Below are 57671 nucleotides of genomic sequence, written 5' to 3'. Positions count from 1 at the left end.
GACGGGCATCTAACTTAGTTAGAATAACGGATGCGTTATCTTTCTCTTCTCTCGGGGCTTGAACTTTATCCGAAATATTTGCGTTGTTCGCTTTATTATCGTAGCTATGGTTATTGCTAATTTGCCCTTTGTTAATTAAATAAGACAATAAATTAATTGCCGTTGAAAAAATTTCGATAATGAAATGCAAGAATGTTTTGTGATGACTTTTAATTTCATCAGTGCGACTATAATTATCTTCCGCTTTTTCTTTTTCACTCCTATCGCTAGGTGTTTCTAGTACAGATGTATCTTGTCTACCATCATCGAGTATTTTATTATTATCTTTCATTGCTACTGCTACATATTTAACTATTGTTAATAAAGCCTATTGTTTACTGCGAATATTTAAGGCTTTCTGAGATTGTTTTTTGGAGTTCACTACCTTCGAGTAATAACTTCTTCCAATCTGAAAGGCACTGCTTGGTTATTTCATGATCTTTACAAATACTGGGATGTAGTTTGATTCCTAGCGATAATCGGTCGTACCACAAAAGAACGCCTGTTGAAACTGGATAGTTTCGAGTTCCAATTCCGCAGGTTACCCACATTTCATCGGGATTTTTAGGTGGGTTATCGTGATCGTTTAGTGGCCACTGCCCTAAAAAGCTAAATGAACCGGCAAAAAATTGTCGTTTACTAATGAATTGATAAATTTTTTTAATGCCCCACATGCCGACCAATCGACCTATGTTGGCCATATACCAGTTAATCCAATAAGCCTTCGCTTTCAACTGTTCTTTAACCCGCTCTTGTATTTTCTTGGGTGTCATAGTGTTATTAACACAAAGATTAATTGATGATGAGTAGTTGAAAATATCTGTATTGAAATTTAAAGGGCCACGAAGATTCACTGGGTATAACCAGTAATAATCTTGATATTCATCTAATAAATGAGTCGCAATGGCTCTATTGAGTGCCCATAATACATAATGATTCAATGTTACTCGGTTAGCTCGAGCTAATTTTTTTACTCTGTTTGTTTCATCGGAACTGAGAAAATCGTACGCAATCTCACCATCTGTTGAGCTTCTTATATTGTATCTTTTTTTCCAACGTATTGTTTTTGCTGCGAGAGGTTTAGGTTGCTTAAATAATAGTTTGATAAGTTGCCAAAAACTTGGTTTTTCTTTTTCTGATGACTTTGGTAACTGGCGACTCGGATAACCGGCATTGCGCATGAGAGTTGCCATGCCACCTAAGCCATCCATCTTACTATGAGGAAAAGTCTGCCATACCGCACTGTTATCCTTTAGGTTCAGACGTGCAACATTCATTGAATCTGAAATACCAAATTCTTTTCTGGCTTCAAACCACATAGCAACATAGTCGCGTTGTTGTGGTATTGGTTTAAAAACGATACTGTTAGTTGTCATTATTTATCGCCTTTTCATAGGGTTGTTAGCTAAATTATTCCATTTAATCCAGTCTATGCACGTGATATTTCGAGGTAGAGCGTTTTTTCTCTATCTAAAGTCTCTCGTGGATCTTCCTCGTAACTCATTAAAAAGTGGTTACTGTAAATCGTTTGCTTTCTGTATTTTTTGTAGACTTCACTTAATGGATCGTCAATACTTAACCCGGTAACTATGGCACTAATCGGCTGGCTACAAAAATGATTGTAGGCGCGTCTAAGAAGGCTGCTGAAAATACCTGGATTGTTGTTTTTTACCAAAATGGTATGAAGTGAGATATAGTCTAATGTGTCTCCAGGTTTTGGTAATTGGATTCCGCCAAATAATTTTGAGTAAACATTATTTACTTGTCGTAATAATCGCATTTTACCCCGGTACTCAAGAAAACGTGTTTGTTTGAATTCTTTTTGATTCCAGAAACCACATATGCCAACAATTTCTGAACCATTGAATGCGAGAAAATAGTTTTCAATTGAAAGATTGTTGTAATAACTGTCTTCTGTTTTCAGATTATTAAACTCATAGTGAGGATAAAACTGCTTTTTTGGGGCTTCTTTGTTGAAAAATCGCTGCATGGCATTAATATCGTCAGGCTTAGCGAGCCTAATATTGATACCGTTATTGATCTCTGGTTTCTTTCCAGATACATAGAGCATATGAGTTGCTACTTTACCGTAAGGATAATAAGTTGGAAGGCCCGCTCTGCCGCTACCAACAGTTGATAACGAAGCTTGGTTGTCCGATAAAATGACCGTTTGCATCCACTCACGATCGTTCAGTTGCTTCTTAACTTGATTGAACATTCTTAATAAGCTTCTCGAACCTCGATAGTCGGAGTGGATCCTTAAGTCGTTTGCATAACGGATTTGTTTTCGAGCCCCATTAACATAAACCTCACGAGAGCCAAAACTAAAGACGCCGCCCAGCTGTTTTTTTATATTGTCATAATACAGCCAGACATCTGGTTTAGATGTTGTTACTTTTGTGCCGTCAAAAAAGTTGGGCTCTCGTTCAAAGTTAATGAGCAAATCTCCATCTTGCGGAGTCGCATGAATGAGATCTCTAATAATGCCCGTATCGTTTTCAGTTGCTTGTCGAAGTTCAAAGTTAGAGGCCATTTATGCACCAACCATTATGTCTGATTTAATACCAATAGATGAACCTTCATATTTTGATTGCTCTTCGGTAATTGACTGACGAGCGTTTTTAAAAGCGTCAGGAATTTCGCTGTCCCACAGTGTTAATGGTTCAACTTTAATGTTGCCCACCACCATGCCCCGACGACGGCATCTATCTTCATAGAGCTTCCAGGCATCATCAACAATCAGGCAACGAGCGTGACCTAACTGATTAAGATCTCTTGCCAACTGATAGTGAAAGTGATTATTGAGTTCGGCCTCTAGTTCATTTGCTACTGCATCTGCTTGACTTTCGTGGGTTTCTGATCGATCACACAACAAAAGATAATAAGGCTGTTCAGATGTTACTGATGGTACGGCGACTAAACTAATCGGTTTTATTTCACGATGTTTATTGGCAGTTTTTGCCAGGAGATCACTCGCCAAAGCGCCACTTAGCTTTTCACCTACCATATCAGTACCGTCCATTCTTCCGAGGAACTGGAAGCAGGGGGTTTGTTGAATAAAGTCAACAACTTCAATTTGGTCTTTCATCGCATAGCGCAGCAATCCACTCCCGGTGGTTAATAGTGGCTTTACAATCTGACCTTTCTTTAATTCCCATGAGGTGTAAACTTTATCGTCTTGAAGGTCCATGAACTCATAGAAATGGCTATTAACGGCTAATGGATATTTTCCCTGAAATGGAATGGTAACAACGCCTTCGGTTGACCATAACCCTTTTCCTTGAAACTTTACTCCTCGAAAAATCTTTTGAAGCTGTTCAGCCCAAATCGCAGATGTGGAAGTGTCCCATGAACTGATTACAGAAAGCGATGGCCACAATAAATGGACTATTATCGAATCAATTTCGCCATTCCACTCTGTTAATACGTTGGCTCCATATTTTGATTTTGGTGGTTTTAAAAACTGTAACTCGTTGGAGTAAATGCTCCATGTACCCGTTCTTAAAGTTTCTGAAATTTGTTCCCTGAATCGTGAAAGTCCATTAAGCAAATTAATTGCGAATGTCGGGCTCCATACCGAAATAACCGATAGAGACTGATCCGCCGCAAGGTAGCAAAGCGACGCAAATAATGATTGCTCGGACGTTTGTGTTTTTGATATTTCGTCAGGAACGGTCATTAGTGCTGACATAAAAATGCGCTTCCAAGAAGACAAGAGCTTTAAGTCATCATTAACGTTGCCACTGATTTGTTCTCGCAATGACCCTGGAATCCAGGACAGTGACCAGTAATGACGCCCACGAGACATACCTGGAAACTGTTGATATAAATCCCACATCCAAGGAGAAATAGCCTGATCGAGTTCACCCAGAAATGCGTCAGAATATGGAATCCATTTTATCGCTGACGTTGAACCGCTAGTGGGTTGATAGCGTTCACAAGGCGATTGGGAGAGTATCGACGATCCAGTCGATCGTTGCTCTTCGATATAGGGTGACCAAGTATGATATTCCGTTACAGGTATCTTATTTTTGAACTGCGATAAAGACAGAACTCCAGTCAGTCCATAGTCGTCTGCTACTTTAGTTTCTTGTACGGACTGTAATATATTCTTCAGCCGGCTTGTCTGAGAGCTTTCAACGTCTTTCATTGCAGAAGTAAACCGACGATAACCAGCGTAGCTGGTTATCTTTGACAGTTTATTTGCCAGTCGACTAAAACCCTTAGTAGCAATCTGCGCCATTTATGCTATCTCCAATTTGCTGCCACTTCTTTATTGGGAGCTACAGGCTTGCGCCGCTTCAACATTTTTCCGATATAACTCGCAAATAATTTAAAAGATATTTCTCCAACACAAGGAAGTTCTGTACCTCGATGCCAATCTGGGTTGCGTTTTACAAAGAAATCAATCTTTGGATATTTTTGCTGCATTTCTTTGGTAATTTCCGCCACATTGTCTTTTAGATGCTGACTGTTTTCTCCGAAGTCCAAAATCATATTCTGCTGATCGAAGGCCTTAGGAAATAACTGTTCGCAATAATTACTGACTACACTTTTTAATTGTTTGTTTTTTATTGTGGCTGAATTGCTGTTTGAAAGATCGGCCCGGGGATAGTAATCAACAAAGTTATTCGCCATTAGCAAATAAGTCTTGTAACCTTTTGAGATAAGTAACCAATACACAGGAGTAAGAGGGTTCGATATTTTAAGTTTAACTATATAGTGAAGAAACTTGGTGTGTAGTGAACGATCACCCCAGTATTGACGTTCCAATACGGTGTCTCCACTAAATAAGCCAATTCCTTTTTTACCATTAATATCTAATGGAACTTTCTTTAGCGTACTAAATCCAACGATTTTCTTAATGCTGTTGTCGGTGAGGATAATGATTCCTTCTTTCTCGCTCATGTCATTAATGAAAACTTCTTGCTCAACATTTTCGTAGTATTTTACAAAAACTTGATACATACCAAGAACTTGTTTAAAAGACAATTTATTGAGTGGTACGTACTTAGCTTCTAATTTTGAGTTATTCTGTTTCATTATTTACCTCGCATTATGTTCCTTTATGAAGTCGGCCTTACAACAGCCTGGTTTATATTGATAAGCCAATACTTCTTAATTGAGATACTCCGTTGGCTAACTAATTATCGAAATCTGAATTGATACAAATTTACAACTCAAGATGCCATCGATAGATCGATGCACAAATTGACTCATAATTTGAAAGAAGTGACTCTCGCTTTTAGATCAATTCAATTGTTCAGTTGAGAATTTGAAAATAACTCAAGTGATCAATTTTGGTGCTTGCACCATTTTCGGAAATTTTCTTTCTGTCGACTGAAGGAGACCTCAAGTCTCTCATGAGCGATTGAAGGTAATATCAAGATCGGAATGGTTTGAATTGTATTTAAGGTGTTCATTATCTGCCTCGTTTTTCTTATTTTCTGAAACATCAAGCTACCCATTTGCCCTACTCAATGTGTTCAGTTCGTTCTTTATTAGTTGTGTTACTTGTCTAATTTGTTTTATTTGTATAATCGATTTCAGTCTAACAATTGACCTATGCTAAGGTTTGCTGATAAGTGGCTTTTATTTGTCAAAAGATCGCAGATTAAACACGGCAATCACTACTGGAGTTAAATAGAATTGTTTAAATTCATTAAAAATGTCAGGTGGATTGTTAGTAACAATTTTGTATTAATTTTATTTTAATAACTTCTTGAGCCTAATATGAGAAAAATACTGTAATGGTTCATGTTTTTAATTTGTTAACACAATACTTATTTTTATTTTAATGAATGTTTATGGTGACTCATTTGTTTGTAAATTAAGTAATAGGATTATTACTCGTTTATAAAGACTTGTTATTTTGTTGTGACTAGAGATGATATTTGTTTGTTGTTGAACTACTTCACATTAAGGGTTTTTAATCGAGTTTTAATTATGCACCAATGTGAACTATGTTCTTGTTTTAATTTTCAATAGTGATTTAAATTAGTGCATGATGTATCTGTCGATCCTGATCATTGCTTTTATCTCGGATTCATTTGATTTCTAATATTTTGGGACTTTTTGCAAAAAGCAACGGCTAGTAAAATCTAGTATTTGAATGTTGCAGGTTGTTAAGGTGTGGTTGTATAGGCTGTTTTGGCAAAAGATAAATTGGCTTTATTTCATCATGTAGATGTTCATGGAGAATATATAGTGGATGATTATCGGGATTTTTCAGTTCTATAATTGTCGAGATAATGAGTGATAAGTGAAAGGGTATATTGCTTAAATTGAGTAAGAGCACACATAGAGTGTGCTCAAATATTTTTACTTTTCGAATGTATCATTTCTATTTAAAACTATAATGCTTTAAAAATTTACTCGTTTAACTTTTAAATAGCATTAAGCCGCAACCAGCGACTCGATATTATATTTGCTCAGAATATAATCTAAAGCTTTTTCCATCCGGTTATTTGTTGCTAACACATTTGGAATACGCAAAACAAAATCGATCCCGTCGGGAGAGCCAGACATTGTGAGAAAAAACGCAGTCGCTTCGAATTCAGGTGGAATAAAGAATCCGCACTTAGCTTCGAAACCGCCTCCAGAATAATTGCTTATTGGCAATCGCCCTAAGTTCGATATGATAGCGTGAGTTCGATAAAGTCCTGTCGTTAAGCGCTTAACGGATAATTTTTTATTGGCGTATTTCATTAATGATAAAGGCAGCCAGCCGAACCAATTTAAAGGAATACTGGAAGCAAATCTTGGTAGTTCAGCTTCGCGTTGTTCCTCTATCAATTGACGAATAGTATTATCCCACTCATCCGGAGTCGTTGAAGGATTTACATTCATCATAATAGTGCCCGTCAAATTTCCAGTCGAGCGAATGCCTTCTGCTCTAGGACGCATATCAACCGGTAATTGAATACGCGTATTGGACTCGCCGAAGCGATTTGTTAATTCAGAAATTGCAATAGCTGCTTTGGCAAGTACCTGTTTGTGTTTGCCGGGTAAGCGTCGTCGAATCCAGTGGCTGCCCTGAGAGTTGCCATCGGGTTTTCCTGTGGGAGGAATCGCATCGTCGGGTATAAATTCTCCAAACCTTTGTTCGCCACCATTAATTTGCTTAGCTAATTCCAAATCAGTGATCGTGGAGTTTTCTCCAAGAGGTTCTTCGCCATTTAATACTCGGAAAACATCATCAATAAAGGTTTGAGTTCCGCGTCCATCCATTGCACCATGGTGAGTTCTAACTGCGATTCGAGCGGGATTCCCTTTAATTAGCACAACTTCAGTTGTGGGACCTTCGAAAGGAGGAAGTGCTGCTCCTTGGAATGGACAGTTTGCATCACTCATACCGTCCCAATTTGAGCCATCCACAATACGAAGACGCGCAGGTTTATTGGAGGCTTTCCATTTGCTGAACCCCAACTTTCCAGAAAGAACCAAACGACTCCCGGGATTTTTCTGAGAAGCAATTTCGACAGCTTTTTGCCATTTTGATTCATCGAAATCGCCAATACCTTCCAGCATCATTTGATTAAGACAAGGTGTTTTATGTGGTGGCTTATGGTTATCACAACTGACGTAGTATCTTTCTACGGGTGTTAATGTTCTTTTATAAGTCATATTGTTCCCCTTGATTATAAATTTTATTTTTTGGGTAAATGACAATTACTTAACGATGATTTCATTCAATCTGTTAAGCAAACTACATGTCGAGCCGAACTTGGTTTATTTCGTCTTTCTGCTGTGACTTTGATTGGGTCATTAGAGCCCAATTCTATGCTTATTGGTCCTAGAGCTTCTATATTGGTCGACTCAAGTTCAGCTTTACTCTCTATAGAAGATGCAATCATTACGCCAGAGGTAGGTGGATCGTGTCAAAGTGAAGTTGATGAAAATATAGGCGTTAATTTTAATTATTGGGATGTATATCTCCATTAGATAGTCATCATTTCATAGTGAAATACGTAATTTTGTTTCTTAGTTTTTTAAAAAAAGGACTCTTTTACGTTTTAGGGCTTTATTAAGCAAAGACAGGGGTCGGGCGAAAATGGGAGCTCCATAAATATAATCTTATTAACTATCAAGTCGATAGCTCTTAAGAATATAGCAAATGACGATCTTATAATGAGGATTGATCGTATTAAATCATGATAATCAATTGTTAATTGTATTAAACCAGATAGGTACTTAAGTTGGATCAAACGAATTCAGACACTTGTTGCGTTATTATCGGTGCTTCAAGTTATATCGCCCAAGCGGTCATCCGTCATATGGTAGAGGTGCAATCGGTAGAGAAAATCTTTGCAATTACCCGGTCTACCAGAGAATCTTTGTTTTTGGATAATCGTGTTGAGTACATTACTTCAGACTATACTGAAGCATCAATAGCTTCCGTCATTGAGTATTTAGCCGGTGCATCTTATAGAATTTCAAAAATAATGATATTTAACGGTGTGCTACATGATGACGTTTCGTTCCCTGAAAAATCTTTAGCAGATGTCACAGCCACTAATTTATCTCACCTTATTTCAATCAATACAATCACGCCTTTCATTTGGATATCGAATCTATCTTCTTTGATAAAGGCAAAACAAGAGTGTCATATTGTGGTATTGAGTGCTCGAATCGGCAGTATCCAAGATAATCGATTAGGCGGCTGGTATGCTTACCGAGCATCAAAAGCCGCTTTAAATATGCTGCTCAAAACCGCATCAATAGAGTTTTATCGGAAAAATAAATTCGTTAAGTTGGTTGCCTTTCATCCAGGAACAACAGACACACCTTTGTCAAAACCGTTTCAAAAAAATGTACCTAAAGAAAAGTTATTTACACCTGATTTTGTCGCAACTCGTTTACTGAAGGTGCTTTCTGAATTACCTTTTGATGGTGAGCTTGCTTACGTCGACTGGGATGGAAAGTTCATTGAATGGTAAGCAGTGGCCATTTAAATCGGCTATAATGAGCAGAGATATTGATATCAAAAAAAGTATGGTTTTTCATAATTAAAAGAAGATTGGAAGAATAAAGATGCAAGTGATTGATGAATTTAAGCGCTTTTTAAAGCTCGAGTCAGCGAGTGGTATAATATTACTCTTCTCCGCTATCCTAGCGCTTATTTTTGCGAATACCGGATTGTATGAGTTTTATCAAAAGTTAATTCAATTACCGGTTGAAATTCGTGTGGGTGACTTTCAAATCGATAAGCCACTGTTATTGTGGATCAACGATGGATTAATGGCGATTTTCTTCTTGCTTGTCGGTTTGGAATTAAAGCGAGAATTTAGGGAAGGTGAGCTGTCATCGATTGATAAAGTTATATTACCCGGCTTGGGTGCGATAGGCGGAATGGTTGTTCCTGCTTTAATTTATGCTTACTTTAATTGGAGTGATCCTGTCGCACTGAAAGGTTGGGCAATTCCTGCTGCGACCGACATTGCCTTTGCGTTAGGTATTCTAATGCTGCTCGGTAAGAGTGTCCCAGTTAGCTTAAAGGTGTTTTTGGTTGCTTTGGCCATCTTTGATGATATCGGTGCGATAGTAATCATTGCTCTGTTTTATACATCGAACCTTTCAATGACCGCTTTAGTTACCGCTATTATTGCAGCAGCCTTTTTATTCGCTCTTAACCGTAAAAAAGTAAGCGATATTACTCCGTACTTTATTGTCGGGATCATCATGTGGGCAGCTTTATTAAAGTCGGGTGTGCATGCAACATTGGCAGGTGTGGTCATGGCTATGTTTATTCCTATGAAACATAAAAATGAGCCCAATGTCTCGCCACTCAAGGATTTAGAACACGATTTACATGGCATGGTTGCGTTTTTTGTCTTGCCTGTATTCGCTTTTGCTAATGCCGGAGTACCTATTATTAATGTTGGTCTGGAGAATCTTTTACATCCAATTTCATTGGGGATTTTCTGCGGTCTGGTGTTTGGAAAACAAATAGGTATTATGTTATTTATTGGTTTGGGTATGATGTTTAAAATCACAAAGTTACCAAAAGATCTTACTATTTTGCATATTTATGGTGCTTCATTGCTCTGTGGTATTGGTTTTACTATGAGTCTATTCATCGGAGGGTTAGCATTTGAAGAAACGGGTGTTAATTCTCTTTATGATGAGCGACTTGGGATACTGGCTGGATCGTTAGTATCGGGTATTTTGGGCTACATCGTACTCAAATACAGTTTGAAAAAATCAACTTCTTAACAGCTTAAGCGAGGTACTTTTGAGTATCGAAACGCTAAAAAATTGGTTGCCCACTCGGATAAAAAACGTTGAAGGAAATGAACGTAAAGTGGGCATTGAGTTAGAGTTTTCGGGTTGCGAACCGGAAGATATTCTGGCGTGCATCACCGATAACTTTGGCGGCGAAGTAGAAAAACGCTCAGTTTTTGAATATTCCGTTGTTGATACCGATTTCGGTGATTTTACCGTTGAATTGGATGCTCAACTGCTGCAAAAAATAGTGACGCCATCAAGTGAAGAAACGGTAGAAGACAAGTTAATTCAAGTTGCCGAGGGGTTGTTAAAGTCTGCAGCAGAACAATTGGTTCCTTGGGAGGTCGTTGCTCCTCCTGTAAAAATAAGTGAATTGCATCAGCTTGAAAATATGATTAAGTGCCTTCGCAATAAAGGTGCTCTCGGCACAAGACACGCCATGCGGTATGCATTTGGTTTGCATTTAAATCCGGAACTGCCTGATTTTGAAGCCTCAACGTTAGTAAGATTTATGCAAGCTTACTTGTGCTTGTACGATTGGATTTACGCAAAAGAAAAGATTGATGTAGTTCGAAAAATAACTCCTTATATTGATCACTTTGGTAAAGATTACATTTTGAAAGTGGTCAATCCTGAATATTCTCCAAATAAAGAAACATTTATTAAAGATTATCTTGAGTTCAATCCAACGCGTAATCGTAGTCTTGACTGGCTTCCATTGTTTGCTCATTTCGATAAAGAGTGGATAAAGGGATTAAAAGAAGAGGCGCTTATCAAGTCTCGACCGACGCTACATTACCGCTTACCCAATTGTGACATTGATAATACTCAGTGGAATTTACAAGAGCCCTGGAGTTATTGGTTAAAGGTTGAAGCACTTGCGAATCAACCTGACAAACTTGAACATCTCATGGAAGAGTTTCGCGAGGATTATCAGCGTTTTACACGTGCACTTGATGGCCAATGGATTAAGCGTTGCGAGGAATTTGTTAGTGAACTGGAGTAGATTGGTTTTATAAGCTAGATATAACAAGTGAGTGATTCTCAATTTTGATACTCATTAAATATGGATTCCTGTTATGGAACATCAAAAACCGCTCATAGCAGTGACTGGTCCTCGCAAACGTTTTCCAGTGGGGTGGTGGGCTATTCGATTTAATCTGTGGTTAGTTGGTTTAAAAGGTATTTATATTTATCCCGGCGGACCTCAATTAGATCAAGAAATTGATGGCTTAATTATTAGTGGTGGAGATGACATTCATCCGGAACATTACGGTGACCCGGAAAATGAACGTAGTCGATATGATCCTGAGCGTGATCGACTCGAAATGACCATGCTTGAAAACTATCTTGAATCGGGTATACCAATTTTAGGAATTTGCCGTGGCTCACAGTTACTTAATATTGTAGCGAAGGGTTCTTTGTACTCTGACATTCGGCCCGATCGCAAAATGACACCTAACAAATACACCGCTTTTCCCGTGAAAGAAGTGGAAGTTTCAGAGGAGAGCCAACTCGGTCATTGTGTTACTCCCTCAAAGTTGGTGGTTAATAGTTTGCACAATCAGGCGGTAAAAAAGCTGGGGGACGATCTTATTGTCACAGCTCGAGATGCTGATGGATTTGTGCAAGCAATCGAGCATAAAGAACGATTTATAGTCGGTGTACAATGGCACCCTGAATACCTTCCTTATCTGTCATCACAGCGTGATATTTTCAAGTGCTTCGCGAAAGCCGTTACTAAAAATAACCTTTGTGATAAGTAAGTACTTATACACTTTATTTTGAACAAGTCTTGGAAAGCAAATCTGTTATTTGTTATTGCAAATGCGAATTATTATCATTAAGATCCGTGTTTGTAGAATGAGTAACAGTTTAATGCACCAGGATAATTCAAAATGTCAGAAATCAATTCATTAGTCACTGGGCGAGTCTCCTTATTGGCCTGCCTGTTTGCTGCATCATTATTAAACGCAGAGGAGAGTTCTTCCTCCGATCAATCCGATTTGCAAAATGGAGAAGTGATTACTGTTGTGTCAACACGAGGCACCATTGCTTACGTCAGTGCTGCGGGAACTAAAGATGAAACTCCAATTATAGAAACACCGATTTCGGTGTCGGTGTTAACGCAACAGCGAATCGAGGATTTAGGAGCGGAGACTGTTCAAGATGCATTGGGCTACGTGTCTGGTGTTTTCAATGGTCCGTTTGGAGTTGATACTCGAGGAGATTGGTCCGTTGTTCGTGCGGTGTCGCCAGTACAGTATTTAGATGGTATGAAAATGCTGTATGGGTATTACAACAATACACGCCCTAATCCTTATTCTCTTGGTCAAATAGAAATTCTAAAAGGTCCTGCATCAGTGCTATATGGTCAGGGAACGACAGGAGGAATCGTAAATCTTTTAAGTAAACGTCCTGAAGCAGAGACTGCCGCTGAGGTTTGGTCACAAATTGGAAATTTTAACCGACGTCAGTTGGCATTTGATTATACCGGAGCTGTCAACAGCGATGCGTCAGTTTTAATGAGAGTCACCGGGATGACTCGAGCCAGCGACACGCAAACGGATTTTGTTGATGATGACACTACCTTAATATCGCCAGCGGTAACTTTCTTTTTAGGTAGCAATACCGAATGGACGCTATTGTCGAATTATCAAAAAAATGAATCCGGGTCGAGTACACAATTTTTTCCGCATATTGGAACTGTTCGTCCTGCCCCTTTTGGGCAAATTCCCGTTGAACGTTTTGTGAGTGAGCCAGGCTTCGATCGATACGATACTGAGCAAACATCACTAACCTCAATTCTCGATTATGATATTGATGGCGAATGGAGTGCGCATTGGTCGGCACGGTATATGGATAGCCAGGCTGAATATCGAACCATGTATGCCTATCCGTTTGCGCTTCAAGCTGATAATCGTAATTTATTGCGATCGATTTATATGGCTGACAAAGAAGCTGAGTCGCTAACATCGGACTTGCGCTTACATGGTCAATTCAATATGGGGACGGTTAGTCATGATTTTGTGATTGGCTTAGATTATCAGACCGTTGATTTATCTGAAGCAACGTTATTTGCATTTGGCCAAGGTGGTTTTCTCGATGTTTATGATCCCGAATATGGTTTGATTGATTTATCGGTAGAGCCTGATTTTAATAGTTTTTCCGCGGGCACTTTGGAGCAGACTGGAGTCTACTTACAAGATCAAATGAAACTCGATCAGCATTGGATCCTTTCGTTAGGAATGCGGCAAGATGATGCAAAAACTGGAAGTTATAAAAATCCAGAAAACGATTATTCCGTTACAACAAGACGAATAGGTATTATGCATGCCTTTAATAATGGAATTCATCCTTATATTAGTTTCTCAGAATCTTTTGACTTAATTTCCGGTGTTGACGCTAATGGAAATCTACTGAAACCAAAAGAAGGCGAGCAAAGAGAAGTTGGTATTAAATATCAACCTTTAGGCTCTGCACATTTAATTACTTTCGCGGCATTCGATACCGTTGAAAAAAATCGTATCAAACAAATTATTGTTGATGGCCAACCCCAATTGGCACAGGTTGGTGAAGCCTCAATCAAAGGAATTGAATTAGAGGCGCAATTAGAATGGGATACCTTAGATGTTTATGCCAGCTTTACCCAATTAAGCAAAGCGCAAGATGAAAATGATTTAGATATAAACGCTGTACCGGAGACAATGCTCTCTGTCTGGACAACTTATCGGCCTGATACTTTTTGGGAAGGCGTTAAATTGGGCGGAGGTATGCGCTATGTGGGTAAAACAAACTTTTTAACGATGATCGAAAATACACCAATGCCTTATACAACGGACTCGTATTTCTTATTTGATTTGTTGTTAGGTTATGAGTTTGATGCATTCGACTTGAGTTTAAACGTTGATAATGTCACTGATAAAACGACGATTACTGCATGTTTGGATCGAGGTGATTGTTTTTATGGGCAAAAACGAACGGTCACAGCCAATTTACGTTACCATTTTTAGTCCTCAACCCCGTGGGCGCTTGAGCGCAAGTTCGACTTGCGCTCTTTTTTAATTAATAAAAAAGAGTCAATAAAGATGACCTGGACATTACCGCTTCTATTAAATAGTTTGGCCGTTGGTGCACTATGGAAGACCTGGTTAGCTAAGCAACCTTCAAAACTGTGGTTAAGATCATTCAGCTTCAGTGTGCTTGTTCTTAGCTTATTGTCTTGGGGTTGGATTGTTGGTCCTGAGTATGGCATCACAATTTGGTTTATCGTTTCAGGCATTATAGCTCTGGTTATCATTGGCTTGAGTGCGGAATCACCGTTGAAAAGTAGTTATGTCAGAAAGAGGAGTTGTAAACCTCGTTTAATACAGCCAATTTCAATGCGACAGATTTTTCAGTGCTTCGTAACATTTCTAATTTCTTTTGGCTTAACTCTGTTAGCAAGTGTTAGTGCTTGTCTTGTCCTGACAAAATTCTTACCGGGAACATCAGTCAACAATTTAGTCGCTTCAGCATTTTTATTTCCTGCTCTCTGGTCGCTTGCATGTTGTTGGGTTCTATCCATAGAGCAAAGGTCTAAACCCATTATTACTTTGATTAGCATTTTGGTTTTTTCAATTGTGTTGTTATCTCTGTAATTGAAAATCAACAACCTTTAAACATCGAACATGAGATGAGTGATGAAAAATATTCTTAGCTCTCAAGTTATTCAGCGGTCACTACTTAGCCATTCATTGCTTGGGTTATCAATTAGTGCCTTATTGTTTCTAATTTGTTTTACTGGGACATTGGTTGTTCTATTTGAAGAGTTTGAACGTTGGGAACAGCCTGATGTAGAAGAATATTCTGACTATAGTGTGGAACAAATAACGGTCTCCGTTGCTGAGTTCGAACGACGAGTCGAGTCTATTCCAGAATCCTTATACGTTGTTCTACCTACGGAAGAGGTACCGCGTATGCACATTTCTGGAGATGGAAAAGAGTGGTTCATCAACCGGGATGGTAGCTTAGGTGACTCTCCCCAAGAGGGGTGGACCCACTTTTTAAAAGAACTCCATGTCAGCTTGCATTTACCGGAAACTATCGGGTTAATTATTGTTGGAATCTTTGGCGCTCTATTGTTCGGTATGGTCATTACCGGAATTCTTGCTCATCCAAAAATATTTAAAGATGCTTTTCGGTGGCGAAAAAATGGGAGCTTGCAATTAGCGCAAACTGATTTACACAATCGACTTAGCGTATGGGGAACACCGTTTTATATTATGATTGGCTTAACGGGTGCGTTCATTGGTTTAGTCGGACTTTTTGTTGCTGTGACTGCAAGTGCTTTTTATGATGGGAATCGACAAGCGGTTATCGATACAGTATATGGAGCTGATCCCGAAGTTTCACAGTCAGTCAGTAATATTGATTACCAAGCCGCGTTAAATCATCTTGAAAAATACGCGCCAAAAGCTGAACCCATTTATTTCGTCATTCAAAACAAAGGAACCGAACAACAGTTTTTGGAAATTGCCGCGCGATTACCTGAGCGGTTAATTTATTCTGAATTGTATCGGTTTAAATCAAATGGGGAGTTAATTAATCACCAAGGAATGTCCGATGGCGATATTGGGCGGCAAGTTGCCTATTCTGTTTACCGTCTTCATTTTGGTCATTTTGCTGGCTTACCCATCAAGCTTTTATATGTTTTACTAGGATTGTGTTTAACGGTTGTGTGTGCATCTGGTGTGAACATTTGGCTTACAAAACGCAAGCATGAAAGTTTTATAAATGATTTGTGGGTTGGCGTTGTGTGGGGCTTACCTTTAGCTATCGTAGGAGCCGCTTTTAGTGTTTTTTTATCTGCCTCAGCAATGAGTTTATTTTTAATGGTCTGGTTACTTGGTCTTATTATAGCTTTAACTCTTAAGGCCCCAAAATCATCCAGACGCGTTCTACAATTTGGTTTGTGCGGAGTATTACTTCTCATTCCAATATTACATTGGATTAAATATCAAATTTCTTTTGGGGTAAATGTCTCGACAGTTATTAATCTAGGAATGATACTCACATCTCTATGGCTATGGGGACTCGCATCTAATAGATTTCGGTGGCAGAGATGCATTCCCTTTTATAAGTTGAAGCCTGCATACGATTGAAAAATCATTGGTGTAAAAAGGAAGTGCGCTGTGGTCAAGCTCGATACAAAGTAAATATTCCGATAACAATAAAGCCGACACCTGCAATATAGTGCAGGTACTTTTCATTGATATATTCGGATAGTAAAGAACCGGCTAATACGCCCAGTGCGGTGGCAACAATTAAGGCAGCTGAAGCAGCCAAGAAAACGGTATATTTACTGACCTCTTTATCAGTTGCGAATAGCATTGTTGCTAATTGAGTTTTATCGCCAAGCTCGGCAATAAATACAGCACCAAAAACGGTTAAAAATATTTTCCAGTCCATTTTGATTTCAGTCCACCCAAAACTTTAGCAGATTAACGGAGGTTGCCATTGCCTGTCTCAAACTGGCAGCGACATTAAACGTGATATTTAATCCCAAATCTTAGAGGGGCGCAAGCGCTTGAATGGCAATTCATTTCATTTGGTATTAACAGTATAAATTCTCAGCTTGTACATACAATATAAAGCGATTCGGTATATTTAGACATTATTATTACCAACCACAATGTAAAATTTTCCCGAATCGCATTTTGATATTGAGCAGTATAATCCCGTCCGATTTTTATTAAAGGATGAGTCATGTACCGCTTAATTTTAATTGGTTGCTGTATTTTTTCTATTTTTATTAGTGCTAACCAACCGCAACACACCACAGCTGACCCTTGCATGGTCGTTGTTAAAAGTGGCGATAAGATAAGTAATGGAGTGATTGTTAGTGCTGATGGCTATGTTGTAACCACCAGTCATAGCATTGAGCGTCAGAAAAAAGTGTCCGTTCGAGTTGACGAAGATTGGTACAAGGCGAGGGTTATCTATCAATCGGTTCGGCAAGATTTGGCTTTAATTCAAATTTCTGTTCCGAAAAAATGGCCTTTTGCTGAAATGTCTCACACTAAAAAGATTGGTCAGTCAGTTGTCGTAAAATCGTGGCGCTTTGACTTTCAAACTTATCACACTGCATTTTCTAACTATAGACAAGACGCTCAAATTCAACTGAGTGACTTAAATATTTACCCTTCAACTCAAACTGATGAAGAAGGAGCGGAGCGAGTATTCGCTGATGTTGCTATTTTAAACATTCAAGCTCAGCGTGGAGACTCTGGCAGTGGGGTCTATGATTCTGAAGGAAGATTAGTCGGTATTTTGTCGACAACCAATAAAAAGGGCAGTAAGCAACTGACCGTTGTTCAGTCATTAGATCAAATTCAGCAAGTGCTTTTGATGGAAAGTGTTGGGCGATATGAATCTAAAGCCAGGCGCTTTAATTGGTTTTTGCAGGGGCTAATTCAGACGGCTAAAAATAATCGTGTTGATGGTGATACCATACAAGTTTTCACTGAGAGAGCTCAAGCAATTCAGAAACAGGAAAAACTATCGTCAGCAATGAGTAAAACTTTTCAATTGTTTAATCGTTCTATCCTAAAGTCGGTTTCCAGTTAGTTGCAAAACTTTACATTCACAACCAGCTCGAACGTCTTAGTTTAATATTTTATTTCCTAACCTTATCGATGTACGGTATAAATGACGTGTTAACCATAAAAATAATACCGTTATGTCAAGTGTCGTTTCTATTTCTCAGTTAAAAAAGTTTCCTCGTTTAATGTGGGTCTTACTTTTTGGAGCCTTTATTACTCGAGGTAGTTATTTTATGGTTTGGCCGTTTCTTTCGGTTATTCTTATTCGTCAATTCGAAATTTCTGCGACTGAAGTTGGATTTATTCTGTCTTTAGCTGCGGTTATTTCGGTAATTGCTGGTTTTATTGGCAGTTCTTTATCGGATCAGTTTGGTAGAAAGCCAATCCTGTTTGGTTGCGGAATACTTTATATTATTTCTTTTTGTTTGTTGGCCAATGCAGACTCCGTGGTGAGTTACACGATCGTGATTACGCTATGTTCAATAGCGACCGAAATTTGGCGTCCTGCTAGCTCGGCGCTTATTGGAGATATTTTGAAAGAGAGTGAAACTCGAGAGCTAGCAATGCAGTCCATGTATTTTATGGTTAATGTGGGTTCTGCTATCGGTCCTATGTTGGGTTTTTGGCTAGGCCTTACCGGTGAACCTGAGTCTTTTTATGTGACTGCCGCTGCATTTGCCCTATTTTTGCTGGTTCTTATTTGGGGGTTTAATAGTCCAGAGGGCGCGTTAATTAAGGAAGCGTTCGATGATACCGTCGACATTGCTTCTGGCCCGGGACAAACGTTTTTGTCGACATTAAAAATCATGTCACAAGACCGATTACTTCAATGTTTAATTGTTGCGAACATTTTGTGCATGTTTATTTATGGCCAAATGGATTCGACATTGATCCAGTACTTAACTCGAGCTGCAGTACCTGATCTTCTCGCCTTAGTTTCTTTAATGATTCTGACTAACGCATTAGTCATCATATCTTGCCAATTTGTTTTGTTAAGGTTGATGGCGAATATCAGTTTGGTTCATCGAATTCAAATAGGACTCTTATTACTTACCTTGTCCCAACTTTGGTTAGCGATAAATCCTCTCGATATGTTTTGGGGGTGGATTGGTGCTATTGCGGTCATGAGTTTGGGAGAAGCGATATTGTTTCCGACAATGAGTGTGCATGTTGATCGAATTGCTCCGGATCATTTGCGAGGCGCTTACTTTGGCGCGACTTCATTTTACATACTCGGGTTTGCATTAGCTCCTTTGGGTGGTGGTCTAATGTTGGACTCCGTGGGTGGATTTTGGCTGTATGTGATATGCGCTAGCTTGTGTTTGGTGGTGATGTATCTTTATTCCATACTAGAGTCCCTGAAGCGACCGTTGCATGTAATATGAACTATAATTTTAATTCGTTATAAATTCTTTGGCAGATAATTGAGTGTTTATGAAAAAGCCGGGCACAAATGATAACTTTTTCAAAACTTATGATGATGGCTTTGTAAAAATTTATCCTTATAAAAGTGCTGTTGTTGTCGAAAAATATAAAGAAACTGAAATTAGTGGAACACAACAACAGGATATTTGCGATCATATTTCCAGTCAGTATGGATTGTCGAGAGTGGGTATTGTTCTTAAAACGGTAAGTTATAGTATGTCTATGGATGCTATGTTATGTTTGCGTCAGTTTATGACAACCTATAAAGGTCCATTTGCTTACGTTATTCCTACATTCGATAAAGAAAAGCGCTCTGCGACAAATTATTCAAGCAGCACCTATTTAAAAGGCAAGGATGTAAGAACCTTTTCCTCATTAGAAGTTGCTTATGAGGTTTTAAATGTTACCGAATAGCCTGTCTTAGATTAAGTTATTATTTTTAATTAATGCAAAAAATGCGTCAGCCTCAATTGCTGGACTAAACAGATAGCCTTGGAAGTTATCACAATGAAATTCTTTTAAAATTTCAAACTGCTCTTCTAATTCGATTCCTTCTGCAGTCACTTGTAAGTCCAGACTGTGAGCCAATTCAATTATACAGCGAACTATATTTTTATTTTTTTCCGACAAATGTATGTCCTTAACAAACGAACGATCGATTTTTAGTGTGTCGATAGGAAGTTGCTTTAGATAATTTAATGAGGAGTAACCTGTGCCAAAATCATCAAGTGCTAAGTGATAGCCTTCTTCTTTAATTTTACTCATGGTTGAAATAGCTTTATCGAGGTGCTTAAGAAGATCGGTTTCGGTAACTTCAACCTTTACTTGCTTCGATGGAAGTTGATATTTTTTCTTGTAAAACGACAAAGTTTCCAAAAGTAGTTCTGTATTAATAAACATTCTGGCTGAAATATTAATCGAAAATATTAGCTGGTTGGGAACTTCTTCGTTCCATTGCGCAATTTGTTGGAATATGTTTTCTATTACCAGTTTATCGATTCTTTCAATAAGGCCAGAAGATTCAGCAACGGGAATAAACTGATTAGGCGGTAAATAATCTTTCGCTGTTTTTGGCCATCGAATAAGTGCTTCGGCACCACAAATACTCTTATCTTTAAAGTTTACTAGTGGTTGAAAGTGAAAGATAAACTTATTGTCATCAACAGCATGGATTATCGCTTGCTCTGTCTTGAAGCGGGTAGTCATATGTGAGTTCATATGGGCTTCAAAAAATCGGTAACTGTTTTTTCCTTGTGCTTTTGCTTCGCTTAGAGCAAGGCCAGATTTTTTTATGAGTTCGCCGGCATTGGAACCATCTTGAGGAAATAAAGAGACTCCGATACAGCAAGTTAATTTGAAAGACTGGTTGTTAACTTCGAAAGCATTATCGAGTAGTTCATTAATTCTAGAAAGCATGTTTTGTGCTTCAATATCGGGCTGCTTTGAATGGATATACATAATAAACTCATCACTACCAGCGCGGCATATTACTTCTTTATTTTCCGTCAAATTCAATAGTTTCTCTGAAAAATATTTAAGTACATGATCACCGACAGAGTGATCAAACGAGTCATTTATCTTCTTAAAACCATCTAAATTAATGTGAAGTACAGCAATACCTAGTTCAAATCGGGAGGCGTATGCACAAGCATTGTCGAGGAGTTCGATAAATAAACTGCGATTGGGCAAAGAAGTTAAGCTATCGTGAGTTTCTAATTGTTTTAAAGTTTCCTGGTTTCTTTTGTCGAGGCTTAAGTCTCTAAAGAAGACTAGGTAATGCTCGAGATCTTGCTGGTCGTTTTTAATCGCTCGTATTTCGAGCTTTATTGGGTAGATTTCTCCATCGGATCGTTGATCGTAGGATTCGCCTTTCCATACCTCATTTTCTCTAGCCAGGCTCATCAATCTTTCTGTTAAGTTTTTATCTTCTCCTTTGGTGTCACTAAAGTAGTAGGGTTTTTCGATAACTGAGTCTTTCGATTTTTGGGTGCAAGAATAGAACTTTGAGTTAACTTCTTGAATTTTAAATTCATTATCTGTAATAAATACTGCATCGGAGGTATTTTCAAACGCCGTGGCGAGCAAGAGAAGTTGATGTTCTCTAGCCGCTATTTGCTGGTTGTGCTCTCGTAATCGGTTAGCTTCATGTTTTGCATTTTTTCTCAAAATTAACAAAACGATAATTAAAGATAAGCTTATTGAAACAATCAAAAAGAACAGATAGCGATCTCTGGTTAAGCGAGTTCTTTCTTGCTCTAATTGATTTTTGCTTTTAAGTTCTTTAATTGCATTTTCTTTTGCAATGATATCGTATTTTGCTTGCAATGACTCAATTGCCTTTGCGCGATCCTCGTTAAATAGTTCACGCGTTAAGTAATATTGTTCTGTCAAATATTTATATGCGTTTTTATGATCGCCGATCATAGCATAAGATTGCTGGATCTGATTGATTATTTGACTGGCTTCATAGTCCATATTATTTCTTTTGAAATATTCAAGAGCTTTAATAAAAAGAGGTATCGCCTCCTTTGGCTTATTTTGTTTTCTTAATATATTGCCTTGAATAGCGATGGTGTAGTTGAGGTTGTCTTCGTCGCCATAGCTTTTCATTAACTCAATTGCTTTGGCTGATGTTTTAAATGCTTTTTCAAATTCACCTGCTCTCAAGTGAACCAATGTTGAGTTGAGGTAAAGGTTGCCTTTGTTCTTTGGATAATATGAAAGTGCTTTATGACTCATTAAGCTTTGATAGATTTTTAAGGAAGCTTCTAAAGAGTTTCCTTCTGCAAGCCTACCCGCTAGAATTTGTTGGTTCAAAAAGTATAAAACACTGTCGGTGCTGTTCTCTAGCTCCTTTAAGTTTTCTTTAGTAATTTTTAATTCAGTATGAAGCTCTCTTTGAACGGAGTAAATCTTTGCAAGGTAAGTTCTTAATCGAATAACTTCTTCTCGGTTATTCAGTCTTTGGTAAATTGTTAGGCCGTAAAGTAACAAATTCAACGCTCTTTCATATTGACCTAGGTCGGTATAAACTCGACCGATGATCCCGCTAGCTAGAGCGATGTCTTGTGACGAGATACTTTGGTATCCGTTGGGTTTTAGAGGAATGGATTGAGCGGAATTCAAATTGATTTCTACCAGGGATAATTCATTTTCTATTTTTTTACTGGCATTCATAGCTGCGGTGTAATCATCGTCAAAAAATAGTTGTTCAATTTTGAGCAAATCAATGAGCAAGGATATCCGCGGAGCTGTCGTATTTTCATATATCTCTTTTAAATGAGAGACCCGAGTTTCAAATTCATCTGAATCCATACGATATAATGCGATCCTTCCTCTTAGATAATGAGCCTGAGCAAGCTTAAATAAATCATCGGTTTCACGAGCATTCTTTTCAAGTTCTATGGCTTGCTGCTCTTTTTCTTGGGGAGACAAAAAGGTTACTTGTTCTGTTGAGGTTGCTGATGGAATTTCTAACATAGAGTCGTTAAGTGATGATTGATCTTCACTGGCTACAGATAAAGTACAGAATATAAAGACTTTTAAAAATACGAAGAGGCATTTACACCGTTTGGCTAACGTGGTGTTCAAAATAGAAATAGGGCTCTTGCCGTGTTTCGACAACGAAGAAAGAACATAAATAGTCTCTGGCACACGAGTTAAAAACAGTTGCTGTGTTTGATAGTCACGATTGTTAGGCATTGATAATATTGATATTTTGCTATTTTGTGGATGTACTGCCATTAGGTAAGTATAGTCGAGATACAAATCCATGCTTGCCAGAAGTGCAAGCCTTCGAAATTGCACAATTTAGTCAGCTAGATAATGTAAGGTATTGATTGTTGGTCCAATATTCGGAGCTTCTAAGATGAGTTCAAGTGCTCCATGTTGTCCTGCTTATCGTAAAAATATTTGTATTTTTTGGTTCAATATTAAGTAAAAGAAAAAACTATGACGCTTCGAATAAATGCTGATTTTGAACAACGTGTCGTTGTTTTGCCTGAGGAATATCATTGGGTAGACTCTCCGATGCCGGGTGTAGAAAGAATGATGCTCGATAGAATTGGCGATGAAGTTGCTCGAGCCACTTCCATTGTTCGTTATGCGCCGAACAGCGAGTTTTCTCCGCATACCCATGATGGTGGTGAAGAGTTTCTGGTTTTAGACGGCGTTTTTTCAGATGAGCATAACGATTATAAGAAAGGGTGTTACGTGCGTAACCCAATTGGTACATCGCATACTCCCAAGGTAGGAAAAGAGGGTGCAACCATTTTTGTAAAACTGCATCAATTCAGCGAAGCCGATTCAAAGCAATTGATTATTAACACATCAGAAGCTCATTGGCACCAAGGCCTGGTAGATGGTTTAACCGTGATGCCGCTGCATGAGTTTGAAACCGAACATGTCGCACTTGTGAAGTGGGCTCCTAACACGCAGTTTAATCCTCACAAACATTGGGGCGGCGAAGAAATTTTTGTTTTAGAAGGGACTTTTTATGATGAGCACGGTAGCTATCCACAGGGATCCTGGATTCGAAGTCCTCACTTGAGTCAACACACACCTTTTACTAAAAGCGATGGCGCTCTTATTTATGTCAAGACCGGTCATTTAAAATAGTATATTGAGCCGAGAATGACATTAATTCTCAGTCAGGTTCGACTTGAACTTACTATGTCGTTATTATTGACCATCATTGATGGTAATTTAGCGATTTGTTACTTTGAGATATCGCAAGTTTCTATCTTCACACTCTGAGTAAAACAATAAATAACAATAGATAGGGTGTTCAATCTTGGTTTTACTTGTCGGCTTTAGTCTTGGTTTGCTGGCCATTATATTTGTCATTATCGCTCGAGATTTTGGCCACATAAATGTTGCTCGAGTTTTTCTAGCGCTATTAATTGCTGCTGCCGCTTTTCTGCTTAATGAAGTTGTCCCGTTGGAATGGAAATGGCTTACCTCGAGTATCATGACCATGCTGCCTGCACTTTTTTGGTTATTATGCCAACTCGCATTTTCTCGTCGACCTGAAGTTGTATCCATTTGGGCTGTATTTGCTCTTTACAGTTTCATAGCTCCGGGGGTAGGTCGTGTTTTAGATGCAAGCAGTGATGTTTCGAGTGTACTTTATTTGTTGACTCGGCAGTTTCCTGTTTATGCTGAATATATTGTTATAAGCCAAGGAATTTGGGTCATTATTGTTAATTGGTCTGATGATCTGATTTCCACCAGAAGACGACTTCGTGGTGCACTAATGGGAGTTGTTGGTGTTGCGCTATTGTTAGTAACCGGTACGCTCAACTTTGGTTATGGTTCAACACACTGGTTGTCGGCTTTAGTGGCAATCGCTGGATTAATCGTTGCCAGTCTTCTTTTAAAAGGACGAGAGGGTGTTTTATTGGGCATTGTTCCTCCTTTAACTTCTGCTGCTGGTCTCAATGTTAAGCCGAGCATCTGTCATCAAGATAAAATGGACGCTGTTGAAAAGAGTGCAAAAAAACTACAGGAAGTGATGATGAAAGGTTTTTACCGAACCGAAAAGCTCACTCTTAAAATGCTAGCGGATGAGATTGATCTGCCAGAATATAAAACAAGGGCGTTAATTAACCAGACATTAGGTTATCGGAATTTTAACGATTACATCAATCAACTGCGAATTGCTGAAGCAGGAGATCATCTGATCAAAAATCCCAATACGCCTATCCTTAATATTGCGCTTGATGTCGGTTATCGAACACTCAGCTCTTTTAATCGAGCTTTCAAAGAAATTCATAAACAAAGTCCGTCTGAATTTCGACAGTCGAAAGTGTTAATGGCGGCTGAAGACGATCAAGCTGTATCTGTATAGTGACTGACTTATTGAGATAATTAATCGATTTTTGAATCGGCGTAGAATCTCATTCGTTATGCAATTTACCCAATTTTAATATTCGCACAACATAATTCTAATGGCTTACAGCTCTTTAAAAACCAGCCTTTAAAGTTTTTGCACAGTCCTTTTTTATTTTTGCACAGCCAATCATATCGCGATTTGAATTTGACTCGGTTAGTTTATTCGCTTACTTGGAAACCCCTTCATTAAGGGACTCATCAACCAATAACTAAAAACAAAGTTGGGAATCTTATGAGAAAAATAACTTTAACATCTTTTATATTGACCATTATTACCTTGATGCTGGTATTGGGTTGCAAAGGAGAAGATGGTCAAGATGGTGCTGATGGATTAGATGGCGCTGACGGACAAGATGGTTCTATGAGCGATGCCGTTCTAACCACTTCTGGTTTTGCAATTTATGACGATGCCATTTTTATTGCTCCTGATGCTAATGATGGTGACAACATTACAGATGCAATTAACCTGGCGATATTTGATGCCTTTACAGCCGGTAATACCGGCGCAACCTTCGTTCTGCCGAAGGGGAACTTTATTGTTGATGACACCATAACAATTACTAATGCTAATGGTTTAACGTTAACGGGATATGGCATTAACGAAACTAAACTCGACTTTTCATCAGCCAGCTCTGCCGACGATGCGATTCGATTCGAAGGTGGTATTGATATTACTATTCGCGATTTTGGTGTTTATGAAGCCAGCAAAAATGGTATCAAGGTTGTCGGTGCCAACGGTGTGCACATTGCCTATACGGCAACGGTTTGGGAAGGCGAATTAGATGATGGAAATGGCGCTTATGGACTGTATCCATTAAATTGCACAAACGTTTTGATTGAAAATAGTTTTGCCAGAGGATCTGCGGATGCAGGAATATACGTTGGGCAGTCGAGTGATATTGTTGTTCGACGTAATGTGGCAAAAGAAAATGTTGCTGGGATTGAAATCGAAAATTCGTTTAATGCTGACGTTTACGACAATCTTGCTGTAGGCAACACAGGCGGAATTCTAACATTCGATCTTCCTGGCTTAACACAGGCGTTTGGTGGAAACGTTCGTATTTTTGGCAATGAGTTGTACGCCAACAATGCTGAAAATTTTGCGGGTGGCGGTGCCGTATCCATTGTACCTCCTGGAACGGGCTTGTTAATTTTTGCAACGAGTAACGTTGAAGTTTATAACAATAACTTTACGGATAATGAAACCTCTTCAATCGAAATCGCCAGTTATTTTCTAAGCGATAGCGATGTGGCTTCTTACGTTGTTGGTGATGGTTCAGGAAATTATGAGGCAGCGATGGCCAACGGTTGGTCACCATTAGTAAAGAATGCTTACGTACACCATAATACGATTCAACGTTCGGGAGCTAATCCGAGAGGTAATTTGATCACCGATATTGTTAATGGTTATACCTTGGTTAAAGGCGAAACTATGCCGGCAGTTCTTTATGGTGGGATTGGCCAGGTGCTAGATGATGTCGGTGCGATTGCTGGATTCGGAATGGTTCCTGTTTCATCAGATGCTTCAGCAAGAGCTTCCGAAGCGAATGTTGACTTAAGTTATGATGGTTATTCTGCTTCTGAATTGGTTTGCGTTAGCAATAACTATAATGCAAATAGTGCCGCCGATGCCCTTGATTTTCCCGATGTCAATATTGGGCAAGTGTACACCTTTGATCCGACAACACCTGATCTGGCTTCTGAAACTCTGCAAGGAAACACCACGTTAGTATCTTGTTCTCAAAGTCGATTACCTGTCGCGACGGTGACTTTTAAAGGAAAGGTTTATGGATGTGCTGGCGACGACATGGCTGCACCATCTTGTTCTTTATAAGTTACTTAGCTCTTTTAAGTAAAATGACTCACGGCCAAAAGAACTCAATAAGGACTTCAAAAGACCCGCAAGGCAACGTTTATTACTTTGTGGGCTTTATTGACTCGTTGGCATTTTCAGAGAGAACTTATTCATGACTTACGTTTATAATTTTTTAATCATGTTTTTGCTTAGCTTGGGCCTTGGGGCCTGTAGCGAATTTTCTTCCGACTCAAGTAACAATTTTGGACTGCTGAATGAAGGCGCTGGTGCACCATCGTTTTCTGCTGGAGATTGCGATGCTGAAACTACGGGGGTTAACTGGGATGCTTTAATGGACAGCAACTGTCCAAAGCTATCAGATTATAATTTATTTCAATCGGCAAATGATCCAACGGCTAATCCGAGTAAAGGTGGCGTTCCTTACGATTTAAGTGTGCCACTATTTACTGATTATGCATCAAAGTATCGCTTTGTATTTATTCCGGAAGGAACGAAAGCTTCTTTTAGTGAAGCGGAAGTGATGGAGTTTCCTGTTGGAACTGTGCTTGTTAAAACATTCGCAATGCCTGAGAACACTTCGTTTCGTGATGATGCTGAGCTAATCATTGAAACTCGTTTACTGATTCATCGAGAGCATGGCTGGATCGCGTTACCTTATTATTGGGAACCGGAGTTGGATGGTGCAGATGCGGAACTTGCTGCACTTGGTGTTGATATTCCAAATATGACTACTGTACATAATGGAGAGCAGTTGGAGTTTACCTATTCCGTACCTGATTGGACAGCATGTACCTCATGTCATGGAAAACTGAAAGACGGCGCGTCGACCTTTATTCCTATCGGCCCGAAAGCTCGATATTTAAATAAAGATTTTACTTATGAAAATACGCACACTGCGAATCAACTCAATTATTGGGCGAATGGTGGAATACTGGATGGCTTGCCAACCGATTTAACATCGATCATGAAAACAATGGAGTTTAATGACTCCGTCGTCGTCAGCGCATTACTGGATGATGAAATAGATGATTTAGCAAAAGCCTACCTCGACATTAACTGTGCTCATTGTCATAGAAATGAACTGACACTTGGGGATGGTTACTCTGGACCTGCTGGAAGCAGTGGGTTACAGCTTGAGTACAATCGTGATTATTCAGATGACCCAACCAAATTTGGTACTTGTAAAGTTGCTGTTGCTGGTGGCGATAATAATTATCCCTACGATGTCATTCCTGGAGATGCAGCGCGATCTTATTTATTGTTTCGAATGAACACCAATGATCCAAGACATCGAATGCCGGAACTTGGACGAGCGATTGTTCATGAGGAAGGTGTCGATTTGGTCAGCGCCTGGATTAATAATTTACCCTTAGCTAGCTGTTCACCAGAATAAGAATCCCATTATTCCTTTCTAAAAAAGGCCGTATTTTAGCGGCCTTTTCAATGTAGTCTCAAACCTCCTTCTATGGAGGTGATGATTGTTCTTAATCAACTTTTTAATTCAACCGATAGATGTTGAACGGTGGGTTAGATTTTTAGTCACTTTTCTTTCTAAAAAAAACTTTATATTTCTTTTAAGTCTCGCTGTCCATAATTGTCAAAAAGAATGTCCGGAATTCAATATATTCTTTTGAGAACATTGTTAAATAATATCTTGTCTTTCTTTTTTAGTTGGGACGAAAGCGTTCGAGACTATCGAAATCATCAATGGTCTGCTGTCGACAATAAGTTACATAAAAATATAACTTAATTCAGGAGTTCTGTAATGAAACAGTCTATACGCCATCTCGCGGTGGTCGCTAGTATTCTATCTTTGAGTAATGCTTTTGCGACTGAGCCAGAAAGTTCAGTTGATTATATCATCGAAAAAAACAAGGAGTTTATTAGTGCTCAAAAGCACATTGAGTCAGTTGAAATTGAGAAAATTTTAATTCAAAACTCTCAAAATGGCATTCATAAAAACCTAATTTCTACCAAAGCTTTGATTCAATCAGGTGATTTATCCAATTACAACTATAAAGTTCCTGTTGAACAGTTTGTATCTAAAAGCGCAAAAACACAATTAACGATGGATGGATATTACAGCGAGAAAGTCTTTTTAAAGGCAACTCAGCGAGGCAGTAAACTGCCAGTTGAACAGCTGCACTGGAATTATTATAGAGTTATTCGCGGAAACGTTGAGTTAATCAATTCAAGTGAATACTCAAAAGCTGTTGATAAGCCTTTTCATGTTTATGAGAATGGAAAGCTAACAGAATACAATCAGGGACAAGGTATTCGAAGTCTTTCTTTTTCGAAACCAGAGCAAATGGGAGAGGCTATTCGTGTGGATAAGCCTTCAATGAAAAAATACTTCGATACGTCTGAACAAGACGAGCAATAAGGAGAGCTCAATCATGAATCGATTACTTAAACTTATTATGATATCAAACGTCTTGTTTTTCACTGTGTATTCAAGTCTATCCGATGCTGCTACTCGACGTGTTTGTTTTCAGTTGAAATTTGCCGACTCTCGAACGGATTGTCCGTCTACTGCAACTGCGGGTGCGCGCAGAGGATGTAATACAACAGGCTCGTATTCGGATATGGTCGGTCATTATATTGAAGCGTGGGATAAAGATGGTGGTGATGGTAGTGACGATGAATATATTGGTCTTTGGTATCTGACTGGCGGAGGTACGCAATGTTTGACTTTCGAATGGGAAAATGCAAATTACAGCAAAGGTGAAGCTAATCCTGATGTTTATTTGAAGTATGTCAATAAAGTGCGTGCGACATCGGGAAGTTCTAAAATTGTCGAAGCGAAAAATCATGCCGGTAACGCTCACAACAAAACGTCTTGGCGAAATGGTTCCGGTTCTAACTCTAATTTATATGTAGCCACCAATTGTCAAACAGGATCAAGTTGTCGTATCTATCCGGCTGGAGCGATGGCGCCAACAACCAATGCGGCAACTCAACGAGCAAAACGCATTATGGCACTCGACTCGGTTCAGCACGCTTTACAGGTTTATGGCAGCATTATGGAGCATAACGTCGATATGCGTTATCCCTGCGATCCAAATGGATGTGGCTCAAGCCGAGCGATCAGTCAAACTGTTTTCGATATCGATGATGACTCAAGCGTGACAAGTGGAAAAGTTGCACCTCATGAGCTAGGGCATGTACTTCAAATGCAATTATTCAATCAAAATAAATTGAGAGATGATTGTAGCCGTAATGGTAGCGGTCACGGAATGACAACCATTGAGTGGGAATCGTGTGCGACGACCGAAGGTTGGGCAAATTATGTTGCTGCGGTAAGTTGGTACAATCCTGGTAACTCTGCTTCGTCACCTGTGGGTTGGGGTGTCAATTTTGAAACAGCATCGCCAGTATTTACTAACAGCTGTACTAACACAGCGCATACTGAACTCGCTGTGGCTCGTGCTTTTTGGGATTTAGATGACGCTAATAATGAAGCGGGTGTTACTCCGGCTTCGGGAGACGATGAAAAGAATTCATCAACGACATTTATAGCGAATGGATGGAAGCGCTTTGATAATGGAACGGGCAATGGCGATGACTACGAAAGTGGTCGTGATGGTGTAAATGTCAGAGATTATTATCGCAACAATAGCGGATATTTTTCTGGACAGTTTTTTGAAACGCTAGTTGAACATAATTGTCTTGAAGCGCAAACAAACGGATAAACACATTAAAGCCCATCAATGATTTGGTGGGCTTTGTTGTGAATTAAAAGAAACAATCGACAATTAGCTCGAGTGAATACGAAAAGCTATTCTTATTTTCCTATCCGTACATCTAGGCCTATTGTTCTGTAATCCTCTCACTCCTTTACATACTCTGTATCAAGATCAATAATTGTGTTTCGCTCTATGATTTCATCCGAAGTGTTGTTTTAGTATTTGGTCATAGAGCAGGTGTTTTATATGGTTCTACTAGCAGTCGCGACTAGTGTATAAGATATCTATCGTTTAAATATTAAATGGAAAATAATATGAGACTCGACTCTCTGTTCATAAAGTATGTAATGCTTGCCATAATCGCTTTCACTTTTAGCTTAGGACAAGCTCTAAGTCTGGAACATTTCGACAGAGCTGAAATAATTAAACACAAGATCAGTGAACTAAGCATTAGTGTTTCACGATATAAATTCGGTGAAGAGCCAGATGACTGGGGAGGCCCCTGTCCTAAATATATTTATAAGTTTGATCAGCACGGAAATATCATTGAAACCGGTCTTGCTAGGGTTGGAACTAAGTTTGGATATCAATATGATGACTCCAAATCTATGGTGAGTTGGAGTTGGGAGAATAAGTCATCGGGTGAAGTTACTTATTTTACTAAAGATAATTATGATGAAAAAGAGTTTCGTGAAGAAATCAATGAGCGGGAGAAGCGGTTTAACAAAATGCTTGCATCGAAAGTTGATTTTCGACGACCGCTAAATGTAGAAATTTCAGACATCTGTTCAACCATCGATGCTGAATATCGGTTGAAACTTTTAGATTCTGAAGATGATTTACCTTTAAGTTTTAAAGCGAGCAAAACAAAAGAAATTGGTAGCTTCCCCAAAAAGATAAACTCTCCGTCAGTTTTATATATTTCGTATGATTATATTAAGTTCGATTGAGTCGTTTAGGAGTTAAACTATGACTATGGACTTAGGTATTTACGCATATTTGTTGATTATTGTATCTGGAATAGTCGGATTTTTTGTTTCTTCCAGATTAGTTGAGTGGATTCCTCGAAAGTTGTACTCAGAGTGGGAATTGCAGTTAGGTGAGTTTCAGAAGTATCGTTTAGCGCCTCAAAACTTCATTTTATCTGTGACGCATAAAGTGCTTATCGCGCTCATAACGATTTCTATTTTTGCTGCATGTTTATTGATGAATGGTCTTAGCACGGAGACTATAGGGTATTTATTACTTTTCTCTGTATTAATTATAGTTGCAAGTATCAATTTTAAGCATCAAGTACTTCCTGACATTTTAGTTATACCTATGACATGGAGCGGTTTGCTCTTTCATGCGTATTTAGCGCAGAGCTTGTCTGACTATGTATATGGTGCAGTCGTTGCCTACTTAATTCCTTATTTGATTTATCAATTCATTAGGTTAGTAACCGGAAAAAAAGTTATTGGTCACGCGGATTTGAAAATGTTTTGCTTGCTGGGCGCGTGGTTTGGGCTTGCAATGGTACCTAGTATTTTTGCGTTATTTATTTTCTTGGTTGTTTTGGGTATTATTTTTTCAATGTTTAAAAGCGAACCTGGTCCTATGGGAACCGGATGGATTTATATCGTGGCGTCCTTAGTTACTTATTTCTATGGCGCGATAGTTTAGTTCTGTTAAATTATCTATTTTGCGTTTTGAAAATATAGACAATTGTTTTTTTAATATACATTTTGATGGTGTAAAAAACATACCACTAGAAAGGACTACAAGAGCGTTAATATCTTGTGTCTTACAATTGTTAGCTAACAAGGCTAGTACTCTTTATTATTGAACTGTCTTTAAAAAGATTCTCATTAATTCGCTTATTACAATAAAAATATCGGATTGATATTTTTTATTTCTTCAATTAGAATCCGCGACCTAATTTATAAAGGATATTATTTTATTGGAGTATATAATGAACAGAACACTAATTTCTCTAGGTCTTATTTTATTATCAACCCTATCAAGTGTTTCAGCTATTGGGCCTAGTGCAGCAGGTTGGAAAAACGGTGCCTATCCTCTTAAAAGTGGAAACATTCTTATTCCCGTTTCAAAAAACTGGCGAATTATTACTCGTAATGAACATATTGATACGGGTATACCTAATACGGGATGGAATTATAAACCGCAGATAATGGATATTAATGGCGATGGCTTAAGTGATGTTTTGCTCGCTTATGGACATAAGTGGCATATGATGCTCGCTACATCGGAGACTTCATTTGCGTCTCCTGTATCAACCGGAATTTACAACGGTGGATGGGAAAACTCACCATTGGTTCTAGATATAAACGGTGATGGTAAAGATGATCTATTAGTTGCAACCAATCGAAAGTGGCAGATCATGATTTCTAAAGGCAACGGATTTGATGTTGTTAAAACGGATTTATCGAATGTGGGATGGAATTACAACCCTTTAATTATGGATGTTAACGGCGATGGTAGAAGCGATGTCGTACTTGCCTATGGTCGTACTTGGAATATTTTGTTCAGTACAGGTCGTGGCTTCGAAGAGCCTGTTAATACGGGAGTTGCTAATCACGGGTGGAACTATAAAACTTTCTCTACCGATGTGAACGGTGATCGTAAAGACGATATTGTTACTGCATTCGGTGGTAAGTGGCATGTTATTGAATCTAATGGACGGGGGTTTGATCCAATCGAAAGTACGGGAGTATCTAATGAAGGGTGGTCAACAGCACAATTGATTGAGCATTCTGATTTTAGTGGTCCAGAAATTTGTTGGCTAGCCGATAAGAGAATGAATGATCGAATGGAGAGATACTGTCTTTCGCTAAAAAACTCAAGTACTCCAAGATATGTATCGTCATCGCATCCTCGTAATAATCATGGATCAATTATAGTGGTTAATAAAACCACGATCGCTCAAGTGGAAGACACTGATGGCTCGGCTCATCCATATTGGTACTTCGAGAAAATCAATCGTGGCTGGACATGGCCATAACTTATTTTCAGTAACCCTGTGAATTGATACCAACAAGCAAACGATACGGTTATTGTTAATTCAATAATAATTAGAACGGCCTCAACGTCATAAGACTTAGGGCCTTTTTAAGTTTTTAGATCGTATCTTGCTCACATTAGTTCTCAGTTAAAAAAGCATCCAATACAGTATTCGACTCTATTTCTTGAAGACCTTTAGATGTTACGATTTTATAGCTGACCTTATAAACAACCTGAGTTTTTATTAAGACATACGAGAAATTTTATGGGTTAAATTTAAAGTTCGAGAGCTTCTCTACCTATCTTCTTTATCGAGTAATTCCATCAAACCTATCAATGCAGCAAATAGAATTCCAGCTACCGGAAAAATGATCCAAGTAATGTGCCAGTTCATTGTCCACAAGCTCCATCCTAGATAAATTGCAATGAGTAGGGGCCAATAGAAAGCAGCTAATTTTTCAGCTCGTTTGAGTCGGCGAGTTCTCGAGTTACTTGATTCACTCTCCAGTAAGATTCGATTATACGCATCGAATTCTGCTGAAACAGGAATAATAATATAGACGCCAATTGCAATCATAATAATGGTTAAAACTAGCATAGTGAGTGTAAGGCCCGGGCTTTTAAAAATAACTGTCCCTACGATAAGAGGCACTGCACAGAATAAGAACATAGCAATACCGAATGCGAGTTTTAGATTGTAGGTTCCTCTAAACTGATTAAGTTTTTCTTTGAATGCGCTGCGTACGCCATAAGCTAACTCAAACTCTTCGTCCTCTATTGCAGAAATTTCATTTTCATATTGGTTGGATCGGATAAAGAAACTGACGCCAACTGCGGCCATGATTAAAATACAAATAATGCCGAAAGCCGCTGCAAGGTCAGAATTAAGATTCCAAACTCCATTTTTTGCTAAAGCTAAAAGGGCGAAAAGAGGAATTGTCGAGCCTATGCAAAGGAAGACACCCTTGGCTATTATTTGCGCCATTTCGACTTTGTCTTCTACATATTTGACTGCACGTTCGAGACTAACTTGAATCTTTTTTATCTCTAATCCATCATTTCTGGGTGCTGGTGTTTCGGTTTCATCTTTAAGTAAAAAATCGGTAGATACGTCAAATATTTCAGCGAGCATTAGTATTTTATTTAAGTCGGGTATACTGCTTGTACTTTCCCATTTCGATACTGATTGTCGAGATACATTCATCTTTTCCGCTAATTCTTCTTGCGACCACCCAACCTGTTTTCTAAGTCGAACTATCTTTTCCGCTAAAATCATGTTGCTAATTCCTTCATTGTTTAGAGGTCTCTAGAATAGAAAGTTGAACGGTTGCTAACCAGCAAGCTCGCTTGTTAAGTTGTCAACCAGCGGTTGCGTTTTTCAATATAGCTTGGAGTTTAGCTGATTTCATCGTGTTTTAAGGCTAACTTTGTCCTTATGTGCTTTATTGCCAATCAAACGGAATTTGGAAATCTCTCCTTAAAATACAAATGAGAATTATTCGTATTTGATCTTGTAATGAGAATGAATATCATTTACATTGCGTCTCCAGTCGAATCGTTGGCATGATTCGTTTGTTATTTGATCTTTTACAAATTCGGAATGCGGTATGGGAAATGCAGAATTATTGGCAGAGCTAAGTGAGCAAGCAGCTAAGCATTATCAGTCTTTTTTTGGCACATCATATCTTTTTAATAAGACCAGCTTAGCGGCATTTAAAAGCAGTATTGTCGATGGACTAACACTGATATCTAATGCGGTTGAGCACAAAGAGAGGCCTTTTACGGGGATATCTCCGCAAGATCTGGCTGAGAAATTCAGAGATGTTGATTTAGATAAGCCACATCATTCAATGTCGCGTGCTTTAAACGAAGTGAACGAGTTGTACTTAAATGACGCAGTATATTTTCATCATCCCAAATATATGGCGCACTTAAACTGTCCGATTGTTTATCCGGCTATTGTCGCAGAGTTAATTTTGTCGTCTATTAATTCTTCCTTAGATACGTGGGATCAAAGTGCTGGCGGAACTTTAATTGAGCAAATGTTAATTGATTGGACTTGCGAGCGCTTGCAATTGGGCAGTGATGCGGATGGCGTTTTTACCAGTGGCGGCACGCAATCGAATTTGATGGCGCTGTTACTTGCTCGTGACTCTTATTGTGAGCAACATTTTATCCACAGCGTAAAGCAAGATGGATTACCTCTAGCAAGTTCGCGATTCCGAATTTTTACCTCAAGTGTTAGTCATTTCAGTGTGCAAAAGTCAGCGGCAATTTTAGGCATGGGTTATCAAAGTGTTGTATCGGTAAAAGTCGATGACGACTTTAAAATGGATATTGAGGATTTAATCCTCAAACTCAAGCAATGTCATGAAGATAATTTAATTCCAATCGCTATTGTGGCGACAGCGGGCACAACGGATTTTGGGAGCATCGACCCACTCATAGAAATAGCGAAAGTGGCGAAAATGAATAATATTTGGATGCATGTTGATGCTGCGTACGGCTGTGGACTATTAACATCAAATAGTCATAGACATCGATTAACAGGAATTGAACAGGCTGATTCAGTAACTGTTGACTTTCACAAATCCTTTTTTCAGCCAGTCAGTTGTGGTGCTTTCTTTGCTAAGAGTAAACAACACCTAAAAGTAGTAACTCATCATGCCGATTACTTAAATCCTCTAAGTCAATCCAAAGAAGGAACTCCCAATCTGGTGAATAAAAGTATTCAAACGACCCGTCGATTTGATGCATTAAAACTTTGGTTGACGTTACGGGTTATGGGCGCAACTCAACTGGGTGCTTTTTTCGATCAATTGATTGAATTAACCCTTAATGTATTTTCTTTATTGAAAGATGAACCTGACTTTGAAGTTTTAAATCAACCCGAGCTGACCGCTATTGTTTTTCGTTACGCGCCGAAAGTTCTAGAAGAAAAAACTCTTGAAAGAATCAATCCAGAAATCCGAAAGTCTTTGTCTAAAAGCGGAGAAGTGATGATAGCTGCAACCAAATTTGATGGTCGGCATTATCTTAAATTCACATTTCTTAATCCTGAATTAACGTTGAGCGACATTAACCTGGTGATTCAGAAAATAAAGAAAGTCGGTCAGTCTCTCTCTGTATCTGAAGCTCCGTACAATCATCAATAATTCACTTTGAGAAGTAGAAATGAATCATTCTAATTACGATTTTATTGCTATTGGGCTAGGTCCGTTTAATCTAAGCCTTGCTGCATTGACTGAGCCACTGGAGGGTGTCAACGCTTTGTTTATTGACCAAAACAAAGCGTTTGATTGGCATCCTGGTATGATGCTGGAAAATGCTACGTTGCAAACACCGTTCTTATCCGACCTAGTTACTTTGGCTGATCCGACTAGTCCTTACAGTTTCTTGAACTATACAAAACAACATGGAAGGTTGTATTCATTTTATATTCGTGAAAGCTTTTTCTTAATGCGTGAAGAGTACAATCAATATTGTCAGTGGGTTTCGCAACAATTGTCTTCTGTGCAGTTCAACACGTTTGTCGAAAAGGTCACTTATAATGAGAATACATCTTTATATACTGTATTTACACGTTGCACGCAGACAAACAAAAGGAACGTGTATCAAGCTAGAAAGCTTGTCTTAGGAACCGGTCCAAAACCCTATATCCCAGAAGCTTGCATGGGAGTGGAGCAGAAAGTTGTACATTCATCCTCATATTTATTTGATAAAGCGGCGCTACAAGAGAAGAAGAGCATTACTATTGTTGGTAGCGGGCAAAGCGCAGCCGAAATTTTCTATGACTTATTACAAGAGATTGATAAATATAATTATCAGCTAAACTGGGTTACGCGCTCTCCGAGATTTTTTCCGCTCGAGTACACAAAGCTAACGCTAGAAATGACTTCTCCTGAATACATCGACTATTTTTTTAATCTTCCCGAGAAAACTAGAGATGAATTACTCGCTAGTCAAGTTCATCTTTACAAAGGAATTAATAGTACATTAATCAATGATATTTTTGATCTTTTGTACATTAAAAACTTACGCAATTCGCTTCCGGTTAAATTAATAACAAACTCTGAGTTGGTAGGTTGCCAACACAAAGTAGTTAACACAACTAATGACCGGTCTTCATTGTTAAATAATGAAGATAGTCAACTTACCTTAACATTTAAACATTCAGAACAAAATGAAGCCTTTGAATTAATCACCGACGGTCTCATTGCTGCTAGTGGCTATCAGTATCAGCTACCTGATTTTCTGGAACCAATGGTTGATCATATTCGTTGGGATAACCAAGGTCGATTCGATGTGGGCCGAAATTACTCTATCGACCAGGGGAATGAATCCTTGTTTGTACAAAATGCGGAGTTACATACTCATGGCTTTGTAACACCGGATTTAGGTATGGCTTGTTATCGTAATAGTATTCTATTGAAGGAGCTCATGGGGCGCGAAATATATTCCATCGAAAAATCCACTGCTTTTCAAACATTTGATGTAAAAGCAATAAAGGAACAACTTATTGAATATCAGGATGGTGTCGAATGTCTTTGAAAGCCAGCTTGATATTACTGACCATTGTATCGGTGATTTGTGATTCAATGGTACTGCCTTTTTATCCACAGTTTTTTAGTCAGGCATTTGGTATCAACAATCCTGAACACACTGGTTATTACATAGCAGCCTGTTGCGTTACGGTAATGGTTGCGTTTCCTTTCTGGGCTCAGATTGCTAAGCGGTATAATGAGGTACACATTTGGATTTATACTCAAATAGCTTCCTGTATTTTGGGTATCGCCTGCTATTACGCATCATCAATAACAGAGTTCTGGATTTTGTCACAACTCATGTTGGTGTTTAAAGCAAGTTACCTGCTAATTTATCCTTATGTCATGCGATTGGAAGACGGTGGTAAGCATCTTAATATTGCTGGCTTGTTCTCTGTTCTTATGCATTTCGGAGCGATTGGTGGTGCATTACTCGGAGGGATTACTTTAGAGTGGATGAGACCACAAGATTTATACTTAATTATGGCGTTAGGTGATGCGATCCAGGTGGTCGTGTGTTTGTATTTAGTTCGTCGATTTCAAATTATGAAATATACAGACAATATTTCATCAAAAAAGAGCGTAGGATTGAAGCTAAGACTCAAGAATATTGCTCTGGGAATAAAGATTCCACAACTAAAGCCTTTTGTTTGGCAGCTCGGTCTTCTCTCATTATTTTTTTATTTTGCTGCTTTTTCCATTCGTCCTTTTTTGTCCTTGTATTGGGAGTCAATTTCACAGTTTGATAGTAAAGTCATTTCGGGAGTGGTTTACGCTATTCCGGGTTGGATTGCTTTAATCGGGTTGTGGCTGAATCATCAGATGAAAGAAAGGCTTAGTCCCTATCAGAAAATTGTTCTGGCATTACTTTGGACTCTTGTTGGTAGTTTGGTGCAAAGTTCTTCGCATGATCAGACTTTCATTTTGGGAAGAGTCATTTATGCCTGGGGGTTATTTCAGGTGACCGTCAACTTGGAAGTCTTACTGTTCCAACTCAGTAAACCAGACGATTACGCTAGTGATTACAGTCAAGTGCATGTCTTCCAAAATTTGGGCGTCATTGTCGCATCTTTTGGAACCGGCTATTTGGTGTCTAATGTGAGCTTAATAGGACCTTTTTACTTGTCGGCCTGCTTATTAGCAACTACTTTAATTCTCTTTTTCCTATTTTATGGTCGACGAGTTTTGTACAAGAGCTTTCATACTGAACAACCATTTTCATCTAGTGAAGAAATAACATCCAAGAACACATCGATAGAAACGGTTTAGCGGTAAATTCGTTAAGGAAAAATAAATGAAACAGTCAAAATTTACTACGCATACTAAAATTGGACAGATTGACTTATATGAAATAGAACTACCGGATGATGCGGAAATTATTCATCAATGGTTAACACAGCCTTATGCTGAATATTGGGGAATGCTCAATGCTAACGTGCAAGATGTTATTAATGAATACACCCATGTTCTCAGTTCGAAAGGCCAACAAGTTTTAGTTGGAAACGTTAATGATAAGCCTTCCTTTTTGCTCGAAGTATATGATCCTAAAAAATCAGAGTTGGTTGAGCATACCCAGCTTTTTAATGGCGATATAGGAATGCACCTTCTATTAGCACCAGCCGAAAATACAGTGAAAGGGTTTTCTTACAGCGTGATGAAGACAGTTATGCATTTTCTATTTTCTGATAAGCAAGTAGAGCGTGTCGTCGTAGAGCCGGATGAACGAAATCATAAAATTCATGACTTAAATCGTCGTGTCGGTTTCCAACATCACGGCAAGATAAAGCTAAAAAATAAAGTAGCTTTTCTGGCGACCTGCTCTCGAAATCAGTTTGACCTCGTTGAAGAGAGCGATAAGCGGTCAGCTTTGGCCGCAGCATTGAATAAAGAGACTTGGTTAGCTGTTAATCGAGAGCTAATAAAAAAAGCGTTGTCGGAATTTTCTCATGAGCGAATTTTAAAACCTGTAATGATAGAGAAAAAATCTCGCTATATTCGCTTTCAATTGTCTTCATCAGACGGCCGTGTTACTTACTTCTTTGATGCAGAAATTCTTGCGCTAGACCATTGGTCGATTGACGACGCGTCGATTGAGCGCTTTAAGGACGATCGAACAGTCGACTTAGATGCTGTCGAGTTTATTATTGAGTTTAACGATCATCTAAATATACCTCAAGATAAGCTCGGTACTTACCTTGAAGAAATATCCAGCACTTTATCAAGTGCTGGATATAAGAGGAGTAAAAATAGGCTTCCTTCTGATAAGCTAGCTACGCTTAACTTTCAGAAAATAGAGTCCGAAATGACAGAAGGACATCCTTGCTTTGTCGCGAATAATGGACGTATTGGATTTAGCGTAACGGAATTTTTAGATTATGCACCAGAGGCCGGCTCGCCTGTTCGTCTTATTTGGGTAGCTGTGCATAAAGAAGCGGCTCACTTCTCTAGCCTTAATGGTTGGGATTATCATTCATTACTTCATAAAGAATTTGATCCAACATTGCTAAATAAGTTAAGAAAAATTTTATTAGATAAAAGTTTACTAATGGACAATTATTATTTTATGCCAGTACATCCGTGGCAGTGGAATAATAAGTTACCCGTAGTTTTTGCTGGAGAGATAGCGAACGATCGCTTGATCTATCTTACGGAAACCGCTGATCTCTATCAGGCGCAGCAGTCGATACGAACGTTTTTTAATCGTTCGAATCCAAGTAAGTGTTATGTAAAAACCGCTCTTTCGGTTTTGAATATGGGGTTTATGCGCGGATTGTCTGCTGAGTATATGAAAGTAACCCCAGCTATAAATCAGTGGGTAAGTCGTTTAATAGAGAAGGATGTTTTTCTACAAAGTCATTCTTTTACCATGTTAAAAGAAGTCGCGGCTATTGGTTATCAACATCCTCACTTTCAAGCAGACGTTATCGGTGATTCTCCTTATCGAAAAATGTTGTCGGCACTATGGCGTGAGAGTCCATTAAAATATAAAAATGATAATCAGCAGTTAATGACGATGGCTGCATTGTTGCATCGTGATGCACAAGGAAGAGCGTTATTGCCAGAATTAATTAAACTATCTGGTCTCCCATTAGATCAGTGGTTACAAAGCTATTTTCGTTGTTATCTAATTCCCATTATTCATTGCTTTTATCAACACAACCTGGTTTTCATGCCACATGGTGAGAACTTAATCTTTGTTATGGAGTCGGGCGTACCCATTCGCGCGATTATGAAAGATATAGGGGAAGAAGTGTGCTTATTAAATTCTGAAACGATACTGCCTAAAGAAGTTGAGCGTATATCCGTCAAGACAGATGATGATATTGCGATTCTGTCCATTTTTACCGATGTATTCGATGGTTTTTTCCGTTTTATGTCCGCTATTTTAGTTGAAGAACTAGGAATTGATGAACGTTCTTTTTGGCGAGAAGTGGCAACGGCTATTCATCGTTATCAAGCTCAGCATTCAGAGTTAAAAGAAAAGTTTAAGAGATATAATCTATTTTCAAAAAGCTTCAAGCACTCTTGTTTAAACCGTTTGCAATTACGAAATAATTTGCAAATGGTCGACTTAACTGATCCTGCGGGTGCTTTGCAATTTGCTGGAGTTTTGGATAATCCTATTTATCCCTATAGAAATCCAAATTTAATGGTTAATAGTTGCACTTCAGAGTTTGAGGTGGCACAGAGTGAGTTTTGAGTTGAATTCGCGAGAGCTTGATGTAACAACGGGGCGATTAGAAACATTGGATATTGCTCGTGGTTTGAGTGTTGTCATTATGATTATGGTACACACACTTTGGATGTATGGAAGTGTTGAAACTCAGACAAGCTCATGGGTTGGCGTGGTGCTGCACATACTAGGAAAAGGTACGGCTGCTTTTCTTCTTCTTATGGGGTTTTCAATGGCGTTGTCACGACGTCAATTATTCAAAGATTTAATGATTCGTGGCTCTAGTTTATTGCTTCTTGGATATTTACTGAATGTATTAAAGTTTATTATTCCAATCTATATTTTTGGCACAATGCCAGATTCATTTATTGGCGCTTATGGTTGGCAAGAGCCGCTATCTTTTACTCAGATGAGTTATTTGGTACTCACCGGAGATATCTTACAATTGGCTGGATTATCGCTATTGATTATTGCATTGATAAGAGCCGTTATTACAAAACCTTTAGGCTACTTTGTGTTAGCAATCTTAGTTGCTGTTGTGTCGTCAGAAATTCGTGGCTTTCGTGTTGGACATCCTGTATTCGATTATATCCTGGATATTTTGATGGGTGCGCACTTTAATATTTATTTTCCTGTGTTTCCATGGATTTCATGTATTCTAGTTGGCTTAGGATTCGGTGTTTTGTATCGAGAGCACCGTCAGAAAACATCGAATATCTTCGGTGTTATGGCGATTTTTGGAGTTTGTTTTATAGGTTCTGGATTGACTTTAATGATGTATGACTCTGATTATCATTTTAATGATTTTTTCCATTTGGGACCAGGAGGCGCATTCTATTTAATTGGAATTAATTGTGTTGCATTATGGCTGATTCATCAATTTCTACAGCAAAAAATATCACACATAATTAGACGGCCATTGATTTGGTGCAGTGAACGAGTGACATCATTATATGTGATTCAATGGACTCTTATTTGTTGGGGAATGGGGATTATTGGATTTAAAACCTTAGCACCATTGGAAGTTGTTGCTATGATACCCGTTTCATTATCCCTGACGATTGGTCTTCGAATTATCTGGGATTTTACCTATCAGAAACGACTCGAAATTTTTGAGAAAACTAAAGCTTATCAGTCTTAATTGAATAAAAATATCGAATAATAAAAGGCATTCTGAAGTTTTACTCCCAGCGCGCTTCGCCTTCTTCGATTTCAAAGATGATGTCTTGATCGTCACTACCAATATGTGTGACTTCATGGGGTGAGCCATCTTCGTTAAATTCAACTAAACATACACCCGAAGCGTTTACGAGTCGCTCACCGCGGCTTGATGGTTGTGCAATATATCTAAGCGATATGACATCGAGAAGTCTCACCTTACAATATAGTAAGGTGCTTTCTGGAAGCTTATAAAAGCCGCTTATTGTATAGTTAATATTCACAGCTTTTTCTGTAAGTTAACTAAGTCACATTTGTTAGAATTTCCGAGATTTTATATTAAGGAAAATACAGTGATTTTTAATAGATGCTTTAGTCAATCTGTTTTGGTGAAATATTGTTCGATAGTTCTAACGATTTTAGTTGTGTCAGCTTGTGGCGGATCAGGAGGCAATCGGGACAAGGTAGCTCCAACGATTACATTAAACGGCAATGATGTAATTACCCTCGAAGCAGGAACCTTTTATACCGAACAAGGAGCAACAGCTGAGGACGATAGAGATGGTAACATTGACGTTGTCATAGAGGGCTCTGTTGATCCATTGCTGTTGGGTCGGCAAGAGATTGAATATACCGCAACAGATAAAGCTGGAAATACCGCAAGTAAATTACGTGTTGTCAATGTCGTAGATACTGTCAAACCAACTATTGAGCTGATTGGTAATGCGGAGATATCAATCGAATTGCCAGGCAGTTATATCGAGCAAGGTGCGTTAGCGAAAGATAGTTTTGAAGGAGAGCTCTCGGTAGAGATTAGTGGAGAGCCAGACCTTTCAAAACTAGGAACCGATGTATTAACTTACACGGCAACCGACAGTTCCGGTAACAGCTCTGCTCTAAGTCGATCTATTCAAAAAGTTGATACCTTTGCTCCTGCTATCTCCTTAATTGGATCAGCATTTATTACATTGGAGGTATTTGAAACTTATGAAGAACCTGGTGCGCGGGCATTTGATCGGTTTGAGGGTGATCTTAGCGTTCAAATTAATGGTTCTGTAAATACGAATCAGCTCGGGAATAATATTATTACTTATACCGTATCCGATAGTTCTGGTAACTCAGCGAGTAAAACTAGAAATATAAATGTGGTTGATAGAACTCCGCCATTGATTACTTTAAATGGACCTATCCAAGTTTTTACTGACACGGAAAGTGAATATATAGAGCAAGGTGCATCAGCGAGAGATAATTTTGATGGCTTTTTAGAAGTAGATATTATGAGCAATGTCGATATAAACGTACCAGGAAGTTATCAGGTGATTTATAGCGCTGAAGATAATTCAGGTAACGTAAGTCAGGCATTCCGTGAGGTTATTGTTACTGATGCAACTCCGCCAGATATATTCTTAATAGGCGAGCAAATATTAAGGGTTAATGCATTTGATGACTTTGTAGAGCCCGGTGCTACTGCAATTGATAATTTTGACGGTCCCTTAAGTGTTGTAATTGAAGGAGAAGTAGAAACTCATGTACTTGGTCGTTATGAGATTCTTTATTCGGCGACTGATTCTTCCGGTAATAGTAGTCAAATTACTCGTTTTGTTGATGTTGAACTTCTTACCGAACCATTTATTACAACCTGGAGAATTAGCCCAGAAAACCCATCGATCAGGTTCGGTGTTCATAATGGTCTTAATGAAGCATTTATTGATTGGGGCGATGGTCATATTGAGCATTTGAGAAACATAAATATGGAGCATATTTATCAAAACTTCGGTACATATGAGGTGAAGATCTACGGGCAGTTTTCAGGTCTGTACTTTGACCAATCACTTGGCTACAACTGTGAGCATTTGGCCAGCTTAAATCAGTGGGGCGAAATTGAATGGCGTACCTTACGAAATATGTTCTCTAATTGCAGCAATGTCGTTTCTCGCGCTACTGATAATCCTAATCTAACAAATGCTGAGAGTATGGGCTCAATGTTTTATGGGGCTTTGAGTTTTGATGGAGATTTAAGCGATTGGGATGTAAGTAACGTTACTGATATGAGCTTAATGTTTTACAAGGCCTCGAGTTTTGATGGCGATTTAAGCGATTGGGATGTAAGTAAAGTTACTAATATGAGTAATATGTTTGCATATGCTGAGTCCTTTAATAGTGACTTAAGTGCGTGGGATGTTAGTAATGTTAGTGATATGAGCTCAATGTTTTATGGGGCCTCGGGTTTTAATGGCGATTTAAGCGATTGGGATGTAAGTAAAGTTACTAATATGAGTAAGATGTTTGCATATACTGAGTCCTTTAATAGTGACTTAAGTGTGTGGGATGTTGGTAATGTTAATGATATGAGCTCAATGTTTTACAAGGCCTCTAATTTTGATGGTGATTTAAGCGATTGGGATGTAAGTAAAGTTACTAATATGAGTAATATGTTTGCATATGCTGAGTCCTTTAATAGTGACTTAAGTGTGTGGGACGTTAGTAATGTTAATGATATGAGCTCAATGTTCAGTGAAGCAAAACGTTTCCAAAGTGATTTAAGTCAATGGAACACCGTTAATGTAAATAATATGTCTGAAATGTTCCGTGAAGCAGAGAGTTTTGATAGTAACTTAAGCTTATGGAACGTAAGTAATGTAGTCTCAATGCGATCGATGTTTAATAGGGCTTTCCTATTTTCCAGCGATCTAAGTCTCTGGAATGTTAGCTCTGTTTCAGATATGCAGGGCATGTTTTCGGAGGCAAGTAATTTCGAGAGCGACTTAAGTCAATGGAATGTAAATAGTGTTACCAATATGGAATCTATGTTCACAAGAGCAAGTAAGTTTAATAGTGACTTGAGTCGGTGGAATATTAGTAATGTGACCAATATGGAGTCAATGTTCTCAAATGCAGAATCGTTTTCAAGCGATCTAAGTGAATGGAATGTAAGTAATGTTACTAATATGAATAGTATGTTTTTTGGTGCAAAGAATTTTACAAGTGACTTAAGTCAGTGGGATGTAAGTAAAGTTACTAATATGAGTAATATGTTTGCATATGCTGAGTCCTTTAATAGTGACTTAAGTTCGTGGGACGTTAGTAATGTTAGTGATATGAGCTCAATGTTTTATGGGGCCTCGAGTTTTAATGGCGATTTAAGCGATTGGGATGTAAGTAAAGTTACTAATATGAGTAATATGTTTGCATATGCTGAGTCTTTTAATAGTGACTTAAGCCAGTGGGATGTTAGTCGTGTTAATGATATGGGTAGTATGTTTAGCGATGCATCAAGCTTTAATAGTGATTTGAGTCGTTGGAGTGTAGGCGAAGTTTCTAATATGAGTGGTATGTTTTATAATGCTCACCGTTTCAACAGCGATTTAAGCCAATGGAATGTTAGTCGAGTTGAAAGTATGGCCTATATGTTTCTGAATGCGGAGCGTTTTAATAGTGACTTGAGTCAATGGAATGTTAGTAACGTGAACAATATGGAATACATGTTTTTTGGTGCGAAAAATTTCATAAGCGACTTAAGCCAATGGGAAGTTGGAAGAGTCGCTAACATGAAAAATATGTTTTATTTTGCAACATTATTCAACTCTAATTTATTTGATTGGGATGTCAGTAATGTTACTAATATGGAAGGCATGTTTAATGGAGCTAAAAGTTTTTTTAGTAATTTAAGTCAATGGAATGTTAATAAAGTGGTAAATATGAGTAGTATGTTCTTTGGTGCACAAAAATTCTCAAGTGATTTAAGTGAATGGGATGTTGGTAGTGTCATTGATATGAGTAATATGTTTAGTGGGGCATTAAACTTTGATAGTGATTTGAGTAACTGGAATGTTAGTCAGGTAGAAGATATGAGTGCAATGTTTCGTAGTGCAAGGAATTTCAAAAGCGACGTGAGTAACTGGGACGTTAGCCAAGTTAAAGATATGAGCTCGATGTTTTTAGGAGCAGTTGGATTTAATAGTGATGTAAGTAATTGGAATGTTAGTCAGGTAACATCGATGTCTTCCATGTTTTGGGGGGCTAGTTTATTCAATAGTGATATTGGCTCTTGGGATGTCGGTCGTGTTGATGACTTTGGTTTCTTCTTAATTGATAGTGCGTTCTCCTCCAGGAACTATGATAGTCTACTCGATAAGTGGAGTCTTTTAGAGCTAAGAAATGGCTTGGAATTAAGGGTTGGTAATGTTCCTTATTCTGCTAACTCAGAAAGCGCTCGCCAATTTATTATCGATCAATTTAATTGGACCATAGAAGATGGCGGTTTAAGCACTAATTAATAAAATTGAGCTGGGGGTTTAATTACTCCCAGCGCGCTTCGCCTTCTTCGATTTCAAAGATGATGTCTTGATCGTCACTACCAATATGTGTGACTTCATGCGGTGAGCCATCTTCGTTAAATTCAACTAAACATAGACCCGAAGCGTTTACGAGTCGCTCACCGCGGCTTGATGGTTTGGGTTTATGAGGAATTATTCTTAATGCACGGCGCCGTGTAAACCAGTTTAATGGTGAGCGGGGTGAGTATAACCAGCGGTTCAAACGGTCGAGAACTTCTAACAGCATTTTTGGAAATTCATTTTTGATTCCACTGCTGGTAATTTGCCAAATATCGGCGTTGTTTTTCTTACTACGCCATTCTACTTGGTAGACGAAAGAATAGTGTACATCACCCGATAAAATAACAAAGTGTTCTGGAGTCTGTTTGTGGCGAAATAAATTTAACAGCGCATTAGCCGATCCCGGGTGTGCCATCCAGTTTTCTGCATCAACCACGAGAGGCTTTCCAAACCAGGTGAAGGCTCTTTGAATAACCTCTATTAATTTGACGCCAAACATTGGCGCTGGAGAGACCAAAATAACGGCTTCTTTACCAAGGAGGTTTTGTTGTAAATCCGTCAGCATTTCCCAATCCATTAAGCCGGACGGCTTGTTTAAGTTTCTTTCAGAGCGCCAGCGATGGGTGCGAGTATCTAATACAACAATTGGAGGTGACGTATTCCATTGATAATGCCAACTTGGATAGCGGAGTAGAGTGTTAATGAGTTCGTCATGCTTCTTGTCGCCCGGTAAACGGAGAATATTTTGAGTTTTCTCTAAGAGTTCTTTAGTAAAGTTCTCTGGAGCATTGCCCCAACCTTGGCAAATAAAATAACCGATCAGTGCGTTACCGATAATTCTCTTCGAGAAAGGGTGATCGTAAGCCGCCTGCTCCCATTCGGCGGTTAAGTTCCAATCGTCGGTAATATCGTGATCGTCAAATATCATTGCGCAAGGAATATTTGCCATAACACGTTGCACTTGACTTAGATTTTCTTGGAAAGCTTGCAGAATACATTTCTCTCTCTCGAACCGATCTGAATCAACGTTTGACGGTTGTTTTATATCAATCAAATTCCAACAAGCTGGCGACCAAACCATTAAGTACATCGTTAATACTTCTGCTAATGACACTAAATGATTTTGTGCATTAATTGATGTAAAAACAGGTTTTCGCGCTCCGCTGAAAATAAGATGGCCCAGATTTTTGTCGCTATTGAGTGTCGGTAATAGATTTTCACGCTGTGTATAATGAGGTTCTGCTGTATGCAGAATCGTGGAGCTCTCAATTTTTGAATTAATAAACGATTCGTTTGGAATACCTAGTTGAGGAATAAGTTGATGAATCGCAACTAGCATCGGCGTCGCGACATCATCGACGTAAACCTGATCGCCACTCATTATTAACGCTGCCGGCCAGTCTTTAATATCATTCGATGCCAGCCAGTTGTCAACACGAACTAGGCCATCTTTACTATCATGATGCGGTTTGCGACAGGAGCCATGCATTATTTTTCGTACACAAGATCTTAAAATAAAACCGGGATGACTTTTCCCTGGATAGGTTAAATGGGGGGCCCAGTCTCGCCAGGAGTGTTTTTCGTTTTTATTTGTGATGACCAGGGTTAGATCATATCCAATCCACTCATCAGTTGGCAAAGGTGTGTCTAGATTAATGTTAATCAATTGAAAGTATAACTTTTCGCCAGCGAAGACTTGTTGTTGGCTTGCTTCTAACGTCTTTTTGTTTATTTCAAGGGAGGCGTTATTTTCTGGAATTAATGTGAGCTGAAAATTTACTTTTTGCGACGTAGCCATCCAGAAAGTTATCTGCGTCGGCGTTATTCTCCTTAGTATGGGTCCACTGAGAACTAAAGGCAGTGATGGCATAAAATAAGATTCTCTTTCTTTCCTGGTTTACTTTATAGCTTTTAAGTTACTATAACTGAAAAACTTATTGGCTCATGAGGTCAAGATAATATTTAAACTTTTTGTAATTATGCCGGTATGAGTAGGGGGCATCAATAGATAAGAAAACAGTTCCAACAGCATTGTTGAAACTGTTGTTCAACAAACAATTTTGTATCAATAAAAGTTACTAACGAAAAATAACCTTTGCCTCAGGAGCTCGTGTGTAATCAGCACTGTGTCCTGGAATCCACTTACCATTTTTAAGATATTGAGACTCAGTTTTCATTGAACCATCGTCTAATAACCAGGCTTTGGACTTAACTTCCGTAATACCATTTTGATTCCCAGTTACTTTTTCACGACTAATCAAAATATTTCCGTCGAAAGTGACATCTGCTTCGGTAAAAAAAACTGCTGTTGTAAAATAGAAATATCTTAACTTTTGAGCTTTTCTATCAAAGAAAATGATACTTTCCCCACCATATTCTCCTTCATTAAGCGAATGTTCAATTCGAATAGCGGTTCCATTTAAATGACGTTCCCAACGAGATATGTCTATCATGGGCTTTTCGGGTGTCGAACTTTTAAATACGCCTTTATAAGTATGACCGACAAAGGGTTCAAATTTCTTCAGTTCGGGTATGAGAAAGTCGCTTGCCTGAACAGATAGGGTAAAAGAAAGACAAGCTAGGCCCAGAATGCAGGCTTTAATCGATGATATGATTTTCATAGTTCGGTCCCGTTTTTATAGAAAAGGATAATCGAAATAGCGATTGATAGCAAAAGTAGCCATTGTCATGTTATTGAATCAATGTCTCGAAGTGACTAAAGTTAGACATGTTAACTTTTAACCTAAGAATTTGCGCGCACAAATGGAATCTTCCAGTGAAACATTATTGACCTTTGGCGGTTTATTGCTACTTGCAATAATCGTTGAGGGTATTGGACGTCGTACGGCTTTGCCAAGAGTCACGTTATTGATTCTCTTTGGTTTTGTCATTGGTCGGTCTGGAATTGATATTCTTCCGGATAATCTTTATGGCTGGTTTAATATTATCGCTGATGTTGCTTTGTTGATGGTTGGATATCTATTAGGGGGTAACTTTACTTCTGATTTTTTAAAGCAATTCGGTAAACCGGTTTTGTGGGTTTCTATCATTATCACTTTATTGTCTTTTCTACTCGTAAGTACGGGTCTATTTGTATTGGGTATTGCGTTGGTTCCTGCATTAGTTCTGGGCGCTATTGCTGCCGCTACTGATCCTGCAGCAGTCGCAGATGTTATACACTCAATAACAGGCAAGCCAAGTCGATTTAGTCGTATATTACAAGGTATTGTCGCCATAGATGATGCCTGGGGACTCATTGTATTTTCTGTCGTTCTGGCTTTTCTTAATGTCGCGACCGGAAATGGCGGTGTTGGTGATGCTTTATTTCATGGATTAAAAGAAATATTCGGCGCGGTGATACTTGGATTTGCTTTGGGATTGCCCATGGCTTATTTAAGTGGTCGGATAAAAGAAGGTGAGCCACTCGTTATTGAAGCTCTGGGATTTGTATTGTTGTGTGGTGGGCTGGCACGTTATTTTGAGTTTTCACATTTGTTATCGGCAATGATAATGGGCGCTGTTGTCGTTAACTTTGCATCGCATCACACTCGACCTGTTCATGCTATTGAAAATGTCGAACGGCCTTTTTTAAGTTTATTTTTTCTGGTAGCTGGCGCCTCTTTACACGTTACTTCCATTGATACCATTGGTTATCTTGCTGGGCTTTATGTTTTATTTCGTATTCTCGCTCGTTATATTGGAGGATTTTTGGGTAGTAAACTGGCTCAGCTTTCTAGAAAAGAACAGCAGTGGATGGGGCTTGCCTTGCTGCCCCAAGCGGGTGTTGCTATGGGAATGGCGTTAGTGGCAACAGAGCGTTTTGAACAAGTGGGACAATCTGTTCTTACCGTGATTATTGCAACCACGGTTTTATTTGAATTGACAGGGCCGGTATTAACTCGTATGGCCGTTGAAAAAACGGCAAAAGCTAAACAGAGTGATGAGTTTTTTAGTTGAGTAAAATAGTCTTCATCGTAGTCAAATAGGGCTCAAAGTTTTTCCACTGCTCGACACTTGAACGATAAATGGGTTGGCGAACTTGCTCCGCGCTAGCCGTACGGACAGAGCGTTGAGTTTTATGGAATTCGGTACAAGCTGATTCGAATTCTAAATTTAAATAATCAAGAATTCTATTAACTTGTGATTCAAGATTGTGTACGACATCTTCGTACTGAACGGTCAGTATTTCTCCTGGAAAAACGTTATGCCAATGATTCATTAAATCGACATACCCTTTGTAGTAGCGGGCAATGGATTCCTGCCCATACGAAAATTCCTGACCTTCAGCGAAGAGCTGTTTAAAACCACTAAAGCAACAGTCCATCGGATTTCGTCGAGCATCAATAATTTTCGCATTGGGTAATATCAATTTAATTAACCCGATGTGTTGAAAATTATTCGGCATCTTATCAATAAAAAAAGGAGCATCGAGACGATGAATTTTGGTTTCATCGATGTATTGTTTGCCTAGTTCAGAAAACTTGTCTGAAGATAGCTCGTTCATGATAGCTGGATACTTGGGTGACTCGTCGCGTTTAAGTCGTCCGTTTAATTGATAAACAGTAGCCAAAATATTGGCTAACTCTAAAGTGCCATCAATTTGAGAATGTGATGCTAAGATTTGTTCTATTAATGTGGACCCTGAACGTGGTAAACCAACTATAAATATAGGATCTTTGGCTGGAAAGCCTTTGTCTTTATTTTTTTCGATAAAACTTCGAGTGAATATTTGCTTTTGCGTTGCGAACTCAGCGTCTTTTTTATCAGGGTTGTATGCTGTTTCTTCTTGTTTGAGATCGTTCCCTCTTTGATAGTACTCAAAGGACTTTTTAAAATTCTTTTTATCTTCGAAGGCCTTCCCAAGAGCAAAACATAAATGATATTGATCGACGCGACGAATAGCTTTAGATTGAATCTGTTCAATCATATTGTCAATTTGTTGTTCATCGAAATGATAAGTTTTCAGATTTGCAAGACTCCAGTAGGCATCGCCAAAGTCAGGTTTTATTCTGTAGGCTTGTTGATAAGCATGAATTGCTTTGTCCGTTTCTCCTAATGTTTTATACGCATGCCCTAACATTAGATAAATGCCTTCACTGTGAGGTAGCTGATTTAAAGCTTTTTGATAATGCTCAATCGCATGATCGAGCTTGTTCAGTGCAACGCATTGATCGGCATAAACAGATTGGAATACTGGATTGTTATCATCAGAAGCTAATAGCTTTTCCGCTTGCTCAAAGGCTTTCTTAAACTTTTGCCGTTTATTAAGTACATGAATGTAATCGATGCGTGCCGTTTGGTAATCAGGATTAAACTCAAGGCAACTTTCAAGAACAAATTCAGCATCGTCTAAAATGTATTGTTTAACACCCAATGTTGCGAGTAAACGCATGGCTTCGGGATCTCTGGGGAAATGCTGTAGATAAGAGCGACAGAGTTTTTCTGCTTTGTATAGCTTGCCTTCGTGCAACATGCTATTAACACTAATGAGTTCTCGTGGCATTGCCGAAAAGTGACGAATGCTGGTTTGTGCACTTTTTTTTTGTTCTGTTGATGTTGCTAATTGTTCTATCGCATTCCAGCTGGCAAGTAATGTCGGGTTAAACTCCACAGCTTTTTGGTAGGCACCGTACGCTTCGGAGTTTTTACTCATAGAGCGATAGCAATGTCCCATTTCTTGATAGGCTCGACCATAGCCCGGATTTAACTCAATTAATTGTTCAATAGCAGATAATGCTTCTGTTTCTTGCTTAAGATATCTTAAACAAACGCAATGAATATATTGCGCTTCTTCATGCGCTTCTCGTTCAAGAATTTCAATTACTTTGCTATTCGCTTGTTGAAACTGACCTTGTTGCATCAGTTTTTTGGCTTCAACGATGAGTTGCTCAGTAATGGATTCTAGCTCGCGATGATCATTTCCCATAGAAATAAAAGGATACCTTGTCTGTGAGTTATTAAAAGAGTGTATAGATAAGTGTTGCCAAAGAAGACTGTTGTGTCGCGACAACGAGTCCGCCCAATAAAGCCAGGATAATAAATATTGGAAGGAGCCACATTTTCTTTCGAACTTTTAAAAAAGCCCACAAATCATTAATAAAGTCGAGCATTAAAAAGGTCTCTCTAAATCATTTTCGTTATTACTTTTTTTCCAAAAAGTGGTGTTAGCATCATCCACTTTATGAGTGTACTCTAGCTTACCCAAAATACGTAATACCAAGCCAATAGGGAAGATTAGAGCGATAAAAACGATTGTGAGTATTATGTGGGTATTAATCCAACCCATGATCAAAGCAAACTTCATCCAGCACCAGTAAATAGGATAAAGGAGTGAGGGCGCCATTATTGAAAGAGGAATTAGAACGGACGGCACAAAAAGAGGCCATAAAGACACATGTAGATTGAAAATCCAAGGAAACAAGGCCATAAATATAAAAGGAATCGCTATGCTCATCATAAGTGCAAAACGGCGAAGTTCTTTATGGTTTGTCGCGTCAATGTTAATCATGATTCATTCACCATCAGTCGAGCTCAAATTTTTGCTGTTTTGCTTGAACAATTTGCTCAGCGTTAATCTTAGCTTTATCGATAAGGACATCATTTAATACCAGGTAATCCATTTCAGTTGCCAGAAAACAAGTTAGCGCATCTTTTGGAGAGCACACAGGAGGTTCTCCTCGAACATTAAACGATGTATTAATCAAAACACCCACGCCGGAAACGTCTTTAAATGCTTTCAGTAAATTGTAAAACTTAGGATTTAATGATTGATGTACCGTTTGCACTCGCGCTGAATAATCTAAATGCGTTATCGCGGGTAAATTCGAGCGAGCCTGGTTTATTTCTTGATGACCGATATCTTTTTCTTCTGGTTTAAGTCGTAGTGCTTTGTTTATGTGAGAAACTAAAAGCATATAAGGACTCGAATGAGATTGTTCGAAATAGAGTTGTGCATCTTCTGCCAGCACTGCTGGAGCGAAAGGGCGAAAAGATTCTCGCTGCTTTATTTTTAAATTCATAATGGACTGCATTGCCGTGTTTCTTGGATCTCCCAGTATCGAACGATTACCCAGTGCGCGAGGTCCAAACTCCATCTTTCCTTGAAACCAGCCAATAACTTTGCCGTTGGCAATTAAGTTTGCGGTTGTTTTATTGAGTTGCTCTTCATTGAACTGTTGAAATGGAATCTCTTCTTTTTGCAATAATGTTTGTATGTCTGATGTTGAATATTCCGGACCTAGGTAAGCGCCTTTCATTTTATCCGCTGGAGCAGCAAGTTTGTCTTTATCTGCGCTTTGCGCCGATGTTTTTTGCAGATTAAAGTATTGATAGGCTGCTGTCATTGCGGCACCAATGGAGCCTCCTGCGTCTCCCGACGCGGGTTGTACCCAAATCGACTGGAAAGGTCCTTCGCGTAGTAAGCGACCATTAGCAACACAGTTTAACGCGACACCACCGGCCAAACATAAATATTGACTTCCGGTTTCTTGTTGCGCAAAAGCCGCAATTTTTAAAACGACTTCTTCAATGACTTGTTGAATGGAGGCTGCAAGGTCCATTTCTTTTTGTGTTAATTCCGACTCTGACTGTCGTGGTGGGCCGCCAAACAGAGAGTTAAAAGCTTTACTCGTCATAACTGAGCCAACAGGGTAATCAAAATATTTCATATTTAGTTGGAAACTACCGTCGGATTTGACACTAATAAGGTGTTGATAAATGGTGTCGACATATTTGGGAGTTCCATAAGGAGCGAGTCCCATGAGTTTATATTCACCAGAATTTACTTTAAATCCACAATAATAAGTAAAAGCGGAATACAATAATCCCAGAGAATGAGGGAAATTAATTTCCATAAGCGGAGTGAGCTGATTCTTTTTTCCGTGCCAGATGGTTGTTGTTGCCCATTCGCCAACGCCATCGAGACACAATACGGCGGCCTCTTCAAATGGACTGGGATAAAAAGCGGATGCCGCGTGCGCTTGATGGTGTTGTGTAAAAAGAAGTTGCGGTAATTTTGTTGGTTCCTTGGTATTTGAACAGAGCGCTTGAAGTTCTTTTTTTAATATCGACTTTAAAAAAAGCTTCTCTTTGAGCCAAACGGGCATAGCTCTGAAAAAGGAGCGTAAGCCAAAGGGGGCATGAGCAAGGTAAGTTTCGAGTAGTCGCTCAAACTTTAACATGGGTTTGTCGTAAAATACGACAGCATCTAACTCTTCTAGTTTGCATTGACCTTGCTCGAGACAAAATTGAATGGCTTTTTTCGGAAATGCCGGATCGTGTTTAACTCGGCTAAAGCGTTCTTCTTGAGCCGCTGCAATTATGTTTTCACCTTCAATTAATGCTGCCGCACTGTCATGATAATAAGCGGCAATCCCCAATATTTTCTTCATCGTTATCGTTTCATTACTTCAAGCAACCGATTTTTTTGCATCGCGGCTTTATTGTTATCGGGCTCTATTTCGAGAACTCGATTTAGCATATCGAGTGTTTTCTCGGGCATGTTGTTGGCAAAGAAAGTCATTGCGGCTTTCATTAAATATTCAGTATTTTTAGGAGCTAACTCAATGGCTTTGCGGTGATAATACAAAGCCATCTCTGACTCTCTGTTTTGAAAATATATTTCACCAGCAACAAAAGCGAGGTCGGCAAAATGAGGATATCGATCAGCCATCTTCGCGGCCACTTTTGCAGCTTTCTTGTCTTGGCGCGCTTCGTAGTAATGCTGCAATAGTGCTCGATGAGTTTCTAGCCAATCGGCACCATTCATTAATTGGTAAGCCATTTTCTTCTCGAAAGAATTGATAGGACCAAACTCAACCGCTTGTGGGCTATCGGTAAACGGAAAGTCTGATGTCAGAGAGCGAATGTTAAAATCAGCCATTATTTTTTCGACATTGGTGACAGGAATGTCATACCAAGCATCACGTGACGAAAAGTTTTTAGGGTTAGTTGCGATAATTTGATTTTCTACAATTGTTTGGGCAAAGCTTTCTGCCAATAAAAAGTATCCTCGAGCTGTTGGGTGAAGATGCTCGTACATATGTGCATGGCCAATAATTCCATTTAGCGTATCGTTGCGTAAAACTTCTTCGGCATCGACGAGAGTCACACCAGAGCGACTCGCTTTATTTCTTATGATTTCATTAAATTGGCTGGGAGCTCGAAAACGAAGTAAGTCATGATCAATCGCTTTTATATAATTGTCTTTAGCTTGTTGATAATTTTCTGATTGCTCTAGTTGTTTAGCTTCAGCAAAAAAAGAGTCGGCATTGTCTTTTTCTGTTGATGAAGCAAATGGTCGCTGATCTTTTTCATTACTTACTAATGTGCTGATGTAAACAGGAATTCCTTTCTCTTGATAAACTTTGAGTATCAAATCCAGATTACCCGAAAACTGTTCCAAGCCTTGGTTAAATGTATCACTGTTGATTGGAATTTTTTTACCCGAGGCAACTTGAGCCATAATGTTGCGCTTGCCGGTTGACTCTGCGGAAGAACTTCCTTCAGTCTCTGTTTGATTGTCACTTTGAAAAAAGCCGATGACTTGTTGCATGAGTTGAAACAAGCGCAGTTCTTTCAGTTTTAAAAACATTAATGTGGCTGGACGACCTCCTTTTGAGGCAAACACCGAGCCGGCTCCCATAATACCCAAGAATTCATTGTGACCCGCGTAAATTAGAACAAGGTCGGGAGTTATTTGAGTAATTTCATCGGTAAAGTCGAGTAATGTGTAACTATTAACTGCAGCCATTGCGGTTGAAATGACTTCAATGTTTTTATCGGGAAACAGGCGTTTTAATCGTTGTCTAATCATTCCTGCGATAGAGCTGTCCTGACCTAGAGGAAATCCCGCAGCTGTGGAACCGCCTTGAACAATAATTCGAAAACTATCTTGCGGTTTATCTTTCAGAAATATAAAGGGATCGGGAGAAATAGGCGGTGTTTGACTTTTGTTGCTGAAATATCGATTGAGTATTTGAGGATTAACTTGTAGATATTGGTCATGCGACTCGACAGGAACAAATAACGGATAATCATGCCCATAGCTGAACAGTCGCAAACCCATTTCGAGCAACAACAAGATCAAAAATGGTAGCGCGAGCAAAATCAGATAGAACGAAAACTTTCGCTTAGAATCGGTCGATTTCGACGTCATTGATACCCCTCAAAAACTAAGTACAGCCGTGCCCAATAGGCCGTCTTACTGATATTTTTATTATCAGTCGATGATACCCTAATCGGTAAAAGATAGTAAGTTGAGAGAGCGGCGGACTCCTCTTTGGAAGAGTCC

Annotated in this window: 44 protein-coding genes (1 of these 44 only partly in view); 27 read left to right on the top strand and 17 right to left on the bottom strand. The window is 38.8% G+C overall.

Features of this window, described 5'->3' with window-relative positions; translation table 11 throughout:
* From FAX86_RS03130 to FAX86_RS03105, 6 genes are all read right to left on the bottom strand, one after another.
* Positions 1 to 331, bottom strand: the 5' end (the start) of a protein-coding gene (locus tag FAX86_RS03130; RefSeq protein ID WP_144391875.1) for an efflux RND transporter periplasmic adaptor subunit. The gene continues 1316 nt to the left of window position 1, outside the view; the window shows 331 of its 1647 coding nt (coding positions 1-331); the start codon lies at positions 329 to 331; the stop codon falls past the left edge of the window.
* 43 nt (positions 332 to 374) lie between these two features.
* Positions 375 to 1415 (bottom strand): hypothetical protein, encoded by a 1041-nt coding sequence (locus FAX86_RS03125; RefSeq protein ID WP_144391874.1) that lies wholly within the window; start codon positions 1413 to 1415, stop codon positions 375 to 377.
* Between the two features lie 53 nt (positions 1416 to 1468).
* A complete protein-coding gene (locus tag FAX86_RS03120; protein ID WP_144391873.1) occupies positions 1469 to 2572 on the bottom strand; it encodes a hypothetical protein in 1104 nt (367 codons plus the stop codon).
* On the bottom strand, positions 2573 to 4282 hold the full coding sequence (locus FAX86_RS03115) for a GH3 family acyl-acid amido synthetase (RefSeq protein ID WP_144391872.1): 1710 nt from the start codon (positions 4280 to 4282) through the stop codon (positions 2573 to 2575).
* Positions 4283 to 4287: 5 nt separating this feature from the next.
* Positions 4288 to 5082 (bottom strand): hypothetical protein, encoded by a 795-nt coding sequence (locus tag FAX86_RS03110; protein WP_246128489.1) that lies wholly within the window; start codon positions 5080 to 5082, stop codon positions 4288 to 4290.
* A gap of 1353 nt (positions 5083 to 6435) precedes the next feature.
* Positions 6436 to 7665 (bottom strand): peptide synthetase, encoded by a 1230-nt coding sequence (locus tag FAX86_RS03105; RefSeq protein ID WP_144391871.1) that lies wholly within the window; start codon positions 7663 to 7665, stop codon positions 6436 to 6438.
* A 156-nt stretch (positions 7666 to 7821) separates the two neighbouring features.
* On the opposite strand from FAX86_RS03105, the gene FAX86_RS22145 reads away from it, so the two are divergent.
* The 8 genes from FAX86_RS22145 to FAX86_RS03070 all read left to right on the top strand — a co-directional run bounded on the left by FAX86_RS22145 (position 7822) and on the right by FAX86_RS03070 (position 16409).
* Complete coding sequence (locus tag FAX86_RS22145) at positions 7822 to 7983, top strand: hypothetical protein (RefSeq protein ID WP_164503439.1); 162 nt, start codon at positions 7822 to 7824, stop codon at positions 7981 to 7983.
* 254 nt (positions 7984 to 8237) lie between these two features.
* The gene (locus tag FAX86_RS03100; RefSeq protein ID WP_144391870.1) at positions 8238 to 8978 is read left to right on the top strand and encodes an SDR family NAD(P)-dependent oxidoreductase; all 741 of its coding nucleotides are present in this window, start codon (positions 8238 to 8240) and stop codon (positions 8976 to 8978) included.
* 94 nt (positions 8979 to 9072) lie between these two features.
* A complete protein-coding gene (nhaA, locus tag FAX86_RS03095) occupies positions 9073 to 10254 on the top strand; it encodes a Na+/H+ antiporter NhaA (RefSeq protein WP_144391869.1) in 1182 nt (393 codons plus the stop codon).
* A gap of 19 nt (positions 10255 to 10273) precedes the next feature.
* On the top strand, positions 10274 to 11272 hold the full coding sequence (locus FAX86_RS03090; protein WP_144391868.1) for an amidoligase family protein: 999 nt from the start codon (positions 10274 to 10276) through the stop codon (positions 11270 to 11272).
* A 73-nt stretch (positions 11273 to 11345) separates the two neighbouring features.
* The gene (locus FAX86_RS03085; protein ID WP_144391867.1) at positions 11346 to 12032 is read left to right on the top strand and encodes a gamma-glutamyl-gamma-aminobutyrate hydrolase family protein; all 687 of its coding nucleotides are present in this window, start codon (positions 11346 to 11348) and stop codon (positions 12030 to 12032) included.
* Between the two features lie 132 nt (positions 12033 to 12164).
* Positions 12165 to 14279, top strand: coding sequence for a TonB-dependent siderophore receptor (locus tag FAX86_RS03080; protein ID WP_144391866.1), 2115 nt, complete (start codon positions 12165 to 12167; stop codon positions 14277 to 14279).
* A gap of 75 nt (positions 14280 to 14354) precedes the next feature.
* Positions 14355 to 14906 carry a hypothetical protein gene (locus FAX86_RS03075; protein ID WP_144391865.1) on the top strand — a complete coding sequence of 184 codons (552 nt, stop codon included), beginning with the start codon at positions 14355 to 14357 and terminating at the stop codon, positions 14904 to 14906.
* A 42-nt stretch (positions 14907 to 14948) separates the two neighbouring features.
* Positions 14949 to 16409: a PepSY domain-containing protein gene (locus FAX86_RS03070; protein ID WP_144391864.1), complete on the top strand. Its 1461-nt coding sequence runs from the start codon at positions 14949 to 14951 to the stop codon at positions 16407 to 16409.
* A 34-nt stretch (positions 16410 to 16443) separates the two neighbouring features.
* Here FAX86_RS03070 and FAX86_RS03065 read toward each other — a convergent pair whose 3' ends face one another.
* Positions 16444 to 16716: a TMEM165/GDT1 family protein gene (locus tag FAX86_RS03065; RefSeq protein ID WP_144391863.1), complete on the bottom strand. Its 273-nt coding sequence runs from the start codon at positions 16714 to 16716 to the stop codon at positions 16444 to 16446.
* A gap of 297 nt (positions 16717 to 17013) precedes the next feature.
* Between FAX86_RS03065 and FAX86_RS03060 the strand changes: the two genes are divergently transcribed.
* The 3 genes from FAX86_RS03060 to FAX86_RS03050 all read left to right on the top strand — a co-directional run bounded on the left by FAX86_RS03060 (position 17014) and on the right by FAX86_RS03050 (position 19688).
* Positions 17014 to 17874, top strand: coding sequence for a S1 family peptidase (locus FAX86_RS03060; RefSeq protein ID WP_144391862.1), 861 nt, complete (start codon positions 17014 to 17016; stop codon positions 17872 to 17874).
* A 112-nt stretch (positions 17875 to 17986) separates the two neighbouring features.
* The gene (locus FAX86_RS03055) at positions 17987 to 19234 is read left to right on the top strand and encodes an MFS transporter (RefSeq protein WP_144391861.1); all 1248 of its coding nucleotides are present in this window, start codon (positions 17987 to 17989) and stop codon (positions 19232 to 19234) included.
* Positions 19235 to 19283: 49 nt separating this feature from the next.
* Entirely contained in the window at positions 19284 to 19688 is a 405-nt protein-coding gene (locus FAX86_RS03050; protein WP_144391860.1) for a hypothetical protein, read from the top strand.
* A gap of 6 nt (positions 19689 to 19694) precedes the next feature.
* Here FAX86_RS03050 and FAX86_RS03045 read toward each other — a convergent pair whose 3' ends face one another.
* Positions 19695 to 23081, bottom strand: a complete 3387-nt coding sequence (locus FAX86_RS03045; RefSeq protein ID WP_144391859.1) for an EAL domain-containing protein — start codon at positions 23079 to 23081, stop codon at positions 19695 to 19697.
* 144 nt (positions 23082 to 23225) lie between these two features.
* On the opposite strand from FAX86_RS03045, the gene FAX86_RS03040 reads away from it, so the two are divergent.
* The 9 genes from FAX86_RS03040 to FAX86_RS03000 all read left to right on the top strand — a co-directional run bounded on the left by FAX86_RS03040 (position 23226) and on the right by FAX86_RS03000 (position 33669).
* Positions 23226 to 23891, top strand: a complete 666-nt coding sequence (locus FAX86_RS03040; RefSeq protein ID WP_144391858.1) for a cupin domain-containing protein — start codon at positions 23226 to 23228, stop codon at positions 23889 to 23891.
* Between the two features lie 175 nt (positions 23892 to 24066).
* Positions 24067 to 25122 carry a helix-turn-helix transcriptional regulator gene (locus tag FAX86_RS03035; protein ID WP_144391857.1) on the top strand — a complete coding sequence of 352 codons (1056 nt, stop codon included), beginning with the start codon at positions 24067 to 24069 and terminating at the stop codon, positions 25120 to 25122.
* Positions 25123 to 25398: 276 nt separating this feature from the next.
* On the top strand, positions 25399 to 27000 hold the full coding sequence (locus FAX86_RS03030; protein ID WP_144391856.1) for a parallel beta-helix domain-containing protein: 1602 nt from the start codon (positions 25399 to 25401) through the stop codon (positions 26998 to 27000).
* Between the two features lie 133 nt (positions 27001 to 27133).
* Positions 27134 to 28375, top strand: coding sequence for an SO2930 family diheme c-type cytochrome (locus tag FAX86_RS03025; RefSeq protein WP_144391855.1), 1242 nt, complete (start codon positions 27134 to 27136; stop codon positions 28373 to 28375).
* Positions 28376 to 28747: 372 nt separating this feature from the next.
* Entirely contained in the window at positions 28748 to 29365 is a 618-nt protein-coding gene (locus FAX86_RS03020) for a hypothetical protein (protein WP_144391854.1), read from the top strand.
* Between the two features lie 13 nt (positions 29366 to 29378).
* Positions 29379 to 30674 (top strand): hypothetical protein, encoded by a 1296-nt coding sequence (locus tag FAX86_RS03015; RefSeq protein WP_144391853.1) that lies wholly within the window; start codon positions 29379 to 29381, stop codon positions 30672 to 30674.
* A gap of 308 nt (positions 30675 to 30982) precedes the next feature.
* Positions 30983 to 31618: a hypothetical protein gene (locus FAX86_RS03010; protein WP_144391852.1), complete on the top strand. Its 636-nt coding sequence runs from the start codon at positions 30983 to 30985 to the stop codon at positions 31616 to 31618.
* 19 nt (positions 31619 to 31637) lie between these two features.
* On the top strand, positions 31638 to 32330 hold the full coding sequence (locus FAX86_RS03005) for a prepilin peptidase (protein WP_144391851.1): 693 nt from the start codon (positions 31638 to 31640) through the stop codon (positions 32328 to 32330).
* 289 nt (positions 32331 to 32619) lie between these two features.
* The gene (locus FAX86_RS03000; RefSeq protein WP_144391850.1) at positions 32620 to 33669 is read left to right on the top strand and encodes an FG-GAP repeat domain-containing protein; all 1050 of its coding nucleotides are present in this window, start codon (positions 32620 to 32622) and stop codon (positions 33667 to 33669) included.
* A gap of 294 nt (positions 33670 to 33963) precedes the next feature.
* Here the strand turns inward: FAX86_RS03000 and FAX86_RS02995 are convergent, their stop codons facing one another.
* The gene (locus FAX86_RS02995; RefSeq protein ID WP_144391849.1) at positions 33964 to 34944 is read right to left on the bottom strand and encodes a helix-turn-helix domain-containing protein; all 981 of its coding nucleotides are present in this window, start codon (positions 34942 to 34944) and stop codon (positions 33964 to 33966) included.
* 331 nt (positions 34945 to 35275) lie between these two features.
* Here FAX86_RS02995 and FAX86_RS02990 point away from each other — a divergent pair, with 331 nt between their 5' ends.
* The 5 genes from FAX86_RS02990 to FAX86_RS02970 are packed head-to-tail and all read left to right on the top strand — an operon-like array spanning position 35276 to position 43026.
* Entirely contained in the window at positions 35276 to 36823 is a 1548-nt protein-coding gene (locus tag FAX86_RS02990) for a pyridoxal phosphate-dependent decarboxylase family protein (protein WP_144391848.1), read from the top strand.
* A gap of 19 nt (positions 36824 to 36842) precedes the next feature.
* Complete coding sequence (locus FAX86_RS02985; protein ID WP_144391847.1) at positions 36843 to 38219, top strand: lysine N(6)-hydroxylase/L-ornithine N(5)-oxygenase family protein; 1377 nt, start codon at positions 36843 to 36845, stop codon at positions 38217 to 38219.
* Positions 38210 to 39481: an MFS transporter gene (locus FAX86_RS02980; RefSeq protein WP_144391846.1), complete on the top strand. Its 1272-nt coding sequence runs from the start codon at positions 38210 to 38212 to the stop codon at positions 39479 to 39481. Before FAX86_RS02985 ends, FAX86_RS02980 begins: the two co-directional genes overlap by 10 nt.
* A 25-nt stretch (positions 39482 to 39506) precedes the next feature.
* Positions 39507 to 41912, top strand: coding sequence for a GNAT family N-acetyltransferase (locus FAX86_RS02975; RefSeq protein ID WP_144391845.1), 2406 nt, complete (start codon positions 39507 to 39509; stop codon positions 41910 to 41912).
* Entirely contained in the window at positions 41902 to 43026 is a 1125-nt protein-coding gene (locus tag FAX86_RS02970) for a heparan-alpha-glucosaminide N-acetyltransferase domain-containing protein (RefSeq protein ID WP_144391844.1), read from the top strand. Before FAX86_RS02975 ends, FAX86_RS02970 begins: the two co-directional genes overlap by 11 nt.
* 40 nt (positions 43027 to 43066) lie before the next feature.
* Here the strand turns inward: FAX86_RS02970 and FAX86_RS02965 are convergent, their stop codons facing one another.
* Entirely contained in the window at positions 43067 to 43327 is a 261-nt protein-coding gene (locus tag FAX86_RS02965) for a hypothetical protein (protein ID WP_144391843.1), read from the bottom strand.
* A 69-nt stretch (positions 43328 to 43396) separates the two neighbouring features.
* Here FAX86_RS02965 and FAX86_RS02960 point away from each other — a divergent pair, with 69 nt between their 5' ends.
* Entirely contained in the window at positions 43397 to 47320 is a 3924-nt protein-coding gene (locus FAX86_RS02960) for a BspA family leucine-rich repeat surface protein (RefSeq protein WP_144391842.1), read from the top strand.
* Between the two features lie 22 nt (positions 47321 to 47342).
* Here FAX86_RS02960 and FAX86_RS02955 read toward each other — a convergent pair whose 3' ends face one another.
* Both FAX86_RS02955 and FAX86_RS02950 read right to left on the bottom strand, forming a co-directional pair.
* The gene (locus tag FAX86_RS02955; protein WP_144391841.1) at positions 47343 to 49250 is read right to left on the bottom strand and encodes an alkaline phosphatase D family protein; all 1908 of its coding nucleotides are present in this window, start codon (positions 49248 to 49250) and stop codon (positions 47343 to 47345) included.
* Between the two features lie 208 nt (positions 49251 to 49458).
* A complete protein-coding gene (locus FAX86_RS02950; protein WP_144391840.1) occupies positions 49459 to 50001 on the bottom strand; it encodes a hypothetical protein in 543 nt (180 codons plus the stop codon).
* A 142-nt stretch (positions 50002 to 50143) separates the two neighbouring features.
* On the opposite strand from FAX86_RS02950, the gene FAX86_RS02945 reads away from it, so the two are divergent.
* Positions 50144 to 51337 (top strand): cation:proton antiporter, encoded by a 1194-nt coding sequence (locus FAX86_RS02945; RefSeq protein ID WP_144391839.1) that lies wholly within the window; start codon positions 50144 to 50146, stop codon positions 51335 to 51337.
* Here the strand turns inward: FAX86_RS02945 and FAX86_RS02940 are convergent.
* Genes FAX86_RS02940 through FAX86_RS02925 form a run of 5 tightly spaced genes read right to left on the bottom strand, consistent with a single transcriptional unit; the run spans position 51330 to position 57536 of the window.
* The gene (locus tag FAX86_RS02940; protein ID WP_144391838.1) at positions 51330 to 53306 is read right to left on the bottom strand and encodes a tetratricopeptide repeat-containing sulfotransferase family protein; all 1977 of its coding nucleotides are present in this window, start codon (positions 53304 to 53306) and stop codon (positions 51330 to 51332) included. The genes FAX86_RS02945 and FAX86_RS02940 overlap by 8 nt on opposite strands.
* Before the next feature lie 31 nt (positions 53307 to 53337).
* Positions 53338 to 53490: a DUF5989 family protein gene (locus FAX86_RS22140; protein ID WP_164503438.1), complete on the bottom strand. Its 153-nt coding sequence runs from the start codon at positions 53488 to 53490 to the stop codon at positions 53338 to 53340.
* A complete protein-coding gene (locus FAX86_RS02935) occupies positions 53490 to 53888 on the bottom strand; it encodes an SxtJ family membrane protein (protein ID WP_144391837.1) in 399 nt (132 codons plus the stop codon). Before FAX86_RS02935 ends, FAX86_RS22140 begins: the two co-directional genes overlap by 1 nt.
* A gap of 13 nt (positions 53889 to 53901) precedes the next feature.
* The gene (locus FAX86_RS02930; RefSeq protein WP_144391836.1) at positions 53902 to 55770 is read right to left on the bottom strand and encodes a carbamoyltransferase family protein; all 1869 of its coding nucleotides are present in this window, start codon (positions 55768 to 55770) and stop codon (positions 53902 to 53904) included.
* A 2-nt stretch (positions 55771 to 55772) separates the two neighbouring features.
* Positions 55773 to 57536, bottom strand: a complete 1764-nt coding sequence (locus tag FAX86_RS02925) for an SGNH/GDSL hydrolase family protein (RefSeq protein WP_144391835.1) — start codon at positions 57534 to 57536, stop codon at positions 55773 to 55775.
* Positions 57537 to 57671: the final 135 nt, after the last annotated feature.

This window comes from Pleionea sediminis (assembly GCF_007570825.1).
Classification (GTDB): domain Bacteria; phylum Pseudomonadota; class Gammaproteobacteria; order Enterobacterales; family Kangiellaceae; genus Pleionea; species Pleionea sediminis.
This window is presented reverse-complemented; position numbering and strand designations above follow the sequence as displayed.

What these genes read in the sequence shown, in the direction of transcription:
- FAX86_RS03125 (WP_144391874.1), bottom strand. Translation starts at nt 1,415, where the DNA reads ATGACAACTAACAGTATCGTTTTTAAACCAATACCACAACAACGCGAC.
- FAX86_RS03120 (WP_144391873.1), bottom strand. Translation starts at nt 2,572, where the DNA reads ATGGCCTCTAACTTTGAACTTCGACAAGCAACTGAAAACGATACGGGC.
- FAX86_RS03115 (WP_144391872.1), bottom strand. Translation starts at nt 4,282, where the DNA reads ATGGCGCAGATTGCTACTAAGGGTTTTAGTCGACTGGCAAATAAACTG.
- FAX86_RS03110 (WP_246128489.1), bottom strand. Translation starts at nt 5,082, where the DNA reads ATGAAACAGAATAACTCAAAATTAGAAGCTAAGTACGTACCACTCAAT.
- FAX86_RS03105 (WP_144391871.1), bottom strand. Translation starts at nt 7,665, where the DNA reads ATGACTTATAAAAGAACATTAACACCCGTAGAAAGATACTACGTCAGT.
- FAX86_RS22145 (WP_164503439.1), top strand. Translation starts at nt 7,822, where the DNA reads ATGCTTATTGGTCCTAGAGCTTCTATATTGGTCGACTCAAGTTCAGCT.
- nhaA (WP_144391869.1), top strand. Translation starts at nt 9,073, where the DNA reads ATGCAAGTGATTGATGAATTTAAGCGCTTTTTAAAGCTCGAGTCAGCG.
- FAX86_RS03085 (WP_144391867.1), top strand. Translation starts at nt 11,346, where the DNA reads ATGGAACATCAAAAACCGCTCATAGCAGTGACTGGTCCTCGCAAACGT.
- FAX86_RS03080 (WP_144391866.1), top strand. Translation starts at nt 12,165, where the DNA reads ATGTCAGAAATCAATTCATTAGTCACTGGGCGAGTCTCCTTATTGGCC.
- FAX86_RS03075 (WP_144391865.1), top strand. Translation starts at nt 14,355, where the DNA reads ATGACCTGGACATTACCGCTTCTATTAAATAGTTTGGCCGTTGGTGCA.
- FAX86_RS03070 (WP_144391864.1), top strand. Translation starts at nt 14,949, where the DNA reads ATGAAAAATATTCTTAGCTCTCAAGTTATTCAGCGGTCACTACTTAGC.
- FAX86_RS03065 (WP_144391863.1), bottom strand. Translation starts at nt 16,716, where the DNA reads ATGGACTGGAAAATATTTTTAACCGTTTTTGGTGCTGTATTTATTGCC.
- FAX86_RS03060 (WP_144391862.1), top strand. Translation starts at nt 17,014, where the DNA reads ATGTACCGCTTAATTTTAATTGGTTGCTGTATTTTTTCTATTTTTATT.
- FAX86_RS03055 (WP_144391861.1), top strand. Translation starts at nt 17,987, where the DNA reads ATGTCAAGTGTCGTTTCTATTTCTCAGTTAAAAAAGTTTCCTCGTTTA.
- FAX86_RS03050 (WP_144391860.1), top strand. Translation starts at nt 19,284, where the DNA reads ATGAAAAAGCCGGGCACAAATGATAACTTTTTCAAAACTTATGATGAT.
- FAX86_RS03040 (WP_144391858.1), top strand. Translation starts at nt 23,226, where the DNA reads ATGACGCTTCGAATAAATGCTGATTTTGAACAACGTGTCGTTGTTTTG.
- FAX86_RS03030 (WP_144391856.1), top strand. Translation starts at nt 25,399, where the DNA reads ATGAGAAAAATAACTTTAACATCTTTTATATTGACCATTATTACCTTG.
- FAX86_RS03025 (WP_144391855.1), top strand. Translation starts at nt 27,134, where the DNA reads ATGACTTACGTTTATAATTTTTTAATCATGTTTTTGCTTAGCTTGGGC.
- FAX86_RS03020 (WP_144391854.1), top strand. Translation starts at nt 28,748, where the DNA reads ATGAAACAGTCTATACGCCATCTCGCGGTGGTCGCTAGTATTCTATCT.
- FAX86_RS03015 (WP_144391853.1), top strand. Translation starts at nt 29,379, where the DNA reads ATGAATCGATTACTTAAACTTATTATGATATCAAACGTCTTGTTTTTC.
- FAX86_RS03010 (WP_144391852.1), top strand. Translation starts at nt 30,983, where the DNA reads ATGAGACTCGACTCTCTGTTCATAAAGTATGTAATGCTTGCCATAATC.
- FAX86_RS03005 (WP_144391851.1), top strand. Translation starts at nt 31,638, where the DNA reads ATGACTATGGACTTAGGTATTTACGCATATTTGTTGATTATTGTATCT.
- FAX86_RS03000 (WP_144391850.1), top strand. Translation starts at nt 32,620, where the DNA reads ATGAACAGAACACTAATTTCTCTAGGTCTTATTTTATTATCAACCCTA.
- FAX86_RS02995 (WP_144391849.1), bottom strand. Translation starts at nt 34,944, where the DNA reads ATGATTTTAGCGGAAAAGATAGTTCGACTTAGAAAACAGGTTGGGTGG.
- FAX86_RS02990 (WP_144391848.1), top strand. Translation starts at nt 35,276, where the DNA reads ATGGGAAATGCAGAATTATTGGCAGAGCTAAGTGAGCAAGCAGCTAAG.
- FAX86_RS02985 (WP_144391847.1), top strand. Translation starts at nt 36,843, where the DNA reads ATGAATCATTCTAATTACGATTTTATTGCTATTGGGCTAGGTCCGTTT.
- FAX86_RS02980 (WP_144391846.1), top strand. Translation starts at nt 38,210, where the DNA reads ATGTCTTTGAAAGCCAGCTTGATATTACTGACCATTGTATCGGTGATT.
- FAX86_RS02975 (WP_144391845.1), top strand. Translation starts at nt 39,507, where the DNA reads ATGAAACAGTCAAAATTTACTACGCATACTAAAATTGGACAGATTGAC.
- FAX86_RS02955 (WP_144391841.1), bottom strand. Translation starts at nt 49,250, where the DNA reads ATGCCATCACTGCCTTTAGTTCTCAGTGGACCCATACTAAGGAGAATA.
- FAX86_RS02950 (WP_144391840.1), bottom strand. Translation starts at nt 50,001, where the DNA reads ATGAAAATCATATCATCGATTAAAGCCTGCATTCTGGGCCTAGCTTGT.
- FAX86_RS02945 (WP_144391839.1), top strand. Translation starts at nt 50,144, where the DNA reads ATGGAATCTTCCAGTGAAACATTATTGACCTTTGGCGGTTTATTGCTA.
- FAX86_RS02940 (WP_144391838.1), bottom strand. Translation starts at nt 53,306, where the DNA reads ATGGGAAATGATCATCGCGAGCTAGAATCCATTACTGAGCAACTCATC.
- FAX86_RS22140 (WP_164503438.1), bottom strand. Translation starts at nt 53,490, where the DNA reads ATGCTCGACTTTATTAATGATTTGTGGGCTTTTTTAAAAGTTCGAAAG.
- FAX86_RS02935 (WP_144391837.1), bottom strand. Translation starts at nt 53,888, where the DNA reads ATGATTAACATTGACGCGACAAACCATAAAGAACTTCGCCGTTTTGCA.
- FAX86_RS02930 (WP_144391836.1), bottom strand. Translation starts at nt 55,770, where the DNA reads ATGAAGAAAATATTGGGGATTGCCGCTTATTATCATGACAGTGCGGCA.
- FAX86_RS02925 (WP_144391835.1), bottom strand. Translation starts at nt 57,536, where the DNA reads ATGACGTCGAAATCGACCGATTCTAAGCGAAAGTTTTCGTTCTATCTG.